Annotated in this window: 46 protein-coding genes; 25 read left to right on the top strand and 21 right to left on the bottom strand. The window is 46.5% G+C overall.

Annotated features, from left to right (window positions below; genetic code table 11):
- The 4 genes from VR7878_RS08340 to deoD form a co-directional block, all read left to right on the top strand.
- The coding region (locus tag VR7878_RS08340) for an integrase core domain-containing protein (protein WP_139344037.1) at nucleotides 1-215 on the top strand (215 nt) is incomplete at its 5' end.
- Between the two features lie 145 nt (nucleotides 216-360).
- On the top strand, nucleotides 361-1,248 hold the full coding sequence (locus VR7878_RS08335; protein WP_077335168.1) for a LysR substrate-binding domain-containing protein: 888 nt from the start codon (nucleotides 361-363) through the stop codon (nucleotides 1,246-1,248).
- 418 nt (nucleotides 1,249-1,666) lie between these two features.
- Nucleotides 1,667-2,443, top strand: a complete 777-nt coding sequence (gene deoC, locus VR7878_RS08330) for a deoxyribose-phosphate aldolase (RefSeq protein ID WP_077335166.1) — start codon at nucleotides 1,667-1,669, stop codon at nucleotides 2,441-2,443.
- A 36-nt stretch (nucleotides 2,444-2,479) separates the two neighbouring features.
- On the top strand, nucleotides 2,480-3,199 hold the full coding sequence (gene deoD / locus VR7878_RS08325; RefSeq protein WP_077335164.1) for a purine-nucleoside phosphorylase: 720 nt from the start codon (nucleotides 2,480-2,482) through the stop codon (nucleotides 3,197-3,199).
- A gap of 48 nt (nucleotides 3,200-3,247) precedes the next feature.
- On the opposite strand, the gene VR7878_RS08320 is transcribed toward deoD, so the two are convergent.
- Nucleotides 3,248-3,859, bottom strand: coding sequence for a YtjB family periplasmic protein (locus tag VR7878_RS08320; RefSeq protein WP_077335162.1), 612 nt, complete (start codon nucleotides 3,857-3,859; stop codon nucleotides 3,248-3,250).
- A gap of 102 nt (nucleotides 3,860-3,961) precedes the next feature.
- Between VR7878_RS08320 and serB the strand changes: the two genes are divergently transcribed.
- Nucleotides 3,962-4,912, top strand: coding sequence for a phosphoserine phosphatase (gene serB / locus VR7878_RS08315; RefSeq protein ID WP_077335160.1), 951 nt, complete (start codon nucleotides 3,962-3,964; stop codon nucleotides 4,910-4,912).
- 52 nt (nucleotides 4,913-4,964) lie between these two features.
- On the opposite strand, the gene VR7878_RS08310 is transcribed toward serB, so the two are convergent.
- Entirely contained in the window at nucleotides 4,965-7,313 is a 2,349-nt protein-coding gene (locus VR7878_RS08310; protein WP_077335158.1) for a PilZ domain-containing protein, read from the bottom strand.
- A gap of 136 nt (nucleotides 7,314-7,449) precedes the next feature.
- Here VR7878_RS08310 and radA point away from each other — a divergent pair, with 136 nt between their 5' ends.
- Nucleotides 7,450-8,829: a DNA repair protein RadA gene (gene radA, locus VR7878_RS08305; RefSeq protein WP_077335156.1), complete on the top strand. Its 1,380-nt coding sequence runs from the start codon at nucleotides 7,450-7,452 to the stop codon at nucleotides 8,827-8,829.
- A gap of 178 nt (nucleotides 8,830-9,007) precedes the next feature.
- Nucleotides 9,008-11,095, top strand: coding sequence for an elongation factor G (gene fusA, locus VR7878_RS08300; protein WP_077335154.1), 2,088 nt, complete (start codon nucleotides 9,008-9,010; stop codon nucleotides 11,093-11,095).
- Between the two features lie 126 nt (nucleotides 11,096-11,221).
- Here fusA and VR7878_RS08295 read toward each other — a convergent pair whose 3' ends face one another.
- Entirely contained in the window at nucleotides 11,222-12,160 is a 939-nt protein-coding gene (locus VR7878_RS08295; RefSeq protein WP_077335152.1) for a LysR substrate-binding domain-containing protein, read from the bottom strand.
- 100 nt (nucleotides 12,161-12,260) lie between these two features.
- Here VR7878_RS08295 and VR7878_RS08290 point away from each other — a divergent pair, with 100 nt between their 5' ends.
- Nucleotides 12,261-12,467 carry a DUF1127 domain-containing protein gene (locus VR7878_RS08290; protein ID WP_077335150.1) on the top strand — a complete coding sequence of 69 codons (207 nt, stop codon included), beginning with the start codon at nucleotides 12,261-12,263 and terminating at the stop codon, nucleotides 12,465-12,467.
- Nucleotides 12,468-12,536: 69 nt separating this feature from the next.
- Here the strand turns inward: VR7878_RS08290 and VR7878_RS08285 are convergent, their stop codons facing one another.
- The 8 genes from VR7878_RS08285 to VR7878_RS08250 all read right to left on the bottom strand — a co-directional run bounded on the left by VR7878_RS08285 (nucleotide 12,537) and on the right by VR7878_RS08250 (nucleotide 21,553).
- Nucleotides 12,537-14,252, bottom strand: coding sequence for an AMP-binding protein (locus tag VR7878_RS08285; protein WP_077335148.1), 1,716 nt, complete (start codon nucleotides 14,250-14,252; stop codon nucleotides 12,537-12,539).
- Nucleotides 14,253-14,565: 313 nt separating this feature from the next.
- A complete protein-coding gene (locus tag VR7878_RS08280; protein WP_077335146.1) occupies nucleotides 14,566-15,711 on the bottom strand; it encodes an HD-GYP domain-containing protein in 1,146 nt (381 codons plus the stop codon).
- A gap of 169 nt (nucleotides 15,712-15,880) precedes the next feature.
- Nucleotides 15,881-16,882 (bottom strand): substrate-binding domain-containing protein, encoded by a 1,002-nt coding sequence (locus VR7878_RS08275; protein WP_077335144.1) that lies wholly within the window; start codon nucleotides 16,880-16,882, stop codon nucleotides 15,881-15,883.
- Between the two features lie 226 nt (nucleotides 16,883-17,108).
- Nucleotides 17,109-17,663 carry a gamma-glutamylcyclotransferase family protein gene (locus tag VR7878_RS08270; RefSeq protein WP_077335172.1) on the bottom strand — a complete coding sequence of 185 codons (555 nt, stop codon included), beginning with the start codon at nucleotides 17,661-17,663 and terminating at the stop codon, nucleotides 17,109-17,111.
- Nucleotides 17,664-17,692: 29 nt separating this feature from the next.
- The gene (locus VR7878_RS08265) at nucleotides 17,693-18,706 is read right to left on the bottom strand and encodes an adenosine deaminase (RefSeq protein WP_077335142.1); all 1,014 of its coding nucleotides are present in this window, start codon (nucleotides 18,704-18,706) and stop codon (nucleotides 17,693-17,695) included.
- Nucleotides 18,707-19,029: 323 nt separating this feature from the next.
- Nucleotides 19,030-20,061, bottom strand: coding sequence for a 2,3,4,5-tetrahydropyridine-2,6-dicarboxylate N-succinyltransferase (gene dapD, locus VR7878_RS08260; protein WP_077335140.1), 1,032 nt, complete (start codon nucleotides 20,059-20,061; stop codon nucleotides 19,030-19,032).
- A 216-nt stretch (nucleotides 20,062-20,277) separates the two neighbouring features.
- Entirely contained in the window at nucleotides 20,278-20,589 is a 312-nt protein-coding gene (locus tag VR7878_RS08255) for a YebG family protein (RefSeq protein ID WP_077335138.1), read from the bottom strand.
- A gap of 67 nt (nucleotides 20,590-20,656) precedes the next feature.
- The gene (locus tag VR7878_RS08250; protein ID WP_077335136.1) at nucleotides 20,657-21,553 is read right to left on the bottom strand and encodes a LysR substrate-binding domain-containing protein; all 897 of its coding nucleotides are present in this window, start codon (nucleotides 21,551-21,553) and stop codon (nucleotides 20,657-20,659) included.
- Between the two features lie 137 nt (nucleotides 21,554-21,690).
- On the opposite strand from VR7878_RS08250, the gene recC reads away from it, so the two are divergent.
- From recC to recD, 3 genes are all read left to right on the top strand, one after another.
- A complete protein-coding gene (gene recC, locus VR7878_RS08245) occupies nucleotides 21,691-25,194 on the top strand; it encodes an exodeoxyribonuclease V subunit gamma (RefSeq protein WP_077335134.1) in 3,504 nt (1,167 codons plus the stop codon).
- A 321-nt stretch (nucleotides 25,195-25,515) separates the two neighbouring features.
- Complete coding sequence (recB, locus tag VR7878_RS08240; protein WP_077335132.1) at nucleotides 25,516-29,139, top strand: exodeoxyribonuclease V subunit beta; 3,624 nt, start codon at nucleotides 25,516-25,518, stop codon at nucleotides 29,137-29,139.
- Nucleotides 29,136-31,235 carry an exodeoxyribonuclease V subunit alpha gene (gene recD / locus VR7878_RS08235; RefSeq protein ID WP_077335130.1) on the top strand — a complete coding sequence of 700 codons (2,100 nt, stop codon included), beginning with the start codon at nucleotides 29,136-29,138 and terminating at the stop codon, nucleotides 31,233-31,235. Before recB ends, recD begins: the two co-directional genes overlap by 4 nt.
- 58 nt (nucleotides 31,236-31,293) lie before the next feature.
- Here recD and VR7878_RS21375 read toward each other — a convergent pair whose 3' ends face one another.
- Nucleotides 31,294-31,479 (bottom strand): hypothetical protein, encoded by a 186-nt coding sequence (locus tag VR7878_RS21375; RefSeq protein WP_077335128.1) that lies wholly within the window; start codon nucleotides 31,477-31,479, stop codon nucleotides 31,294-31,296.
- A gap of 264 nt (nucleotides 31,480-31,743) precedes the next feature.
- Nucleotides 31,744-33,087, bottom strand: a complete 1,344-nt coding sequence (gene argA, locus VR7878_RS08225) for an amino-acid N-acetyltransferase (protein ID WP_077335126.1) — start codon at nucleotides 33,085-33,087, stop codon at nucleotides 31,744-31,746.
- 198 nt (nucleotides 33,088-33,285) lie between these two features.
- On the opposite strand from argA, the gene mltA reads away from it, so the two are divergent.
- The 3 genes from mltA (at nucleotide 33,286) to csdE (ending at nucleotide 35,748) form a co-directional block, all read left to right on the top strand.
- Nucleotides 33,286-34,389, top strand: coding sequence for a murein transglycosylase A (gene mltA, locus VR7878_RS08220; protein WP_077335124.1), 1,104 nt, complete (start codon nucleotides 33,286-33,288; stop codon nucleotides 34,387-34,389).
- A 101-nt stretch (nucleotides 34,390-34,490) separates the two neighbouring features.
- Complete coding sequence (tcdA, locus tag VR7878_RS08215) at nucleotides 34,491-35,300, top strand: tRNA cyclic N6-threonylcarbamoyladenosine(37) synthase TcdA (protein WP_077335122.1); 810 nt, start codon at nucleotides 34,491-34,493, stop codon at nucleotides 35,298-35,300.
- Nucleotides 35,301-35,316: 16 nt separating this feature from the next.
- On the top strand, nucleotides 35,317-35,748 hold the full coding sequence (gene csdE / locus VR7878_RS08210; RefSeq protein WP_077335121.1) for a cysteine desulfurase sulfur acceptor subunit CsdE: 432 nt from the start codon (nucleotides 35,317-35,319) through the stop codon (nucleotides 35,746-35,748).
- Between the two features lie 40 nt (nucleotides 35,749-35,788).
- Here csdE and csdA read toward each other — a convergent pair whose 3' ends face one another.
- The 7 genes from csdA to VR7878_RS08175 form a co-directional block, all read right to left on the bottom strand.
- A complete protein-coding gene (gene csdA, locus VR7878_RS08205; protein ID WP_077335119.1) occupies nucleotides 35,789-36,991 on the bottom strand; it encodes a cysteine desulfurase CsdA in 1,203 nt (400 codons plus the stop codon).
- 5 nt (nucleotides 36,992-36,996) lie between these two features.
- On the bottom strand, nucleotides 36,997-37,599 hold the full coding sequence (locus tag VR7878_RS08200) for a DJ-1 family glyoxalase III (protein WP_077335117.1): 603 nt from the start codon (nucleotides 37,597-37,599) through the stop codon (nucleotides 36,997-36,999).
- On the bottom strand, nucleotides 37,589-38,485 hold the full coding sequence (gene panE, locus VR7878_RS08195) for a 2-dehydropantoate 2-reductase (RefSeq protein WP_077335115.1): 897 nt from the start codon (nucleotides 38,483-38,485) through the stop codon (nucleotides 37,589-37,591). Before panE ends, VR7878_RS08200 begins: the two co-directional genes overlap by 11 nt.
- Nucleotides 38,486-38,543: 58 nt before the next feature.
- The gene (locus VR7878_RS08190; RefSeq protein WP_438874077.1) at nucleotides 38,544-39,911 is read right to left on the bottom strand and encodes an AmpG family muropeptide MFS transporter; all 1,368 of its coding nucleotides are present in this window, start codon (nucleotides 39,909-39,911) and stop codon (nucleotides 38,544-38,546) included.
- Nucleotides 39,912-39,922: 11 nt separating this feature from the next.
- Complete coding sequence (locus VR7878_RS08185; RefSeq protein WP_077335114.1) at nucleotides 39,923-40,522, bottom strand: peptidylprolyl isomerase; 600 nt, start codon at nucleotides 40,520-40,522, stop codon at nucleotides 39,923-39,925.
- Nucleotides 40,522-41,091 carry a YajG family lipoprotein gene (locus VR7878_RS08180; protein ID WP_077335112.1) on the bottom strand — a complete coding sequence of 190 codons (570 nt, stop codon included), beginning with the start codon at nucleotides 41,089-41,091 and terminating at the stop codon, nucleotides 40,522-40,524. The genes VR7878_RS08185 and VR7878_RS08180 overlap by 1 nt, the downstream gene beginning before the upstream one ends.
- A 206-nt stretch (nucleotides 41,092-41,297) precedes the next feature.
- Entirely contained in the window at nucleotides 41,298-42,434 is a 1,137-nt protein-coding gene (locus VR7878_RS08175) for a methyltransferase (RefSeq protein ID WP_077335110.1), read from the bottom strand.
- A gap of 183 nt (nucleotides 42,435-42,617) precedes the next feature.
- On the opposite strand from VR7878_RS08175, the gene bolA reads away from it, so the two are divergent.
- The 9 genes from bolA to VR7878_RS08125 all read left to right on the top strand — a co-directional run bounded on the left by bolA (nucleotide 42,618) and on the right by VR7878_RS08125 (nucleotide 51,074).
- Nucleotides 42,618-42,932: a transcriptional regulator BolA gene (gene bolA / locus VR7878_RS08170; RefSeq protein ID WP_077335108.1), complete on the top strand. Its 315-nt coding sequence runs from the start codon at nucleotides 42,618-42,620 to the stop codon at nucleotides 42,930-42,932.
- Nucleotides 42,933-43,397: 465 nt separating this feature from the next.
- Nucleotides 43,398-44,738 (top strand): Na(+)-translocating NADH-quinone reductase subunit A, encoded by a 1,341-nt coding sequence (locus tag VR7878_RS08165; protein ID WP_077335106.1) that lies wholly within the window; start codon nucleotides 43,398-43,400, stop codon nucleotides 44,736-44,738.
- 5 nt (nucleotides 44,739-44,743) lie between these two features.
- A complete protein-coding gene (locus VR7878_RS08160; protein WP_077335104.1) occupies nucleotides 44,744-45,994 on the top strand; it encodes an NADH:ubiquinone reductase (Na(+)-transporting) subunit B in 1,251 nt (416 codons plus the stop codon).
- Nucleotides 45,981-46,766: a Na(+)-translocating NADH-quinone reductase subunit C gene (locus VR7878_RS08155; RefSeq protein ID WP_077335102.1), complete on the top strand. Its 786-nt coding sequence runs from the start codon at nucleotides 45,981-45,983 to the stop codon at nucleotides 46,764-46,766. The genes VR7878_RS08160 and VR7878_RS08155 overlap by 14 nt, the downstream gene beginning before the upstream one ends.
- The gene (locus VR7878_RS08150; RefSeq protein ID WP_077335100.1) at nucleotides 46,766-47,398 is read left to right on the top strand and encodes an NADH:ubiquinone reductase (Na(+)-transporting) subunit D; all 633 of its coding nucleotides are present in this window, start codon (nucleotides 46,766-46,768) and stop codon (nucleotides 47,396-47,398) included. The genes VR7878_RS08155 and VR7878_RS08150 overlap by 1 nt, the downstream gene beginning before the upstream one ends.
- A 6-nt stretch (nucleotides 47,399-47,404) precedes the next feature.
- A complete protein-coding gene (nqrE, locus tag VR7878_RS08145; protein WP_077335098.1) occupies nucleotides 47,405-48,001 on the top strand; it encodes an NADH:ubiquinone reductase (Na(+)-transporting) subunit E in 597 nt (198 codons plus the stop codon).
- A gap of 32 nt (nucleotides 48,002-48,033) precedes the next feature.
- Nucleotides 48,034-49,257 (top strand): NADH:ubiquinone reductase (Na(+)-transporting) subunit F, encoded by a 1,224-nt coding sequence (nqrF, locus tag VR7878_RS08140; RefSeq protein WP_077335096.1) that lies wholly within the window; start codon nucleotides 48,034-48,036, stop codon nucleotides 49,255-49,257.
- Nucleotides 49,258-49,508: 251 nt separating this feature from the next.
- Nucleotides 49,509-49,742, top strand: coding sequence for a (Na+)-NQR maturation NqrM (gene nqrM / locus VR7878_RS08130; protein ID WP_077335092.1), 234 nt, complete (start codon nucleotides 49,509-49,511; stop codon nucleotides 49,740-49,742).
- Between the two features lie 264 nt (nucleotides 49,743-50,006).
- The gene (locus tag VR7878_RS08125; RefSeq protein ID WP_077335090.1) at nucleotides 50,007-51,074 is read left to right on the top strand and encodes a PA0069 family radical SAM protein; all 1,068 of its coding nucleotides are present in this window, start codon (nucleotides 50,007-50,009) and stop codon (nucleotides 51,072-51,074) included.
- A 45-nt stretch (nucleotides 51,075-51,119) separates the two neighbouring features.
- On the opposite strand, the gene VR7878_RS08120 is transcribed toward VR7878_RS08125, so the two are convergent.
- Nucleotides 51,120-52,010 carry a LysR family transcriptional regulator gene (locus VR7878_RS08120; RefSeq protein ID WP_077335088.1) on the bottom strand — a complete coding sequence of 297 codons (891 nt, stop codon included), beginning with the start codon at nucleotides 52,008-52,010 and terminating at the stop codon, nucleotides 51,120-51,122.
- A gap of 93 nt (nucleotides 52,011-52,103) precedes the next feature.
- Here VR7878_RS08120 and VR7878_RS08115 point away from each other — a divergent pair, with 93 nt between their 5' ends.
- Both VR7878_RS08115 and VR7878_RS08110 read left to right on the top strand, forming a co-directional pair.
- Nucleotides 52,104-52,973, top strand: a complete 870-nt coding sequence (locus VR7878_RS08115; protein WP_077335086.1) for a DMT family transporter — start codon at nucleotides 52,104-52,106, stop codon at nucleotides 52,971-52,973.
- A 66-nt stretch (nucleotides 52,974-53,039) separates the two neighbouring features.
- On the top strand, nucleotides 53,040-53,203 hold a 164-nt coding region (locus VR7878_RS08110; protein ID WP_139343958.1), incomplete at its 3' end, for a transposase.

The raw sequence follows: 53,203 nt of genomic DNA, 5'->3' as shown, positions 1-53,203 counted from the left end.
TTAACGGAAAGTTCCGCGATGAATGTTTAAACGAACATTGGTTTCGGGATCTGAGTCATGCTCGTGAACTCATCAGTAGCTGGCGTATGGATTACAATGAAAATCGTCCTCACTCAGCACTGGATTATCTGACTCCATCTGAGTTTGCAGCAACCACAAGAACAGTAACGAACAATGGTGATTTAATAAGCATTACTAATGAAATTTTGGATTAATTCTTGGGGGCAGGTCATGTCCAACCTATGTTTCCTTATCGTTCCTCTTGACTAACAGTTTGAATGTTTAACAATACTTACATTATCTATGTTATTTAGAATTTAAAATCAGTATTTTCTACCAAAAATATTAAGAGATACTTACATGTCAAATTTTCCCCCGATAGCTAGTCTGCGTAGTTTCGAAGCAGTAGCCAGGCTTGGCAGTATTACAACAGCAGCTAAAGAATTACATGTAACTCATTCAGCGATCAGTCAACAGATTAAAGTTTTAGAAGAAATGTTAGGTGTCACTCTGTTCGCTAGAGAAGGACGAGGACTGCAAATCAGTGAGAATGGACGACTATATGCCTTGCAGGTTAGGGAATCCTTAAATGGTATTTCTGAAGCGACCCGATTAATTAAGACACAACCAAAATCAACAGAACTCGTCGTTAACGTTCTTCCTTCATTTGGTATGTATTGGCTAATACCGCGTTTACCGAGTTTTGAGCAGTTGTATCCAAATATATGTATAAGACTTCAAGCTAGCCTTTCCGTTACTAACATGGTTAAAGAACCGGTTGATATAGGCATTCGGATGGGTAATGGCGATTGGGATGGTGTCAATAAATATCCACTTTTGAATGACGAACTAGTCGTAGTCGCTGCTCCACATTTTAATAATGGATCTTTACCATCAACCCCTAACGAAATAATTGAAAGCCAGATCGTCTTTAACACGGAGTCATGGCAACCATGGTGCCAAGCCGTAGGACTTGATGTAGAGATTCATCGTACTGGGCTATGCAGCAATGACTCAAATCTGGTATTACAAGCGGTTCGTTTAGGTCAAGGAATAGCGTTGGAGCGTCGAAGTCTTGTACATGATGCCATTCAGCGAGGAGAACTGGTACAACTTTCTACAGTAACGGCTCCTTATCCTTACCCATATTGGTTAGTCTGGCGTAATCAAGAAGGATTTGAAATGAGACATGAGGCTTTCTTTAACTGGCTGATTGAAGAAGTCAATAAATACCTAAACACGCTATAACTGAATAACCACCAGTATCTTAGCCCGTTTTAGCATTACCAAAAATAAGTCAATTAATGACAAAAGAAAGGTGTCCTAAAACTTGGGTTAGCAAACTTAGGGGTAGAAATGCTTCAGCCCAAACAAGCTGAAACGTAGATGGACAGAAACGAGCCAGAGACTTTGCTAATTTAGCAATGTGCGAATAACTTTAGTTATTGCAAACGTCCAATCAAGTGGTCAAATTCACTCGTCCACTACATATAAAGAATTGATACCTTGAAGCCTTTTTTATTTGTGACGATTGTCCAGTCACAGAATGAGATACAAACCGATTGCGTGACTGGTGGAGACTTGATTCTCCTATATCCGTGACGTACCGGTAGGATAAAATGATCGAATGTCGATTTGAGATAGTTTATTAAAAACGGAGTGGTATATGAACGAATTACAGTCAGCAGCTCAACGGGCGTTAACCTTGATGGATTTAACCACGCTGAATGACGATGATACGGAAGAAAAAGTGGTTTCGTTGTGTCAGAGTGCGCAGACCCCTTTTGGAACAACAGCTGCAATTTGTATTTACCCTCGCTTTATTCCGGTTGCCAGGAAAGCGCTCCGGGAGCAAGGTACACCAGATGTCAGAATTGCGACGGTCACTAATTTCCCGCATGGACGTGACGATATCGAGGTCGCGGTTGCAGAGACACGAGCTGCGATTGCCTATGGTGCAGATGAAGTCGATGTGGTTTTTCCTTACCGTGCTTTAATCAATGGCAATGAGCAGGTTGGCTTTGAATTGGTCAAGCAGTGTAAAGCGGCTTGTGGCGATATCTTACTGAAAGTCATTATTGAAACGGGTGAATTAAAAACAGAAGCATTGATTAAACAAGCTTCAGAAATTGCGATTCGTGCCGGTGCCGATTTTATTAAAACCTCGACCGGCAAAGTTGCAGAAAATGCAACACCGGCTTATGCCAGAATGATGTTGGAAGTGATTCGCGATCTGGATGTCGCTGACAAAGTTGGTTTTAAACCTGCCGGTGGTGTGAGAACCGCACAGGAAGCTGCGCTTTATTTGTCGATGGCTGATGAGCTGATGGGAGAAGCGTGGGCTGACAGTCGTCACTACCGTTTCGGGGCATCCAGTTTGTTGAACCATCTCTTGGCAACATTAGAAGGTACAGAAGTTTCTCAGAGTTCTGATTCATATTAATCAGCGCGATCTGATAGTTAGTTAAGGAGAAAAAAGATGGCTACGCCACATATTAATGCTGAAATGGGTGATTTTGCCGATGTCGTTTTGATGCCGGGAGATCCACTCAGAGCAAAGTATATTGCCGAAACCTTTTTAGATGACGTCGTACAAGTTTGCGATGTGAGAAATATGTTCGGTTATACCGGAACATATAAAGGGCGGAAGATCTCTGTGATGGGGCATGGTATGGGGATTCCATCATGTTCGATTTATGTCACCGAACTGATTAAAGATTTTGGGGTCAAGAAAGTGATTCGCGTCGGCAGCTGCGGTGCGGTTCGTGCAGATGTTCATATCCGTGATGTAGTGATTGGTATGGGGGCCTGTACGGACTCAAAAGTGAACCGCATCCGCTTCAAAAATCATGATTTTTCAGCCATCGCTGATTATCAGATGGTCAAAGCGGCTGAAGAAGCAGCCAAAGCACGCGGTATTGATGTGAAAGTCGGTAACCTGTTTTCTGCGGAGCTATTTTATACGCCGGATCCGGAGATGTTTGATGTCATGGATAAATACGGCATTATCGGTGTAGAGATGGAAGCGGCCGGTATTTATGGTGTTGCTGCCGAATATGGTGCAAAAGCGTTAACGATTTGTACCGTGTCTGACCATATCAAGACCGGCGAACAGACGACTTCTCAGGAGCGTCAGACAACATTCAGCGACATGATTGAGATTGCGCTGGAATCCGTGTTGATTGGTGATACGCAGTAAAGCTTGATTCCGTTGAACGATAGATTCAATCGACAGGGTGGGCAGTGCTCACCCTGCATTTTTTAACAGTAAATTTTCACCCTGACGAGCTCTTCTTTTTTGACGTCGGAGTAATAAGGTCAACAGAATCCCACTGGTAAAGCTTGCCAAGATCATTAAATACATATAGCGATCACTTTTCCGATAATGGTGATCGGAGATGGCCGTCACTTTCCCCGTTTCAAACGTAATACGAATGAAACCAATCACGTTATTGTCGTGTAAAACCGGTTCAACCAATTGTTGTCTGCCAATGCTCGCTGTTTTCAGCGGCGTATCCAGACCTAAGACATCCCGGACACTGAGTGCCGAGTCGCTTGCGGCAATTTGCACCCCTTCAGCATCATAAATCGTCGCATCAAACACTAATCGATCATGTGCCAGTTGGTTGGTCAGTGATTTCAGTTTTTCTTCATCCTGCTCGGCCAGAAAACTACTGGCCGTGAGCGAGGCTTGTGAGATCAGCAGTTTCGTCAGGGTCTCCAGCTGGTTGGCCTGAATTTTTTCATTACCTTTACTAATCATCACACTGTTTTCTGCCGTAAAAACAAACATCATGACGACACTGAGGACTGCAATGATACGTAGAACTACGCGTAGTGAGAACAGAGAACCACTCATCGTACCTTAACCACAAGAAATTTTATCAGAAGTCATATTGATACTTGCGTTTTTAAATTGCAATAGGTTAACGTCGGGTTACTTTCATTACAGGTAAATTTCATGAACTCGCAAAAGACATTGTTAATCACACAAAAGACGGCACTCGCTGAACAGTTGCAGCAACGGATTCAAGATGTTCAGGCGAACTGGATTTTATACAGTGCCTCCCTGTCTCCTGATTTTTTTACTCAGCTTGATGAATTAACCGGCATGTTCAATCCCATTCATCGGATTTGGCGGGTCGGTCACTATGATGTGGCTCTAATGGCCGGGGATTTAACGATATCTCATGAACAGAGTCTGCAACAGTTACAGGTGGATTATGCCAGTATCGAGGCGATTCCTGATTTAAGCCAGCCGGGATTGCTACTGATGGACATGGATTCAACTGCGATTCAGATTGAATGTATTGATGAAATTGCTAAGTTGGCCGGCGTCGGAGCGGAAGTATCAGCAGTCACGGAACGAGCCATGCAGGGCGAGCTGGATTTTGAGCAGAGCCTCCGTCAGCGTGTTGCTCAGTTAACCGGTGCAGATGCGAATATTCTCGCCCAGGTTCGGCAGGTACTGCCTTTGATGCCAGAGTTGCGCGAGTTGATCTCGGCATTAAAAGATTTCGGTTGGCGAACCGCGATTGCGTCCGGTGGTTTTACTTACTTCTCTGATTATTTGCAAGAGATGCTTGCGCTGGATTTCGCGCAGTCGAATGTACTGGAAATTGCTGATGGCCGCCTGACGGGACAAGTGCTGGGTGAGGTTGTTTCTGCCCAGACCAAAGCAGACATTTTACGCCGTCTGACGGCTCAATATAGTCTCAAACCGGCCAATACGGTTGCGGTTGGCGATGGTGCGAATGACTTAGTGATGATGGATGCTGCGGGGTTGGGAATTGCGTTTCATGCAAAGCCGAAAGTTGAAGCTCAGGCGCAATCTGCAATTCGCTGTGCGCAGTTGGGTGGTGTTCTCTGTATTTTATCGGCAAGCTTGATGTTGCACTCTTCAGTCGAGTGATGCGCTTTATGATAAGCAAGATAAGAAGTGCTGGTCATATTTTAACGTCGGATTAGTTGATTTCCAGGCGGAGTAGCACTTCTTCGGTGATATCGAAAAATTCACCATAACCCACAATTGAAGCAATCGATTTTTCGATGGACTTGGCATGATGCATACTAATCAGTGACAGTTCATCCAGATCGGAACGTAATAATGTTGCTATGGGGTGGAATACAGCGATGGCACAATACCTGAGAATATAAATATCGCCCATAACTAACGAGTCCTGAATGAAGGCGATCCGCTCTTGGGTGGTGTTAAAATCGGATAACAAGCGCGTTTCAATCGACTGGACGCGGCTACCGAACTTTCTGACGGAAAAATAGATATCAAAATAGTGAGGCTTTGCGCCATCAACATGTTTCATCGGTTGCGCGATCAGGGTATTGCTATGTCCTTTGAAAATGGGGTCCAGAGACATATAACCTTCCCCATGCCCGAGCTTTGCCAGTAAAACCTGATAGGACGATAATGGGCTCTTGATGCCAATTGCGCTGGTTTTAAGATAAGCTCCCTGACGTTCGACAAAGAGCGGTGAGCAGACAATTTTATCCAACAGAATATGATGCAGTTGCTCGAGCAAGTCCAAGCTGGGGCGAACTTCGTTATTTTCGATTAATTTATCCCGGTTGCTTTCAATTAGCCGGTTGAAAAAACGAATGATTTTGATGGTGTGGCTGTCTTCCTGAATCGATAACTGAATACGTTGACCATTGGGCGTGATTCGGGCGATCTGATAGGGAACCTGATCCAGTGGCAATTTCTTGTTATAGGCTTTGAGTTCAATAAAATCGACGTTGACCAAATCTCCGACTTTCAGGACAACAGGGGCTTCAAGTGTGATGTAAACCCCTCGTTTGGACAGATCAATGGTTTTTCCGCTGATTAATTCGCCTTGATTGGTTTGAATTGTGACCGGAGAGCTGAGTCGGTAGCGAGGCTCTCTGCGTTGAGAGCGGGCATCGAAGAAGATAGAAATAGGGTAACCGTTTACTTTTCTCGGATGACGAAAAACATTCAATTCACTGCTGGGCATTTGTGGTTTATCGACCAGCAGATAATCGGCTGCGGTTTCAGGATTGCTGACCTCTTGTAAAATACCGCAGTGAGTCAGTGAGGAAAGATGTTTAGTCAGCTCGGGAGATTCAGTGACAAGACTTTCCCGTTCCTGGGCGCTAAGCTCAAACATTGAGATACGAAAAGCGCGCCACGACTCCTTTTTTGCACCGATGTGCCAAAATAATTTGCGCAATTCGGGGGTTGCTTCTGACTTCATCATGGAAAAAAACAGACATTTTTCTTGATAGTCATGTTTAAAGGTGTAGAGGGTATTGCTGCTTTCGCTCACGCCTTGTTTTGCCAGTAGCGACATACGTTGCGGGTTAAACAAATTGCCCAGTGACTGCTGGTTTCTTTCGTCATGCCAGTATTGCCAGATGTTATGGTTGCTTTCGGTCAAAAGAACCACTTTGAGTTCATTTCCCTGAAAAAAGACCGGAAGCTGGCAAGCATGTTTGAGAAAAGTATGTTCGTAGGCCCGAGTTCTGGCCCGAGCGATTTTATCTTGGTTGTCATGGCGTGCTTTCTGGGTTTCATTAAACAAGTGTTCCTGAATGACTTGTTCGAGCACCTGTGTCTCGCTGAGTTTGATAAGGCGAAGAAATTTGACAGCATCATTTTCAAGCGATTCATCAATGCCGAGTATGCGGTACTCTACCTGAGACTGGAGGTCTTCAAGATGCGGATGTTTTTGCTCAAGTTCAGTAAAATGGAGATGAATGTTTTCTCCCAATTTGTAGTCAAAAGCGCTAGGTACTTTGATTTTTGCACCAGAAGGGGAGAAGTCGAGCGTGACGGCTGCCACTTGTTGTCCGTTGGGTAAGGTAATATCAACCTGAGAAGCAAGCCTCATTCGGTTTTCTCTGCGTTTCAGGTCGTAGCCTAATTGAATTGTTTCCACTTCAAAAGGGCTATCTGAATCTGTAATTGCAGGCTGGTTGTCGGTATTTCTTTCTTTCATCACCCGAAAGTTATTGCGAGTATTGTAAAGGGCTTCCCATACTCCTTCGGTATAACCGCCAAATTTTTTGATATATTTGTAGTAGTCATTAAAGGCGACATCATCGAGCCAGTGACGCAGACCATCCAGAAGGTATTCTCGACATTCACCCTGAACGCGTCCGCGGAGATCGACAGTCTTGGTGCAAGGCCCCATGACCCGATTTAACTCCATTTTTACAAGTAATTTGACAGAGGGGGACTCATCTTCCGTCATCTGTGACAGAATTTTTTCAAAATCCTCTGACTTATAAGCTGGAATTAGTTTTTCCGCGATAGATCTAATTTCTGTTTTTTGCATAATTATTTATGATGTTCACGCTCTGAAATAATTATCGGCTTTTTTCGTCAATTATTTAATGAGTTATTTGTTATTTTCGGGATCCGTCGAATTAAACTGTATACTGAATCACATTCCATAATCGAGTTGAGGGGATATGGCGAAGACAAAAAGAGCATACGTTTGTAATGATTGTGGTGCGGATTTCCCCCGCTGGCAAGGGCAATGTAATGCATGTGGGGCATGGAATACCATTACGGAAGTCCGATTGGCTGCATCTTCTCAGGTTTCTCGGAATGAGCGATTGAGTGGTTATGCAGGCGGAACAACTGAAGCTAAAGTTCAAACACTGGCTGATATTGACCTGCAAGAAGTTCCTCGTTTTACTAGCGGCTTCAAAGAATTAGACCGTGTTTTGGGCGGTGGTGTCGTTCCCGGTGCTGCCATTCTGATCGGTGGTAATCCCGGAGCCGGGAAGTCAACGCTGTTGTTACAGGTTATGTGTTATCTTGCCAGCGGGATTCCGACGCTGTATGTAACCGGAGAAGAATCGCTTCAACAGGTTGCGATGCGAGCTTCTCGTTTAGGGTTGCCGAAAGATCGACTCCGAATGTTATCCGAAACCAGCGTGGATCGAATCTGTCAGATTGCCGAACAAGAGCAGCCGAAGATCATGGTGATTGATTCAATTCAAGTGATGCATGTTGCGGATGTTCAGTCCTCTCCGGGGAGTGTTTCTCAGGTTCGGGAATCCGCTACGGCATTGACCCGTTATGCAAAACAAAATCATGTTGCACTGTTTATTGTCGGGCACGTGACAAAAGATGGTACGCTAGCCGGGCCAAAAGTGCTTGAACATATTATTGATTGCTCAGTGTTATTGGATGGTGGGACAGACAGCCGTTTTAGAACGCTCAGGAGTCACAAAAACCGCTTTGGCGCCGTGAATGAGCTGGGGGTTTTTGCGATGACCGGGCAAGGGATGAGAGAAGTCAACAATCCCTCTGCTATATTCTTATCCAGAGGCGAAGAAGAAACGTCCGGTAGTTCTGTGATGGTCGTCTGGGAAGGCACACGGCCACTACTGGTCGAGATTCAAGCCTTGGTGGATTACTCACAACTTGCGAACCCGCGCAGAGTGGCTGTCGGCCTGGAACAAAACCGCCTTTCTCTGCTTCTGGCTGTGTTGCATAAACACGGTGGCCTGATGATGGCTGATCAAGATGTGTTTGTGAATGTTGTCGGTGGGGTGAAAGTCACCGAAACCAGTGCTGATCTGGCTTTGGTGATGGCATTATTGTCGAGCTTCCGGGATCGGCCTTTACCCAAAGATGTGGTCATTTTTGGTGAAGTCGGGCTTGCGGGAGAAATTCGCCCTGTACCAAGCGGACAGGAGCGGTTAAATGAAGCGTTCAAGCATGGATTTAAAAAAGCCATTATTCCTCATGCCAATATGCCGAAAGGTGGTATCGAAGGCATGCAAATCCATGCGGTGAAAAAATTGGCCGATGCGATTCAGGCTTTTGATGAGCTTTAGTAATACGGATTGAGAAAATTAGCTTGTTTCTCAAATGAATAACCAGCAAAAATATTGAAAATCCCTTTGAATGAGGCGATGGAAAATATTTTTCACCAAACCGCGAGCGGGGCTATCAGTCTTGACGGATTATGATATACTCTGCGCGCACTTTATACCTTATTAACAGAGTAAGACAATGGCAGATTTATCGAAATACAGAAACATTGGTATTTTCGCGCACGTTGACGCGGGTAAAACCACTACCACTGAGCGTATTCTTAAGCTTACTGGTAAAATCCATAGAACGGGTGAGGTTCACGATGGTGAATCAACTACAGACTTCATGGAGCAGGAAGCAGAGCGCGGTATTACTATCCAATCAGCTGCGGTAACTTGTGAGTGGAAAAACCACCGTCTAAACGTTATCGATACTCCTGGACACGTTGACTTTACAGTAGAAGTATACCGTTCACTGAAAGTTCTTGATGGCGGTATCGGTGTATTCTGTGGTTCTGGTGGTGTTGAACCTCAGTCAGAAACTAACTGGCGTTACGCGAACGAATCAGAAGTTGCACGTATCATCTTCGTTAACAAACTGGATCGTATGGGTGCAGATTTCTTCAACGTTGTTGAACAAGTGAAGAACGTTCTGGCAGCGACTCCATTGGTAATGACTTTGCCTATCGGTCGTGAAGACGAATTCGTGGGCGTTGTTGACGTTCTGACTCGTCAAGCCTACGTATGGGATGACACAGGTCTACCAGAAAACTACGAAATCAAAGATGTTCCGGCAGATATGGTTGATCAGGTAGACGAATACCGTGAGTACCTGATTGAAACTGCTGTTGAGCAAGATGACGATCTGATGATGGCTTACATGGATGGTGAAGAGCCTTCTATCGAAGACATCAAGCGTTGTATCCGTAAAGGTACACGTGACCTGGCATTTTTCCCGACTTACTGTGGTTCTGCATTTAAGAACAAAGGTGTTCAGTTGGTTCTGGACGCAGTTGTTGATTATTTGCCAGACCCAACAGAAGTTGATCCACAAGAACTGACTGATCCACAAACTGGTGAACCAACTGGTGAAGTGGCAAAAGTAGACGCAGCAGAACCGCTGAAAGCATTGGCATTCAAAATCATGGATGACCGCTTCGGTGCACTGACCTTCATCCGTATCTACTCAGGTGTGATGAAGAAAGGTGATACCATCCTGAACTCTGCAACTGGTAAAACTGAGCGTATCGGCCGTATGGTTGAGATGCAGGCAGATGATCGTACTGAGATCACTTCTGCACAAGCCGGTGATATCATCGCAGTTGTTGGGATGAAGAACGTTCAAACTGGTCATACGCTGTGTGATCCAAAGCATGAATGTACACTTGAGCCAATGATTTTCCCTGAACCAGTAATCTCTATCGCGGTTTCACCGAAAGATAAAGGTTCTACTGAGAAAATGGGTATCGCGATCGGTAAGATGGTTGCAGAAGATCCGTCATTCCAGGTTGAGACTGATGAAGATTCAGGTGAAACCATCCTGAAAGGTATGGGCGAACTTCACTTGGACATCAAAGTAGACATCCTGAAACGGACTTACGGTGTTGAGCTGGAAGTCGGTGCACCTCAGGTTGCTTACCGTGAAACTATCACCAAAGAAATCGAAGATAGCTACACGCACAAGAAACAGTCTGGTGGTTCTGGTCAGTTCGGTAAGATCGATTACCGTATCAAACCAGGTGAGCCAAACTCTGGCTTTACTTTCAAATCAACTGTTGTTGGTGGTAACGTTCCTAAAGAATTCTGGCCTGCAATCGAGAAAGGCTTCGAAGGTATGATGCAGCACGGTGTGCTGGCAGGGTTCCCAACGCTAGACGTTGAAGTTGAACTGTTCGACGGTGGCTTCCACGCAGTGGACTCATCTGCAATCGCATTTGAAATCGCAGCGAAAGGTGCATTCCGTCAATCTATGCCTAAAGCAGGTGCGCAGCTTCTTGAGCCAATCATGAAAGTTGACGTATTCTCACCAGAAGATAACGTTGGTGATGTCATCGGTGACCTTAACCGTCGTCGTGGTATGATCAAAGATCAACAAGCTGGTGCAACTGGCGTACGTATCAAAGCTGACGTTCCTCTTTCTGAGATGTTCGGCTATATCGGTACACTACGTACAATGACTTCAGGTCGTGGTCAGTTCTCGATGGAGTTCGAAAAATACGCAGCATGTCCAGCAAACGTTGCTGAGAAAGTAATTGCTGAAGTTAAAGAGCGTAATGCTAAGAAGTAATTCTTTGGCTTAACCCTTTAACGATAAAGCCCCGTTGCGAAAGCGAACGGGGCTTTTTGTTGTCATCTATTAAACGCCTTAAGTGTGGTGGTGACAGTTTGTAGTTGCGGTGAATCAGCGCTGAAACTATGTTCGTTCGATGATAGTTCGCTCGATAATATCGAGTTCGTTTAAACCCGAAAGCGTGAACGTTGCGATTTGTTCTTGTATCCAGACGATAAAGACCTTGACCTTTTTCCTTTGCAGGTAGCTTTCCGGGGCACAAATATAGTAACTATAACGGGAGCGAATAGCCTGATGGCCAATACGGATGAGCTTTCCTTCCTGAATATAGCGATGGGCCAACGTGTGCTTCATCAGGGCGACACCTTGTACAGCTAACGCGCCTTCCAGGACAAACAGTGACCCTTCATACTGAAGTGTCGGACGCCCGGTCGGGGCTCCGATAGAGTTTAGCCATAGTTCCCAGCTCATATCTGGAATCATATCTTCAATTAAGTCAACACGATATAAGTCATTGACCGATTCAATTTGATGCTGTTTCTGATAAAGCGGATGACAAACCGGATAGAGCACTTCATCCATCAGCTTGATGCTGGTCAGATTCTCATAGTTCCCTTGCCCATAACGAATACAGAGATCAACGGAGTCATCCTGAAATGTCACCAATGCATCTTTCGGGTCGATCAGCAGTATGATATCCGGATGTTTCTGTCTGAACTCTTGAAGTTTGGGAACGAGCCAGTGTTGGGCAAAAGCCGGATGGGTAGAAATAGACAGTTGATTCGGTGACGGATCTTGAGTCAAACGTTGTATACCTGCATAGAGTTCAGAAAACCCTTTCTGCGCATACTTATAGAGAATTTGTCCTTCTGTTGTCAGATGAACACGCCTGTGTTGACGAATGAACAATTCACATTTCAACCACTCCTCTAACTGACGAATTTGCTGACTGATTGCAGCAGCGCTGACAAACAGTTGTTCGGATGCAATTTTGAAACTGCCTGCTTGTGCTGCCATGTAAAAATAATAGACAGATTGTAAAGGAGGTAGGCGACTTTTCACTTAAGTTTTCCTTAATTGAGTGTCAGTTTTTATCGTTTGTGCCATGGGCTATTTTCGATAATTATTTAACCACGAAAACACCATATATCAAGGATAAACTATGAACGAGATTGTCAATAAAATTCAACCGCCTTTAATTGATACTTATCGTTTTTGGGTTAAGAATATCTACTCTTTGATAAAACACTGGCAGCAAAACTACAAGACACGCCGACAATTGTCAGAATTGCCGGAACATCTGTTGGAAGATATCGGTTTGAGTCGGGAACAAGCCCAGAAAGAGTGTCAAAAATATTTCTGGGATTGATTAACCGCTATTATTCCGGTGTCGTTGTTAGCTTTTACGCCTGAGTCGCCGAAAATCATTCATGAGAAGTTAACCGTACGGATGATTTTCGGTGATTGCATCTTCCCACACCACAAGTTTATCTTTTGGCCAGTTCAATCCGAGTTGGTGATATTGTTTCTCCAGTAAGTGCCTTTTGATTTTGAGTGTTGGTGTCAGAATTCCATTCTCAATACTCCAGGAATCTTTCACCATTAATACCCCTTTGATTTGCTCGTGAGATTGCAACTCCTGATTGATTGTTGCAATGATACGTCTGGCTGAGCGTTCATATCGGGCCTTGTCGAAATGGGGGATGTTGTGCGGGACAACCAACAATATTGGTCCGGGGAGACCTAAACCGATCAGGCATAACATTTCAACACGACTGGCCTGATAGAGCTTTTTCTCTATTGGTACCGGGGAAACAAATTTTCCTTTTGCTGTTTTGAAGGTATCGTTTTTTCTTCCCACGATAGACAGATAACCGTCCGAATCGAGTTTGCCAATATCACCGGTTTTCAGCCAGCCATCATCAGTGATGACTTCCCGGGTTGCCTGCTCATTCTTGTAGTAACCCGTAAATAACCCCTGACTCTGAACTAAAACTTCACCTTCTTCCGCGATTTTGAGTGTCACGCCGGGCCCGGCAAGGCCGACGGTACCTACTTTGGACTTCTGATAAGGATAGTTGAGCGTAGAGTAGGCAAAGGATTCAGTCATTCCCCAGGCCTCAGTGATCTCCAGCCCCAGATTATCATACCAAAGTAATAAATCAGGAGAGACGGGTGCCGAGCCGCAGCCGAGAACTCTCGCTTTATTCAGGCCTAATGCATGGGCGACCTTCTTGCGGATAATGGTGCGAATCAGTGGGATCTTAAGGAGAAATGCAAGCCGTTTTTGTGGAATAGTATCCAGAATACGTTGCTGAAAAAGTGTCCATAATCGGGGGACAGAAATAAATAGCGTCGGACAATGCATTTTAACATCTTCGATAAATGTATCGAGGGATTCCGGAAAAGCGGTCTGTACGCCTGAGAAAATTGAGGAACCAAAGATATAAACACGTTCTGTGATATGAGCCAGCGGTAAATAGGAGAACAGCCGATCATGATTCCTGATGCCGATACACTGGCTTAACTGGCGCACTGACCAAGCAAAACCACCATAACTTAACATTGCGCCTTTCGGCGTTCCGGATGTACCGGATGTGTATACAATTGACATCAGCGATTGATCCTGATGTTCCGGTTTGTAGGCTGTCGGGGGATGATCATGAATGAGTTGGTTGTAATGATACTGACAGTGTGGCGCACTATCGTACGGGAGGGCGATACTGATTAAATCAGGCTTGTTGTTCAGAACTTCCGTGACAGCAGCCATGTCATCCAGCTTACCAATGAATGCTGCTTTGCACTCACTGTGCGTGAGGCAATAATCGATGGTGTCTTCGTTAGCCGTTGGAAAGATCGGTACGCTGACAAAGCCACCCAGCATAATTGCCAGATCACAAATAAACCACTCTGCACAATTTTTCGAAATAACTGCGATGCGATCTTCCGGTTTCAGGTTGAGCTTATGTAATGCACTCACCAACCGTTGAGCGTGATCGGCCACTTGAGCAAATGTATACGTCTCAAAGCGGCGATGCCTGATCTGTTTCAGATAAACATCATCCGGCCGTGATTCAGCCCAGTGAAGTAAACATTCGTAGGGGGTTGCCAACGAACTGCAATCGGTATGAGTTTGATGTCCTTTGATGAGCATAAGCTGTATCCGTTATTAGGCTGTATTATTTAGTGGCGCTTATGTCCAAGTGCCCTCACGAGGCGATGATTCGGAGCGCATCATCAGACACAGGCCTTTATCTTTACTTGTATTATATTTATAGCTAGCCATAGGCTGGCTGTTTTATTGAATTTCAAAGTTTTGATTGGCTTAGCTTTACTTTAAGATTATTTCGATAATTTTGTGTTTTATATAATTCGTTTTTGTGATGTATTTCTTGATAAGTTGTGTCAGAAAAAGATTCATTCCGCTTCTTGAACTCTGCCGATGTGTGAGCGAAACCAATGGTGACTCAACAGGAGAGATTGCTGGGATCCGGCTCCGGATATTTCCGGATAATATCGTTTAAAAATTCCTGATTTTTTCTCAGCGCATTGACGCAATGTTTATCAAGTTTACCTTCGGCAACCATTTTCTCTAATTCAAGGAGAGCAAACGGGACTGAGCGAGCCTGTTTATAAGGCCGGTGAGTGGTCAGTGCATCGAAAATATTGGCGACGGTGATGATCCGTGCCGGGATCGGGATATCATCTTCTTTGAGACCGAAGGGATAACCGCTGCCGTCCATTAACTCATGGTGATAGGAAACAATCTCTTTCAGGGTCTGAATGCAAGCATGATGCAGGCAATTGGCGCGAGACAAGACTGACTCCATAATCTCAATCCCTTTATCGATATGCCCGATGACCTGTTGCCTCTCCATCACTCCTAGTCCTCCGGGTTTTAACAGCAAATGATGTGGAATCGAGAGCTTACCGATATCATGCAACCGTGAAAACAGTGTGATATGGTCGATTTGTTCGTCGTCCAGATGATATTGCGGTGAGACACCTCGGGCGATAACTTTGGTGAAATGATACATTCTCTCTTGATGATCCCTGCTTTGCGCCAGATGTTTCGGGTTCTGTTTGAGAATGAAACTCGTCATATCCAGAATCTTATGAATGGTTTCATACTCACGCGTAATTGCCTGACGAATCGTGTCGATATGTGTTGACAGTTGCTGGCAGAGTTGATCGTCGAAACTGTATCCTTCGGCAGTATTTATGAAAATAAAGCCAATAAATTCATGGTTATAGTATATCGGTGAGGCAAGTGAGGCGCCAAAATGTTGCTGTTTGAGCCATTGATTGTGCGGGGTATCGGTTTCCAGTGACTGAGACGGTTCGTTGATACAGCGATCGCATTGTTCAACAGCACAGGCTTTCAGCCCGGGAAGCTGACTGAGCGGGTATTCATAGTGAAGTAAAATTTCATGATCCGGAGTGCTGTCTGCGTAAGTTTTTAAATGGTCTGAAAATGATTCGTACAGCGCAAATGAAATTCGGGCGATTTGAGGCAGTTTTTCGCAAATATATTCATGAATTTCAACGAGTTGATCATTCAGACTTTGCTGATGAGATGTCTGTTGAACATCATTGTGATCAAGATGACTCATGTCGATACCCTTGCTACGATTTTCTCACCGATTCCTTACTTTTTAGTTTAGAAGAAGAGTGCATAAAAATAGCAGTCAGTCGTCGAAAAAATTCATTATTTTTCACTCTCTCCGGTGATCACTTCCACAGGCTTAAGGCAACTTTCAGTACGCAGGTCTTGATCAGCCATCAGCTTTGTTTTTTGACGGACTCCCGCCTGACTAATGTGGGGGAGAACCGCAATGGTTGCAATTCTGACGGTAAGCCTTTAGCCAGATTGAGCGCCAGTTGGGCTGCCTGTTCTCCCATCTGTTGAATCGGATAAAGAACCGTAGTTAATTTGGGACTGACATAGCGGGAGATTAACGCATCGTCGAAACCGATAAGGGAGATCTGATCCGGTAACGCCAGACCGTTTTCTTGCAACACAAAAATCGCACCCGCTGCCATATTATCGTTGTAGGCAACGATCGCCGTGATATCAAGAGACTTTAGCAGTAAGTTGGTGGTCGCGATTTCCCCCCCTGAGGTACTGGGTTCTGCTTGCTCAATATAACTGGCAGGTAATGAAATACCGTAATCATGCAGTGCGGATTTGTATCCGGAAATTCGCTGGTCAGTATCTTCAATCGGATGTGAAGAACTGATGCAGGCAATCTTTTGATGACCATTTTTAATCAGGTATTCTGTCGCCAGATACGCCCCCTTAAAATTATCCAGAGAGATACAGCGATCTGCGATTTCAGGAATGTAACGATTGATCAGAACCATCGATTTGACCTCGCGGGCATAGCTGATCAGCTCTTCATCCGGCAGTGCTTTCGCATGAATGACCAGCGCATCACAACGACTGTTAATTAACAGCTCCATGGCTTTGCGTTCCTGTTCTGCATGGTGATAACCATTACCGATCAACACTTGTTTACCATTTTCGTGAGCGACGTTATCAACGGCTTTTACGAGCGAGCCAAAAAATGGGTCAGACACATCATTGACTAACACACCGATAATATTGGTACTTTGACTGACCAGTGCACGGGCCGCTGCATTGGGACGATAACCTAATTTTTGCATTGCGGCTTTGACTGCCGTAATCGATGACTGACTGGCTTTCGGGGACTGGTTGACGACGCGTGAAACGGTTGCGACAGACACCCCGGCTTCACGTGCAACGTCTTTGATCGTGGCCATTGCATTCCTCTATACATCATTCAGATAAAATATGACGCAGCAAAATGATTACATCACAGCCCGTAGAGATGGGGTATATTTTCGGATGATGCCATCTTGGTGATCTTTTCTGTAAAACAGCCGGATTCTATCATGAAGAGGGTGGTATAAACATGTGGTAACCGCAAAACTCTGCGTTTTCATCGCGGGAGTATTAAAGAAGGCCTCATGAAGAGGCCATGGACTATCAGGCCAGAACCTGGGTAAGGATTTGGTCTATTTTCGGCCAGTTTTCCGGGGAAATCCCTGCATAATTGACGTACTTAGGCGCGTGACGGTCATTCTCCAGCGGATGCTCCCAACCATGAGTGTGCTTGACGAACAGGTGAGCAAAGGCCTCTGAGACTTCAAGACAACCGGTAAGAACCGTATCGATATATGTTTGCAGGATCGGGCTTTCATGAGTCGGTGCCATTGGCTCACTCTTCACATAAACCCACACCGCATCTTGAGCGGAGAGTGACAATTCAGTGTTGATGTCGGCGATATCCAATTGAATACGCTGATATCCCCGTTCGCGCTGATCGAACTGGGTCAGCTCTTGGGGTGATACATCGAGCAGCACACCATTGACGATACCGTCACCGGGCTGAACAACCAGTGGTGAAGCCTGATAACTGTCATCCACCATTCCCCAAGTCCGGGTTAAGCCGTCAACCACAGCCGGGCGGGCTGTGCCTGTTTGTCCGGTCAGCTGGCGTGAAGATGAGTTCATCAGACTGCCATAGCCAAAGATGTAAATTGCCACAAAACCTCCGTTGAAGCTGTTATCTATTCTGTATCGGTGTGATTGAGATAGGCTTTAACCTCTGATGCCATACGTGCCTTTTCTGTTGATGAGATAAAGCTGGCTTCAATCGCATTGAGTGTGAACTGAGCAAGCTCAGCATGGGTCATCTTGTGGGCATCGGCAACCGCCATAAAGTTATCTGTCATATAGCCGCCGAAGTAAGCCGGATCATCCGAGTTGATTGTAACGCATAGCCCTTGTCTCAGTAACTCGACGATGTTGTGTTGTTGCATATTGTCAAATACACGCAACTTGATATTGGAGAGCGGGCAGACGGTCAGTGGCATTCTTGTTTCTGCCAGTTGTTGCACCAGTTGTGGATCTTCGACACAACGAACCCCGTGGTCAACCCGCTGTACTCCCAATAGATTTAAGGCGTCGTCAATATTGCTGGCCGGGCCTTCTTCCCCAGCGTGAGCAACGGGAATAAAGCCCGCATCCCGCGCCATTTTGAATACCCGGGCAAATTTTTCCGGTGGATGACCCTGCTCTGAAGAATCCAGCCCAACCCCGATGATTTTATCCTGATAAGGCAGCGCCTGCTTGAAGGTTTCAATTGCGTCGTCTTCGCTCAGATGACGCAGGAAACACATAATCAACTGGCTGGAAATACCTAACTCTTGTCGGGCTTTATCTAACGCAGCGGAAATACCATTGATGACGGTTTCAAAAGCAATGCCACGGGCGGTATGTGTTTGTGGGTCAAAAAAGATTTCAGTATGGATGACATGATCAGCCTGACAGCGCAGGAGATAAGCCCAGGTCAGGTCAAAGAAATCCTGCTCATGAATTAACACATCCGCACCTTGATAATAGATATCAAGGAAAGATTGCAGATTGGTAAACTGGTAGGCCGCCCGGACTTCTTCCGGTGTTTGGAAGGGAATATTAACCTGATTACGTTTTGCCAGTTGAAACATTAATTCTGGTTCGAGTGTGCCTTCAATGTGAAGATGTAACTCTACTTTGGGTAGATTCTGGATAAAGTTTTGCATATCTGCCTCTGTGACAATCAGGTAATTCAATCGTGAATCAAATCGATTCAATCATATTTTGATGATCGCGGTGTATTTATTGGTATGTTGTACCCACCATTATATCAGTGCCACGGATTCTACTGAAAAAGTCAGTGTTGTTCATCACTTGTCTGGTTAAGATTTTCTACTGTGAACAAGTTCGAGAGATACGGAAGCGTTGATGAGAGGGGAATGCAGATATGAGTCATCAGCGCCATAACAGAAAAGGCCGACACAAATAATGTCGGCCTTTTCTGTACATTGAAGGATGAACTCAAATGCAATGAATTCATCAATCATGCTTAGTTATTGCTGTGGAGCTCATCATTGAGTTCTACCGCTGACTTGTTAGCGAGACACTCGACCTGTCCGGTCTGAGAGTTACGTCTGAACAGCAGATCGGAAACACCGGCTAAATCACGCGCTTTGACCACTTCAACTTTGTTGCCGTCTTTATCCAGCATTTGAACTTTGGTTCCGGCGGTGACATATAAGCCCGATTCAAGCGTGCAGCGATCGCCCAACGGGAAACCCAGCCCGGCATTGGCACCGAGGAGTGAATTTTCACCGATAGACACAACGACTTTACCGCCACCGGAGAGTGTACCCATGATTGAAGCGCCGCCACCGATATCAGAACCATTGCCGACGAGAACCCCCGCAGAAATCCGGCCTTCAACCATGCTGACACCGGTTGTTCCGGCGTTAAAGTTAATAAAGCCTTCATGCATGACCGTGGTGCCTTCGCCTACATGCGCGCCCAAACGAACACGTGAGGTATCCGCAATCCGAACGCCTGCCGGTACAACGTAATCAACCATCTTCGGAAACTTATCGACACAGTCAACGCTGAGGACGCGACCAGCCAGACGGGCTTCCATTTGGCGTTCCGGGAGCTCCGGCAAGTCAATCGGCCCTTCATTTGTCCAGGCGATATTGTGAAGCAGACCGAAGATGCCATCCAGTACGGTGCCGTGAGGCTGAACTAAACGGTGTGAAATCAACTGAAGTTTCAGGAACCCTTCTGCGACGGTTTGCGGTTGAGCATCGCTTGCCAGAATCACACCGACGAGCGGCTGTTCAGATGACGCTGCCTGCGTGGCAAACGCTGCACTGGCGGTTTCCTGCTGAGACTGAAACGCTTGTGCCAGCTCCGCGGCCTGAGCCGGAGTGATTTCAAATGTTTCGTTGCCCCCCTGATAGTCGACTATTGGGGTCAATTGGGAAACCAAAGCATCACTCGGGTTAAGAATCGGGGTTGGAAAATATGCTTCGATAATTTTTCCGTCACGGTTTTTCGTTGCTGTGCCAAGCGCTAGTGCAAAATAAGCCATTGTTTTCTCCGTTGATGAATCACGCTGTTACGTAACTCCATGATTTTGAGCCATGGTCTGCGTAAACAACGCGGGCATTGAAAGCGGGTATTGAAATCAGATGGAGCCATCATAAAGAGCCACTCAACAGGATGAAAGTCTTCAATCGCAGAACGTCTGTCAATTGATATGAGTTGTCGTTTTAGCGATATATCACCCTATAAAGAAATTCTTTTATCAGGCTGCCTGATCATCAGAGTCTGTAGCCGCTGCTTTGGGGGCTGATTTCTTTTCTGACTTGGGTTTGGCCGGTGTCGGTCTGCGCTTGGCGCCTAAGGCGTACAGCACTTCTTCTTTATTTTGTGCCAGATACATTGCCAACTCTTCTTGCTTTTCTTCACTGCTCAGTAATTCACTCTTGCCGAGTAAAGTGAACAATTCATCTGCCATATCGAGCATTTTGTCATAAGCATCTGCCTCGGCTTTAGAGGTAAAAGTCATTTTTTCTTCTCCATTCCGCTCGACCACGTACTTGACGATTACAGCCATGGTAATTCCTCTGTTTTGGTTGAATGATAAAATACTGTTATTTTATACAGTAAATGGTGTCAAAAGTCTATCCATTACGACGCCATTCAAAGCAAAACTGGATAAAGCATTTCAGAAGCGGGTTCTGATATTTTTCTTTATGAACCAGTAACCAGAAACGCCGGCGCATGTCTAAGGGAACCGATAATGAGACCACTCGACCGTCCTGCAAAGCTGCTTTGGCCGCAAGCCGGGACAGGCAGCCGAAGCCTAATCCGGCGGATACGCTGTTAATCAGAGCTTCGGTGGTATTGAGTTCAAATGCTTCATACCATCTTTCCAGACGTGGTGCGATAGTGCGGAGAAAGAATTCTCTGGAACCGGAACCCGCTTCGCGCAGCAACCACTGGCTATGTTCAAAATCAGATAATCGAACGTTGGTTTTTTGGGTGAGCGGATGTTCAGGTGCACAGATGATGCACATTTCATCCTGACTAAATTGTTTGGACACTAAGGCCGGATGTAACGTTTTTCCTTCAATCAGGGCAATATCCAGCTCGTAATCGACAAGTTTTTGGCAAATTTGAGCGGAATTCGAAATAAATAACGTTTGTGTACTGTGCTGATACTGTTGCCGGAAATGACTCAGCAGGTAAGGCGCCACTTGATTGCCGATGGTATCACTGGCACCAATCCGTAACTGTCCGTGCAGCCGGTTTTCATGCTCAAACAGCCGGGGAATAGCATTGGCCCGGTTTAACAGTTCATCGGCTAAAGGGAGCAGTTTACGGCCTTCTTGATTAAGAATCAGTCGATGATTGACCCGGTCAAATAGTGCATGTCCCAACTGTTTTTCCAACTCCGAGAGCGCCATACTGACGGCGGCTTTGGACAGAAATAGCTCTTCTGCGGCTTCGGTGAGGGTATTATTCCGGGTGACCACTGTGAAAATGTGTAGTTGCCGGAGGGTGATATGAGTGAGCATATGGGATTCAGTTCTCAGCGAATGATGACCTACATCTTTCGACATTTTATATTTTTATTCAAGTCGCCGACATGGGAAAGCTGGCAAGCAATATGCTAATCTAGTCAGCAATGATGATTTCTCAACCCGGATAACGCTTGTTTACTGTTTATCATTCAAATCAACTTGATACGCTCAAGATCCTGCTGGTTCATTTGATTAAAAATGATCCATTGACGCACCCGTTTGAAGCCGAGCAAATTTTGGTTCAGAGTCCGGGGATGTCTCAGTGGCTGAAAATGGCACTGGCACAGGAGCTGGGGGTCACCGCCAATATTGATTTTCCGTTGCCGGCGACATTTATCTGGGAGATGTTTGCCAGTGTGTTGCCGGGTGTGCCGAAGCGGAGCGCATTCAATAAAGAAGCCATGACCTGGAAGTTGATGCGTCTGTTACCGGAAATGCTCGACCAAGCGGAATTTATGCCGCTGCGTCAGTATCTGGCTGATGAAAATTCTGCATTGAAGCGGTTTCAGCTGGCGGAAAAAATTGCCGATATTTTCGATGGTTACCTGGTGTACCGCCCCGACTGGATTGAAAGTTGGGAAGCCGGTCAACCGATTGAATCTCTGACTGAGCGTCATCCGTGGCAACCGATACTGTGGCAACGTTTGTTTGCGGACACCAAACAGCTGGGACAGTCGCATTACCATCGTGGCAATTTGTATCAACAGTTTATCGAACAGTTACAGCAGACGCCGCTTCCAGATGGTGTGCTGCCCAAGCGGTTGTTTATTTTTGGCATAACGGCTCTGCCGCCCCGTTATCTCGATGCGTTGCAGGCATTGGGTGAGCAGACGGATGTTCATCTGATGCTGACCAATCCGTGTCAGCATTATTGGGGGGAAATTCGTGACCGAAAATATCTGGCCCGTGTCGCAAGTCTGAAGCGTAAGCAGATTATATTACAGGAAGGTCGATGGGTTACCGGTGATGAACGTTCGCCGTTAAAAGGAGGCATCGACGCTAATCTTGAGGATGAACTGCATTTGCAACATGCGGTGGGCAATAGTTTGCTGGCATCGATGGGAAAACTGGGGCGGGATAATCTTTATCTGTTGTCGCAGATCGAGAGTGAAGAACACGAGTTTTTTATTGAAACACCCCGGGATACATTGTTACACCAGATCCAGGCCGACATCCTCCACCTCGAAGAGCATCAGAACGATCAGATTTTGACGTCCAGCGAGCATAAACAGAAGATTGACAACGGTGATGATTCTTTGTCGATTCATCAGTGCCACAGTCCGCTGCGGGAAGTGGAAGTGCTGCATGATGAACTATTGTCCCTGTTTGACCGCAATCCTGAGATCAACCCCCGTGATGTGATTGTGATGGTTGCCGATATCAATACTTACAGCCCGGTGATTGAAGCAGTATTCGGCAATGCAGCCGCTGAACGTTATATTCCTTTTTCAATCTCGGATCGCACAGCTGATCAAGAATCCCCGGTTTTGCAGGCATTTATGCGCTTGCTTCAGCTACCGAGTTCCCGTTGTCTGGCTTCAGAGTTGCTTGAATTGTTGGAAACCCCGGCCATGATGGCGCGTTTTGAGATCAGTGAAGCCGAATTTTTACAGGCAAAAGGTTGGGTTGAGGCGTCCGGAATTCGTTGGGGACTCAATGAGCAGACGGCAAGCGAATTCGATTTACCGCCGACGCGACAAAACACGTGGGAGTTCGGGATTGATCGGATGCTCGCCGGCTATGCCATGTCTGATTCTGCAACAATGTTAGAACTGGACGACCGCAATGTCGCCCCGTATAACGAGATTCAGGGGCTCGACGCTGAGCTGGCCGGTAAATTGGCCGCATTTATCGCTCGGATTCGCGATTATCGCCGACAACTGCGACAGACGTTGCCGGTCACTGCATGGCGTGAGTTATTGCATGACTTGCTCGATGATTTTTTTGTTGCTTCAGTGGAAGAGGAAGTTAGCTTTCAGCACATTCGCGATACACTCAATCACCTTCAGGAACAGTTGCAGGATGCTCACTATGAGGATTCGGTTGCGCCGGATATTTTATATCACTACCTTGCCGGGCAGTTATCCAGTGCCCGGGTCAGTCAGCGTTTTTTAGCCGGACAAGTTAACTTCTGTACCTTGATGCCAATGCGCTCGATTCCTTTCCGGGTGGTGTGCTTGCTGGGGATGAATGATGGTATTTACCCCCGGACGGTGCCAGCCGAGGGGTTTGATTTAATGACCGAGCAGACCCGCCCGGGGGATCGTTCCCGCCGGGATGATGACCGTTATCTGTTTCTGGAGGCCTTGCTCTCTGCCCGGGAGCGTCTGTATATCAGTTATGTCGGACGTTCGGTGCAAGATAATAGTATCAGTTTACCGTCGGTTCTGGTGAGTGAGTTGGTGGCGTATTGCCATCAGAATTACTGTCTGGACGGGGATCAGGCGCTTGCCAGTGATACTTCCGGTGAGCGGCTGGTACAACACATGACTTTTTCTCATCCGATGGTGCCGTATAGTCCCGATGCATTTACCGGCCCTCACGGTAGCTATGCCCGGGAGTGGCTGCCGGCTGCGACGGGGAGTGAGTCACCTTCGCCGGTGACCGGGGGAGAACCATTACCCGACTTTTTCGCGGATGTGACATTTCCTTTAGAACTGGACTTTGTTGAACTACAGCGTTTCTGGCGTTTACCCGTTCAGTATTTTTTCAACCGTCGCTTACGGGTTTGGTTCGAAAATGAGTTGGTGTCATTACAAGATGAAGAGCCGTTTTCACTCAATGGTCTGGCCCGTTATCAACTACTGGATGAATTAGTGGCTGTCCTGCTTGAGGCGCGTCGCGCTGATTCTGAGCAGACAAGTCATTCGAGTTCGGCTACGCAATTGTCGCAAGCCCAGCAAGTTGATTATTTTATTCAGGCGAAACGGGCACAAGGACAACTACCGGTCGGGGCTTTCGGGGAACTTGAATTCCGGGAGAATTATGAGCAAGCACTGGCGCTGACAGAAGTCATCGATAGTCTGTGTCAGCAACCGAAACCCGACTGTGAGCTCAATCTCACTACCACGGTTTTAGGCGCTGATCGACCTATTCAATTGCTTGGTTGGGTGACCCGTTATTTTCAGTCCGGACTGGTGCGTTATCGGGTGGGGCGAATCCGGGCGCAGGATTATTTGTCGGCATGGCTGGATCATCTTGCTGTCGCGGTGATGGGTGAATCCTGTCCGACTCATCTTATCGGTTATGAGCGTAAAAATGGGGTTCAGCATCTTTACTATCCGCCAATCGCTGCCCAGCAAGCCCAAACCTATCTGGAAGAGTTCGTCCGTCTCTACATCGAGGGAATGAATCAGCCTTTAGCTTATTTTCCGCAAGTGGCGCTGGCTGGTATTGACGCGGGTTTCAATCGTCAGCGGGAATGGCATGAAGATGAAGAAAAAGCCGTGAAAAAAATGCAAGAGGCTTTTATCGGTAACGATTTTAGCGTTATTGGCGGTGAGGGACAAAATGCGTATATTGCCCGTGTCTGGCCACAGTGGTCAGAGGATTTATGTCAATCGGCACGTGCTTATGCTGCCCAGATTTTACAGCCACCGATGCTGTGGTTGAAAGACCATGCAGATGAACCATGATACGCAATATGCAACTGATATCATCGTGAGAAACAATCGAGGGAAGTGGGTGGCCGCCAGAAAATCGTTATTTTGTGTAGGGTGTTTGCTGTACGGCCACAGGTCAGAGGGACCACAATTCGGTGAGTCGGACATGCCATCCATCTGAGAGTGGTGTTCAACTCGGAACGAGATAGTAATGATGAAAGAGTTAGTTATCCGTGAATCAGATCCCACTCTCTTGTCAGGTATGAAGCGCATGAGTCGATTTATGTCAATTCTATTATTTAGATCACACTCCATCATGCTGAACCAACCGTTAATCTGGAGCGAAGAGCGGCTATGAGTCACACCACATCCGATGCGATGATTCCACTGGAGCCGATGCGATTTCCGTTGCATGGGATGCGTTTGATTGAGGCATCCGCAGGGACGGGAAAGACATTTACAATTGCCGGGCTCTACTTGCGTCTGTTGTTGGGGCATGGCGACGCACAGAACCGACACGCTACCCCGTTGCGGGTAGATCAAATTTTAGTGGTGACATTTACTGAAGCAGCGACCGCAGAGTTGAAAGGGCGGATCCGCACCCGGATTCATGAAGCCCGGCTGGCATTTGCCCGACATCATAGTGATGACCCGTTGCTGCAATCATTTCTCGATGAAATCCCTGACCATGATGAGGCTGCCGGCATTCTGCTTCAGGCAGAGCGGGAGATGGATACGATGGCGGTTTATACCATTCACGGCTTCTGTCAGCGGATGTTAGTGCAGAATGCGTTTGAATCCGGCAGCCGTTTCCATCACGAGTTCATTACCGATGAAAGTCGTCTCAAAGCTCAGGTGGTGGCGGATTACTGGCGACGACAGTTTTATCCGCTGTCGGTTGAGCTGGCCGCAGAAGTCCGCAACTTATGGCCGACACCGAATGATTTACTTGCGCAAATCGGCTCTTATCTGAGTGGTCATCCGCTGTCTCTTTCCGTCAGCGCAATGGATGCCAGCCTTGAACAACTGCACCGTGATAATTTACAGCGTATCGTCGAGATGAAGGCGCAATGGCGACAGTATCAGTCTGAGATTGATGCATGTATTGCCGAATCGGATGTGAATAAGCGGGTTTATACTAAAAAATTCCGGCCACAGTGGATTGAGCAGGTATCCCAATGGGCTGAGTCGGAAACCAACAGTTACCGGGTTCCCGAACAGTTATCCCGATTTTCGCAACAAGTATTGTATGAGAAAACACCGACCGGAACACCACCGGAGCATCCGTTATTTGAGATCATCGATAACTTTCTTGCGACCCCGGTATCGATTGAAGCGCCGTTGAAAGCCCATGCCATTGAAACTTGCCGTCATTTGCTGGCTAAAGCGAAGTCTGAACAGCAGTGGTTATCGTTTGATGATTTATTATCTCAGCTTTCATCGGCTTTAGATCTTGATACCTCAGGCCTGTTAGCGCAGCGTATTCGCATGCTATACCCGGTCGCAATGATTGATGAATTTCAGGATACCGATCCGTTGCAATACCATATTTTCAGCCACATTTATGCATCGCATCCGGACTGTGGCTTGTTGATGATTGGTGATCCGAAACAAGCCATTTATGCGTTCCGCGGAGCGGATATTTTCACCTATATTAAAGCGCGTCGTCAGGTACGTTCCCATTTTACACTGGCGACCAACTGGCGCTCCGGACAGTCGATGATCGATGCGGTGAATCGATTGTTTGCATCGTCTGACAGTCCTTTTCTCCACGATTCCGATATTCCGTTTATTCAGGTTGCAGCACCGCCGGAGGCGCAGCAACGCCAATGGCAACTATATCAGCAGACACAACCCGCCATGACTTACTGGTGGCCGGAGGATGTTGAACCGGATGCCGTCATGACCAAAGGTGAATACGAACAAGTCATGGCCAATGCGACTGCTGCGCAAATCCAAACGATTCTACAGGCTGCACAGGATGGGGAAGGCCACCTTTATACCAAGAATGGACAGAAAAACATTGAGCCCGGACATATCGCCGTATTAGTTCGTACGGGACGTGAAGGACGACGTATCAAAGAAGCGTTGGCTCGTCAGGATATTGCCAGTGTCTATTTGTCTAACCGGGAGAGTGTTTTTGCCAGTGACATTGCGGTAGATATTCAGCGATTGTTACAGGCCGTGTTGACACCGGAGCAGGAGCGTCCGTTACGGGCTGCGCTGGCATCTCCCTTATTCGGACTGGATATTCAGGATTTGGATGCATTAAATCGCAATGAATCGTTATGGGAGCGAGTGGTGCAGGAGTTTCGTCAGTATCGGAGTCTCTGGTCGGAACGCGGCATTTTGCCAATGTTGCGAGCAGTGCTTTATCAGCGTCATCTTGCTGAGCGCTGGCTTGCGCTGAAAGGGGGAGAGCGACTATTGACGGACTATTTACACATCGGTGAGCTGTTACAGCAAGCGGGTGCTGAAATCGAAAGCGACCATGGTCTGTTGCGCTGGTTGACTCAATCGATGATTGATGTGGCGCAGGGGAGTCATCCGGAAACGTCGATCCAGCGGTTGGAGTCGGAGAAAAATCTGGTGCAAATTGTCACGATTCATAAGTCGAAAGGGCTTGAGTATGATCTGGTGTTTCTTCCGTTTGTTATGAGTTTTCGTGAGGCCAAAGAAGCGCGTTACTACGATGAAACACAGGATCGCATTGTACTGGATATGACCCGTAAAGAAGAGGCGCTCGCCAAAGCGGAGAAAGAACGGCTGGCTGAAGATTTACGCTTGTTGTATGTGGCTTTAACCCGTTCTGTGTATGGTTGTTATGTCGGGATTGCGCCATTGAAAGGGCGAGGCAAGACAAGCAGCGCTCATTTATCAGCAATCGGTTATTTGTTGCAACAGGGGGAGCCCGGAGATGCTGCACTGTTGAAGCAGGGGATTGTTTCGCAATGTGATGAAGGCGGACACACAGTTATCGACATACCACCACAACTTCCCGAGTCACCTTTGCCACGGGTTGGTGTAGCACAACAAACCTTGACGGCACAGCAGAAACAACATCCGATTGAGCGGGCCTGGCGCATGACCAGTTATTCCAATCTGGTCAAGCAGTCCGGACATGGGACTTTTCTCGATGCCACGCAGGAAGTGCCGGGATTCGATCTCGATTCGGCCGGAGAAGTGGATGAAGCGCTGTCCGACCCGGCAGAACAGACGATTTTCACCTTTCCCAAAGGGGCAACCGCCGGAACATTCCTGCACAGTTTGTTAGAGCAGATTGAATTTACCGAGACGCCGGACAGTCCGACGAATACGGCGGTGATACAAACCTTGCTCGATTCGGCCACAATTGATCAATCTTGGCTGCCGGTATTACAGAAAATGCTCACGCACGTCTTACAGGCACCATTGAATGGGAAAGCATTACGGTTAGGAGATATTCCGGCACCGCAGCGTCTGGTCGAAATGGAGTTTCTGTTACCGATAGATCGATTACGTGCGCCGTTGTTGAACCGGATTCTGAAACGATACGATGTTTTGTCCGCTCAGGCAGGTGAGCTGGATTTTGCACAAGTCGAAGGGATGCTGAAAGGGTTTATCGATCTGGTCTTTGAATATCAGGGGCGGTACTACGTGCTGGACTGGAAATCAAATCATTTGGGGAATCAGCCTGCCGACTATGCCGCGTCTCACCTTGACGCAGCCATGGTTGAGCATCGGTATGATGTTCAGTATCAAATTTATACACTGGCACTGCACCGTTTTCTGGCGAGTCGTCTGGCGGATTATACCTATGAGCAACACTTCGGCGGGGTGTATTATCTGTTTTTGCGAGGCATGGACGGCCAGACATCATCGGGGGTGTTTGCCCACCGGCCAAAGTTTGCACTGATTGATGCATTAGACCGTTTTTTTGCCGGAGAAGATGACAATATGCGTGCAACACAGGCAGGACAGATGGAGCTTGATCTATGACACAATTGGCTCAGGCGCTGGAATTGTTAGCTGAGAAACGCGTGATTCGTCCGCTGGATCAACAATTTGCCCGGTTTATTGCTCACCAGTGTTCACAGGATCAGGCTGAGGTGGCTTGGTTAGCTGCATTAGTCAGTTATGAACTGGGGCGGGGACACATTTGTGTACCGCTGGTCGATGATGAAGAACGAGTGGCGCTGGCGCCGTTATTATTCGGCCATACTGTGGCTGAGTTGCACGCGGTCAGAGACTGTGTTGCACTGATCGATTGGTTCGCGGTGATTAAACGCTGTCCATTGATCGGTGAGCCGGGTAGCTATCTGCCACTGATTTTTGACGGAAAGCGACTTTATCTCCAGCGTTACTGGTTTTATGAACATCAGCTGGCGTCGCGTTTGCAGATGCTGTCATCATCTGTTTCGATCGATGCGGCACAGACCGAGTATTTGGCTGAAACGTTGAATCAATTATTTCCCCGTCCTTATGACGCTTTATTTCAGGCACTACAGCAGGTGGCATCGGTGGGAGAGCGCCAGCGTCTGGTGTGTGAATATCTGGATATTGTCCGTGAATCAGCGTTGGACTGGACGTCGATTGATGACTTGCTACAGCAAGCATCAAATGGTTCAGCACTCTCAGCATCGGATATCTCAGTGTTAGATACTTTGGTGCCGGAATCGGTATGTCTCAACTGGCAGAAAGTGGCAGCAGCCATTGCGTTGAGCCGGCGCTTTGCGGTGATTTCCGGCGGGCCTGGCACCGGGAAGACAACCACGGTGGCACGGCTGTTGGCGGCACTGGTGAGTCAAAATCGTTCGTTGCAGAAAAAATTGGTGATCAAATTGGTTGCTCCGACCGGAAAGGCCGCGGCACGGTTGACTGAGTCTATCGGGCAGGCGGTGGAGCGCTTGAATATTTCTACCGAGGTGAAAGCGCTGATACCGACTCAGGCGAGTACATTGCACCGGTTACTCGGGGCAATTCCGAACAGTGCGGAGTTTCGTCACCATCAGCGCAATCCGCTCCATGTCGATCTGCTGGTGGTTGATGAAGCATCGATGATTGATTTGCCGATGATGTATAAATTAGTCACGGCATTACCCGATCATGCCCGTTTGGTACTTCTGGGTGATAAGGATCAGTTAGCGTCTGTCGAGGCCGGAGCGGTATTAGGCGATATCTGTGCTTTCCAGCCGTTGGGGTATAGCCGGAGTCAAATGGCTCAGTTAGCCCGATTAACCGGATATCAATTTGAATCACACATCCCTCATCAAGATGTACCGGCATTGGCGGACAGTTTATGTCTGTTGCAGAAAAGTTACCGTTTTCATGCGCGTTCCGGGATCGGGCAACTGGCTAAAGCCGTCAATGCAGGGGATGTTTCTCAGTTGCTTCAGGTGATTCAACAAAGCTACACCGATGTGCAAATTCATGGGCTGGACAGCGAAAGTTATCATCAGATGTTACAGACACTGGTGGCGGAGTACGCTCATTATTTGCACGCGATTACGGATCCATCCGCAGTTGATGCGGGCACGCCTCCTGAGAAAAAAGCGGCATATGTGTTGCGTTTATTTCACCGCTGCCGATTATTGTGTGCGATTCGGGACGGTGACTTTGGTGTTACCGGTGTCAATCAGAGAATTGAGCGGGCTTTAAGTCGTCATCAACTTATTCGTAACAGTGATGAGCCGTGGTACGAAGGTCGTCCGGTGATGATCACCCGGAATGATCACCATCTTGAGTTATACAATGGGGATATCGGCATCTGTATGCGCGATCCGCAAGACGAACGGCTGAAGGTCTATTTTGAGCAATTTGACGGCCATGTGCGCGGTTTTTTGCCGAGTCGGATTCCTCAGCATGAAACGGCTTATGCCATGACGATTCACAAGTCACAGGGAAGCGAATTTGATTTTACATTGCTACTGTTACCACCGGAGCATACGCCGCTTTTGACGCGTGAATTAGTTTATACCGGGATTACTCGGGCGCGAAAACAATTGGCACTGTTTACTTCCCCCAAAATTTTGCAGGCTGCGGTGAGGATAAAAACACAGCGGGTGAGTGGCTTAAGAGAAAAAATGGCTCAGTGACATGCTGTGGCTAATCCGGAACAACACTGGGATTAGCCTGCACATTGGTGAAGACCATTTATTGGCCCTGAAGATTTGATGTAAATGTGATGGTGTGAATTTTATAGCGGGACTGACATTCCAGAATAAAGTTTTTCACTTGCTCACTCATCGGAAAAACGCAATGAACGTTATGACCTTCTAAAAACTGATGGTCTCCCATGTCCCAGAAGCTTTGGAGTGAATTACAAATAACCGTTCTCATATTTCTGTGCTCTTAATGACTAATTAGTAACTAAAAGCATCCTTGCACTACTTTTTATTTTGAGTAAATACTGTGATCCATGTTGCAAAAAATCGTATCCCTCAATTGATTGGATGAATTTTACACAATTTAAAAATAGAGTAAAGCAGTTTGTTATTTGTTCGGTTTCAGTGCAATTTAACCTTTTAATCTTACTCTCAGCAGCAGCGGGCTTGGATACATTGACATGACTTATCGCATCAAGTGGTTATCCAAGCCCGCCCGTTATAGTTCGAGGCATAAAACCTTGGAGCGGCGCTGGTAGTTGTACAGGTTTTGTTTGATTGCCGGCAGTGAACTGACATCCATTTCGACAAATCCTTGTTCTCTGAACCAGTGCAGGCTATGCGTGGTGAGCACAAACATTGCTTTGATGCCCATATGTTTCGCCTGACCTTTCATGTGATTCAGTAGCATCAGTCCACGATTGCTGTCCCGGTATTCGTTATGAATCGCAACACATGCCATTTCTGCCATGCTCTCTTCAGCATAGGGATAAAGCGCGGCACAGCCAATGATCAGACCATCGCGGTCAATGATGGTGAAACGATGAATTTCTTGCTCAAGCTGTTCTCTCGAACGGCGAACCAAAATCCCTTTCTCTTCCAGAGGCTGGATTAAATCGAAAATACCACCAATGTCATCGATGGTCGCCTGACGGATTTGTTCTGAGCTGGCCATGACGACCTGAGTCCCGATACCATCAAAAGAGAACAGTTCTTGAATCAAAGCACCATCTTCTTTATAGCTGACCAAATGGCTGCGCGGTACGCCCGCACGACAGGCTGAAATTGCAGCTCTGAGGAAGCGAACTCTGCCGGTATGATTATCCTGTTGCTCTTCATCTTCCGGATCGGGTTCCATCCGGCTTAATAGTGCTTCGACATCTGCCGGGAACAACTCCGCAATTGCATTGCCGTGTTCATCAATAATACCTTGTTCGGAACAGAATCCGATTAGCTTGTCGGCTTTGAGTCGAATCGCAACTTGCGTGGCGACCTCTTCCGACAGCAGGTTAAAACATTCACCGGTGACTGAGCTGGCGATTGGTCCCAGCAAGACAATGGAGCCCTGCTCTAAAGCCCGGTTAATCCCATCGATATTGATGCGGCGTACCCGTCCGCTGTGACAGTAATCAATCCCATCATCAATCCCTAAAGGTTGAGCAATGACAAAGTTACCGCTGACGATATTCAGCTGATTTCCGGCCATCGGTGTATTATTCAGGCTTAAGGAGAGTTTACCGGTAATAGAGAGCTGAAGCTGACCTGCGGCCTGCATGACGAGCGGTAAAGCCTTCTCATTGGTGATTCGAATGCCTTTATAGTAGGGCGTCGCACAGGCTTGTTCCTGTAAAATCTGATTGATTTGCGGACGAGCGCCATGCACCACGACCAGCTTGACTCCCAGACTGTGAAGCAGGGCAATATCGCTGATGATATTGGTGAAATTTTTGTCCGCAACTGCTTCACCGCCGAGCATGATGACCATTGTCTTCCCACGGTGAGCATTGACGTATGGTGTTGATTGGCGAAAGCCTTTAACCAGTGCAGTACTTCTGTTTTTCACAGTAAAATATCCATGTTTATTTATGTTGAAATAATGACTTTTTATTCAATCTTGAGCAAGTATTTTTTATTGCTTTTTCATCCATGACTTTCTGTACGTCAGAAGTTGTTCAATTTCACTTAAATATCCGTCCTGCCGATTGCAGATGATGGATCAATTTGTCATGCTTTGCCAACCGTAAATGATGGAAAACAAACTGTGAAAAAAATATTGGGCTTGATGCTGGCGTCTGTGATACTCAATGGGTGTGTGCACCCGACCGATCGTGCTCAGCAGTATCTCGACGGCACATTGCCAGATGATCTCAACCGCACTGAGCACATTACATCGAATGCGCCGCGAGACTTTACTGAATTTCCGCTTCAGAGTGATTTGGTCGTGCAAAACTCTCCGTCACTGGCGATGCTTTATCAGCCGCTTTATCAACATCTCAAAGAGTGGATACAAAAAAGCGGTGACCCTGCACAATTGCAGCAGTACGGGATTCAGGCTGCCCAGCTTCAGGGGGGCGATGAGCAAGGTAATGTATTATTCACGGGCTATTTTTCTCCGGTGATTGAACTGCGCCATACACCTGATGCCGAGTTTCGTTACCCACTGTATGCGATGCCGGCCTGTACGGCTGATTGCCCGACCCGGGCACAAATTTATGCCGGAGCGCTCGCCGGACAAGGGTTAGAACTCGGTTATGCCGCCAATCTGATTGACCCGTTCATCATGGAAGTTCAGGGCAGTGGGTTTGTTCATTTCGGAGATGACGACTCTCTGGAATATTTTGCGTATGCCGGTAAAAACAGCAAGGCTTATATCAGTATCGGCAAAGTGCTGATCGATCAGGGCGAGATCCCACGGGAAAAAATGTCGTTAAAAGCGATTAAGCACTGGGTGATGACACATCCTGAAGATGAGGTAAAAACCTTGCTGGAACAAAATCCTTCCTATGTGTTTTTTGAACCCAGAGCCGCGGCTCCGGTGACCGGTTCAGCAGGTATTCAGCTACTCCCTATGGCTTCGGTTGCCGGTGACCGACGGATTTTTCCGATGGGCACCCCGATTTTGGCTGAAGTGCCATTACTCAATGCCGATGGCAGCTGGAGCGGGACACATGAGTTGCGCGTGTTGATTGTGCTCGATACCGGTGGTGCGGTAAAAGATAATCATCTCGATCTATATCACGGTATGGGCGAACGCGCAGGGATTGCTGCCGGTCACTATCGTCATTTTGGCCGGGTATGGAAGTTGGGGTTAGAAAACTCCCCGACACAGGCACCGTGGGCTTTACCGCCAGAAAAGTTAGAATAGTTTACGGTTGGTTGTCTAGACTTTTGCAGCAAGAGTGCGTATAAAACGCACTCTTTCTTTTTGAGTGTTTTTTCAAAATAGCTTTGACTTTGGGGAATGTGATGCGTGAATTAAATACGCCGGCTTCTGATGATTACAACCAGCGTTTTGGCGGAACCCGTCGTCTGTACGGCCATGATGCGGTTGAGATCCTCCGGGCAGCGCATGTCTGTGTGATTGGTTTGGGGGGCGTTGGTTCATGGGGCGCTGAAGCACTGGCGAGAACCGGCATCGGTGAGCTGACCTTGATCGATATGGATGATGTGTGCGTAACCAATGTTAATCGTCAGATTCACGCGATGCAAGGTACGGTCGGTCAAAGCAAAATTGAAGTGATGGCGGAGCGCATCCGGCTGATCAACCCCGAGTGTCGCGTCAATTTAATTGATGATTTCATCTCGCCTGAGAACCAGCATGAATATCTGAAAGCGGAATTTGATTATGTGCTGGATGCTATCGATAGCCTGAAAGCCAAAGCGGCTTTATTAGCCTATTGCCGACGACATAAAATCAAAGTGATCACGGTTGGTGGTGCCGGCGGGCAAATAGACCCGACTCAGATACAAGTGGCGGATTTGACTCGTACGATTCAGGATCCGTTGGCAAAGAAATTGAAAGACCGTTTACGGCGCGACTACCATTTTCCGAAAAATCCGGCTCGCAAATTTGGCATTGAGTGTGTCTTCTCGACAGAACAACTCAAATATCCGCAGGCTGATGGCTCAGTATGTGCGATGAAATCGACAGCCGAAGGGCCGAAGCGGATGGACTGTGCGACGGGATTTGGCGCGGCAACCATGGTCACAGCGAGCTTTGGTTTTGTCGCAGCTGCGAAAATTGTCGAAAAATTGATCCGCAAATATCAACAGTGACGGAAGGGGAGTGAACATGTCAAATTTACCGCTGTCGCCATTTGGTCGCGAAATTACTGCTGACGATATTCAGCAGGTCATGGAAAACCTGCATGGCTGGGAAGACAAATATCGTCAGGTGATTTTGTGGGGGAAACAGTTACCCGTGATGCCGGAGGATTTGAAATCCGAACGGGTTCAGGTTTCCGGCTGTGAGAGTCAGGTCTGGCTGGTGGCTGAATCAGAACAGGATCAGTGGTTCTTTTGTGCCGACTCCGATGCCAGAATTGTTCGCGGATTGATTGCGATTGTAATGGCAGCTTATCAAGGCAAAACGCGTGATGAGATTGCTGCTTTTCCCATTGAAGACTACTTTTCCCGTTTAGGACTGTTGAATCATCTCAGCCCGTCCCGGGGGAACGGTCTTCGTGCGATCGTCGGGCAAATCCAGACACTGAGTCAACACTGACAAATGGGCAGCGTATGACTCGGTGTTCAGAGTGCTGCCGTTAGAAAAAGCTCAGGCTCTTGTCCAACGCGGTAATGAATTTTTTGACATCCTCGATGGTGTTATACATCCCGAAAGACAGACGAACGGTTCCCTGAATGCCGAATGCATCCATACAAGGATGTGCGCAGTGGTGCCCGGCTCTGACAATGATGCCTTGTTGATCCAAGAGTGTTGCGACATCCTGATGATGCACGCCTTCCACCACAAAACTGAGAATACTGGCGTTTGGCTGGTATCCGATGACCCGCACATCTTCATACTGACTTAACCCCTGATAGGCCAGCTGTTGTAACTGGTGCAGGTGCCGTTCCCGGTCTTCGACTGTAACAGACTGATACCAGCGAATGGCTTCAGCCAGCGTAATGGCACCGGCTATGTTGGGGGTTCCTGCTTCAAATTTACCGGGTAATCCGGTAAATGTGGTTTGTTCAAAAGAAACCTTTTCGACCATTTTGCCACCCCCTTGCCAAGGCGGCATGGCATCTAACAGCTGCTTTTTACCATACAGGACACCGATACCGGTGGGCGCATACAGTTTATGTCCGGAGAATACATAGAAGTCAGCATCCATCTCAACCATATTGACGGGTTCATGGACAATGCCTTGTGCGCCGTCCACCACAACCAAAGCCCCTGTCTGATGAGCCAGCGGAATAATCGCCTCTAACGGTAGGCGGGCACCGGTGACATTGGTCATGTGGGCGACAGCCACCAGTTTGGTTCTGGTATTGAGCAGTTCTGTATAAGCCTCCCAGCCAAATTCACCCTGTGCTGTCATCGGGATTTTGACAACCTTTGCGCCGGTTTGCTCCGCAACTAATTGCCACGGCACGATATTGGCGTGATGTTCGGTTTCACTCACCAGTATTTCGTCGTCGGCGGCTAAGTTTGCTCTGCCCCAACTCTGAGCGATCAGGTTCAGGGATTCTGTTGCCCCTCTTGTCCAGATAATTTCTTGTTCCGAGGCTGCGCCGATAAAACTGGCAACCAATGAGCGAGCTTGTTCAAATGCTTGAGTTGCTTCGGCCGTGAGGTGGTGGCTGCCACGGTGCACATTGGCGTTCTGATGTTGGTAATAGTGAGAGAGTCGATCAATCACGCATTGCGGCTTTTGCGTGGTTGCAGCGCTGTCCAGATAGACATAGGAAGCATCATTTAACGACGAAAATTGTTGGCGAATGGCCGAAATATCAAGTGTCATTGCGGTTACGACTCATTAAGCGGTTGAGCTGGGGTTATGCCGGCAGGCGGAACCATTGGTTCGGCAACCTGCCTCATGTGTTGTTCTCCGGAGAGCAGACGAACCACTGCCAGAGAGAATTCTAAGGCGGTTCCGGGGCCTTGGCTGGTTAACAGGTTAGCGGAGCTGTCATACACGACGCGTTGTGCACTTCTCTGAGCCTCGGGAATCTGCTGCTGAAAGTTCGGATGACAGGTGAGCTGCGCATCCGGAAACAGATGATGATGCTGTAATACAAGCGCTGGCGCCGCACAAATTGCAGCGACCAGTCGTCCGGCCTGTTTTTGCTGTTTGAGTTGCTCAATAAGGAGCGGATTATCGCGAAAGTTTTCTGCACCGGTGAGCCCTCCGGGCAAAATAATTGCATCAAACGATTGTTCGGTCACCTGATGGAGCAGGACTTCAGCGGTCAACATGACACCTCGTGAAGCCTTTACAACGAGTTGTTCGGTCGGATCTGCGCTGGCAATCACAACGTGATAACCTGCCCGAACCATCACATCAATGATTGTAATGGCTTCGATCTCTTCACTGCCGGTCGCAATTGGTACCAAAATGTTATAACTCATTGAGTGACTCCCATTGTTGTTCCAGTGTTTTGATGTGTTGATATAACGTGTCATTCTCCGGGACTGCAATGCCGTGTTTTGTCGCGCTTCTGATCAGGTATCCGGTAATAAAGTCTATTTCAGTTTTTCTTCGGTAGTAAACATCCTGATGCATCGACGACTGATTTTTCGATGTTGCGTGGATGACTTGGTAAATATGAGCGGTCAGCTGTTCAAGATTTACCGGAATACTCTCAGCCGTCATCACGGTACTTACTTCGGCAATCAAACGGGTGATGATAGCTTGATACTCAGGGCGTGCGAGTTCGCCATTCGGACATTGATGAATAGCGGTTAAAGGGTTGATCACACAATTGACGGCAAGTTTTCGCCATAGTGCGTGTTCAATCTGTGGGTGCCAGTGAACTGCCGGCAATGCATGATCGAAGACGTCTCTCAGAAACTGACACCGGCCACCTTGAGCATTTGCGGCACCAATTAAAGTTTCACCTTGCCCGGTATGGATGAGTTGTGATGATGATGGTTTGAAGGCACCGTGGGTGGTGGTTGCCAGCAGTACGGGGTTGGTCTGTAATAATGAGCCGATAGTATCGAGGCTGCCCATGCCGTTGTGCATCAGCATGATAATGGTGTCCGGATTGATTGGCTGGGGCAGCGAATCAAGGGCTGAAGCAACCTGCCACGCTTTGACGGTCACCAAAATAAGATCAGCGTGTGTGACGTCATCGGCCTGACGATTGTTAAATGTGTAGCACGACTCATCGAATTGGCATTGATACTCAGAGTCTGTCTGTCTGCCAAATACTGCGACCTGATGTCCGTCTTGTTGTAATTTGATGGCCCAAAGCGAGCCTATCGCTCCCGGGCCAATCACCAGAATATTCATGTTTTACGATGGCTCATTGATTTGTTCCCAACGATTAGCGAGTCTAATCAAGCCTGATTTAAATGCAATCCTGTTTTCTGGATGCTTTTGCTTTTTCCAGCATACCGTTAAAGTAATGTCGGAGTGAGTAGAGCATGATCAGACTTGGGACGACCATCACCGCGGTCAGGACAAAAAATAACGGCCAGTTGTTCAGATAATCGGCCAGTGCACCACTGAAGGATGAGAGGACGGTACGCCCGGCATTGCCTAAAGATGCTAATAGTGCATATTGGGTTGCAGAAAAGGCTTGCCCTGTCATTAAGGTAAGGAACGAGACAAAGGCGACGGTCGAAAATGCGGTGGTAAAATTATCAACGAGTACGGTTGCAAGGAACAGGTGCTCATTTGGTCCTGTTTGGGCAATCCAAGCAAACATCAGGTTACTGGCTGACATGGCGATACCGCCGATCAGGAGCCCTTTAACAATACCAAATCGGACAGTCACCATACTTCCGAGCAGGGTAAAGAGCATCGTTGCCCACCAGCCGAGTAGTTTCGAATAGTAACCAATTTGCTCATTGCTGAAACCCACCTCGCGGTAAAATGAAATCGACATTTTGCCCAGAAATGCTTCGCCAATTTTGAACAAAAACACGAACAGCAAGATGGTTAACGCAACCCGAATCCCGTTTCGTTTAAAGAAATCAATAAACGGCTCAACCACGGTGACAGAAATCCACAACAGTGCCGGGGATTGAATATATTGATGATGACGAGCTTCCGCTTTTTGCTGTAAACGATCCCGGTGGGTGACAGGCTCTTTGGTCATCAGCGTGAAGATTATCAGCACAACCATCACTGCTGCCATCCCAAAATAGACCGTGTTCCAGCCGTACTGATCTGCGTTGGTAAATGCCAGATAGCCGGGCAAAGAATACCCGGTCCACCAACCGATAACCGCCATTGCTGAAGCCTGAGGCAGCTTTGACTCTTCAGCTTTATTGAAGCTATCGATTCGAAAAGCATCAATCGCAATATCTTGAGTCGCTGAGACAAATGCGATGACCAGTGCCACAACGTAGGTCATCATAAAATGCGTGGTAGGGTTGGAAAACGAAGCAATAGCTAATGTGCACAACAAGATGATGCATTGGCAGACAAAAATCCAGCTACGCCGCTGCCCGAGCCATCGGCTCACCAGCGGGATATGGAGCCGGTCGACGAGAGGAGACCATAAAAAATTCACCGAATAGGCGACAAAGATGCTACTGAAATAACCGATATCTGTATTGGTAAATCCTGCATCTTTGAGCCAGCCGGACATATTGGAACCAATCAAGACCCAAGGAAAGCCACTGGAACAGCCGAGCATGAGAACCCATGCTAAGCGTTTATCAAGATAACTCTGAACAGTCGCTTTCCACGTATTGGATGATTTTTGCAACGAATAAACCTCTATTGTGCTGGTGGCGTCGTTGCTGTGGTGTCTTTTTCAGGGACAACAAAAACACGCGTGATAATAATTGGCTCTACCGGAACATCTTTCATGTAATTCCGGACACCTGTTTTTTGTTGACCTATCTTTTGAATCACGTCAATCCCTGAAGTGACCCGGCCAAACACCGCGTAACCCGGTGGCCGTTCTCCATAATTGAGAAAATCATTATCAACCAAGTTGATAAAGAATTGTCGGGTTGCCGAGTTCGGATCCTGCGTTCTGGCCATTGCAATGGTTCCGGTTTGATTTAACAGACCGTTACTGGCTTCATTCGCGATTGGCGGATAAGTTTTCAATCGCTCCATTTGGGTGCTGAATCCGCCACCCTGAACCATGAATCCGGGAATGACGCGGTGAAAAATACTGCCGACGTAACTGCCGTCTTCAACATAACGCAAGAAGTTTTTGACTGTGACCGGCGCTTGTTCGCTGTTCAATTCGACTGTAAATGAACCCAGTGTGGTTTCAAATGCCACACTGGGGGAGGCAGAAGCTCCGAGACTAAACAGTGAAAAAAGCCAACAGGCCAATATAGCTGAGAAGCGATACCGACGCATTAAAAGTGCTCCCGCATGTAGTTTTTCAGCTCATCATCTTGGGCAACTTTTTTCAGGACATTATTGACGACATCATTAAAGACCATTTCGATATCATCATTTGATGCACTAAATGTTGACGTTTTCTTTGCGGTACCATGGTAAGTTTTTACCAATTTACCGGTTGGGGTTTCCGCGGTGATTTCAAGCACAACACTGGCGTTCATTTCGCTTTCCATGATTGAATGCTTGACTGAAACCAACGCTTCTTGGATTTCAACAGTCACGGAGTTTTCGCTATTGACGCTGGTTGTAAAACCTTGAGATGAAAATTGCTGTGACAACGCATTCTCAATCGCGATACGAACATTCTGACGTGCATGAACCGGTTCAATGTGGGCACGTCCGCTATCAACTAACGCAACATATTGAGAGGTTCTGACATCTTTACTCGTCAGAGTAAACGATTTCCCTTTTACAATATCACTCTGGCTGAGGGCCGGCTGAGGGGCAAAGTTGATTTGTTGCTGCTGTGGGCCTGAACAGGCGGCAAGCAGTGCGACAGTCGCTGCAATAACCAGTTTTTTCATGAGTGGTTCCTTGTTCAAAATCGAGTAATCACGTTAACAGATATGTATGGAAAACCAAGTCTGTGTGGAACGCTAAGTGTGTGTAAAAACATCCTAGATTCATCCATAAGCCGATACAGAAAACTGAAGAGAGAATAGCGCGGTTTGACATCATCTATCCATTGTCTTTCATGTTCTCTGACCCACATGGTCAGAAGTTTAGCGGCTTACGGTTTAGTTGCCTGTAAGATAACAAATTTTTTGTTCATCGCGACAGTTTTTACGTTAGATTTCCCAAATATTCTTGTGAGTTTTCCATCGTAGCCGAGGTGACGGTTACCGATCACTAATAATTCACCTCTCTTTTCCAGAACATGCTTTGCATCACAGAACATCTGCCAGGCAATATGATCGGTAATGGCATTCTGTTGATGAAACGGTGGATTACATAAAATCAAATCCGCTGACGCGGGGGCTAAACCATCCAGACAATTATTCGCGATAAACTGCATATTTGCCCGGTTGCCGAAATGATAGTGTAAATTCCTTCGGGCTGATTCGACGGCCATAAAACTTTCATCGATACAAGTTAAAGCGGCTTGAGGATTTTGTTGTCCTGCTTTGATTGAGAGCACACCGTTACCGCATCCTAAATCGATAATGTGTTTGCAGTTCGGTTTTGCCGGAATGTGACAAAGAAAAAAGCGCGCCCCCAGATCAAGACTTTCTCCGGAGAAGACATTGGGTAGATTAACCAACCGGATCGGCTGGTGATCTATCTCTGCGTCCCATATCAATTCCGGGGATACCGACTGGTGAGGGGCATCGGCACTGGCAAACACCAAGCGATGTTTTTTCCAGGCCAGCGAAGTCTGAGTCGTGCCCAGATATTTCTCAAACAACTGCAATGTCGATGTATGGATTTCTTTTGCCTTATTGACCGCAATAACCGGACAGTTTTCCGGTAGACCGGTGCGGAGCTGAGTGAGTTGCCAGATGAGATGGCGATTATTTTTGGGTAACTGAAATAAAACCAAATCAATATCAGCAGGGATCTCAGCCATTGTTGTCAGGCAGGCGATTGTGTCGTTGCCGTTTCGGGCTAAATTTTGTTGCACGCCTTGATGTGACAGATATGAATCACTCATCAGCGTGACGTGATGATCCCGGGCAAACCAACATGCCAGTGCGCCAAAATGATCATTCAGAATGAGGATATGTTTGCCGGGCGATAATGCCATGGCTTCAACATGACGAATCAGATATTCGTCTCCGGCATCCCATGCCTGTAAGTTTTCATAGTGTTGCTCAGGGTAGCGATGTAATGTCAGTGTGCGGTCATTGAATGATAATTCTGTCTTCATCGTTTTTAATCAGGTGAGTCGATTTATTAAATTGTCGATTATTGTCGCAAATGCAGCACAAACAAGAAACTGAAACCTTTTTCTAAACGTCAGAGAGTAGTAATATATGTCGCCACAGGATCATCGGAACATTTTTAGCTGTGCTCAACACGTTTTTCCGGTGACTTCGAAGAGAGAACGTACATGATACAAGAAACGATTGAAGCGAAGTTACATCAGGCATTTCAGCCAGAATATCTGCAAGTGCTGAATGAAAGTTATATGCACAATGTGCCAGCCGGCTCTGAAAGTCATTTCAAAGTTGTGATTGTCAGCTCTTCGTTCGATGGACAACGTTTAATACAACAACATCGTGCAGTCAATCAGGTTTTAGCGGATGAATTAGCAGGTTCGGTTCATGCATTGTCGATTCATACCTACACCCCGGAACAGTGGCGACAAAATATGCAGGTGCCTGATAGCCCTATGTGTCATGGTGGTGGCCATAAAGAGAACTGAACGGGTGGCGAGCCGAATGCATTTACAATCATGAGAGATGCAGATTGTCATCATGACGGATTGTAGTTTAAATCTGTTTATCTATTTGATTAAGCAACCTAATTTACTAAAAATATACGTCTTCGTAATTACTTATGATAAGTGTGCTATTCATCAAAATTATGATTATTTTTTGCATGATATAGCACCGTAATGAAGAAAGAAAAGCAGCTTAGATCATGGCATCAAATGCCTAAAAGATGGTACACTCCCGTGTCTGATAAATATGTCTCACTTCAGTGAGAGACGTGTTGTTGAATAAGGTGTTACAACCTTGTTATAAATAAGAATCAAGGCTGGATACCAGTGTCGTGTCTAGGGCTTATTTAGTTTTCCTGACGTTTGCGTCCGTTGTTTATAACTAAACAAAGCCAATTATTTACAGAATTTTAAAGAATCTTTTTCCCGATAAAAGTGCAAGTGCGTATGATTACAATAAAGAAGGGATTGGATCTTCCTATTGCTGGAACTCCTTCCCAGGTGATAAGTGATGGTAAAACCATCAGCAAAGTCGCCTTGCTTGGCGAAGAGTACGTTGGTATGCGTCCTACGATGCATGTCCGCGTAGGTGATGAAGTAAAGAAAGCTCAAGTTCTTTTTGAAGATAAGAAGAACCCGGGCGTGAAATTTACTTCACCAGTCTGCGGTAAAGTTGTCGAAGTCAACCGTGGTGCAAAACGGGTACTTCAATCTGTTGTGATTGAAGTTGCCGGTGATGCGCAGGAGACATTCGGTAAGTTTGACGCCGGTCAACTTGCAAGCTTGGATAGCGAGCAAGTGAGAACACAGCTGGTTGATTCCGGCATGTGGACTGCGTTCCGTACTCGTCCCTTTAGCAAGGTTCCTGCTATCGATTCTGCAACCAAGGCTATCTTTGTTACTGCAATAGATACAAATCCTTTGGCTGCTGATCCGCAACTGATTATCAATGAACAATCAGATGCTTTCGTTGCAGGTTTGGACGTTTTATCTGTTTTGACAGAAGGTAAAGTCTACGTTTGTAAACAAGGAAAGAGCTTACCTCGCTCAGCTCAATCGAATGTGGAAGAGCATGTCTTCGAAGGGCCACATCCAGCCGGATTGCCCGGAACACACATGCATTTCCTCTATCCTGTGGATCTCAACCATGTCGCTTGGAGTATCAACTATCAGGACGTTATTGCGATCGGTCATTTATTCTTGACCGGAGAGCTGTACGTTGATCGTGTGGTTTCTCTGGCGGGACCGGTGGTGAATAAACCTCGTCTGGTCCGTACGACAATTGGTGCTAGCTTAGACGAATTGATCGATAACGAAATTATGCCCGGAGAAGTTCGCGTGATTTCTGGTTCAGTCCTTTCCGGAGTGAAAGCCAGTGGTCCTCATGCTTATCTTGGCCGTTACCATCTGCAAGTTTCAGTGCTTCGAGAAGGTCGTGAGAAAGAATTGTTTGGCTGGTTAGTTCCCGGTAAACATAAATTCTCAGTCACACGTTCGTACCTTGGACACCTTTTCCAAGGCCAGCTTTTCAATATGACGACTTCCACAAATGGTAGTGAGCGTGCAATGGTTCCAATCGGCAATTATGAAAAAATAATGCCACTTGATATGGAACCGACATTGCTGCTTCGCGATCTCTGTGCCGGTGACACTGACAGTGCTCAGCGTCTTGGGATTTTAGAGCTTGATGAAGAAGATCTCTCACTGTGTACCTTTGTGTGTCCGGGCAAATACGAGTACGGCATGTTACTTCGTGAGTGTCTCGACAAGATTGAGAAGGAAGGGTAATTTCCATGGGTCTTAAAAAGTTTCTTGAAGACATCGAGCATCATTTTGAGCCGGGCGCCAAGTATGAGAAGTTGTATGCACTGTATGAAGCAGCAGCAACAATTTTCTATACACCGGGCACGGTAACAAGAAAAAGCTCGCATGTCCGTGATAGCGTTGATCTAAAGCGCATCATGATCATGGTCTGGTTGGCAGTTTTCCCTGCAATGTTCTGGGGGATGTATAACGCTGGTGGTCAGGCAATTGCTGCATTAAATCACTTGTATCAAGGTCAACAACTGGCAAGTGTGATCGATGGCAACTGGCATTACTGGTTTACTGAACTATTGGGCGGTACCCTGATGGCCGACTCGGCAGGATGGGGCAGTAAAATGTTGCTTGGTGCGACATATTTCCTTCCGATTTACCTGACCGTATTTATTGTCGGTGGTTTTTGGGAAGTCTTGTTCTGTATTGTACGGAAACATGAAGTCAACGAAGGTTTCTTTGTTACATCAATTCTGTTTGCACTGATTGTTCCGCCTACATTGCCCTTATGGCAAGCCGCTCTGGGGATCACCTTTGGTGTTGTCGTCGGTAAAGAAGTCTTTGGTGGTACGGGGCGTAACTTCCTCAACCCAGCATTAGCTGGCCGTGCTTTCCTGTTCTTTGCTTATCCGGCTCAGATCTCCGGTGATGTGGTTTGGACCGCCGCTGATGGTTTCTCCGGTGCAACAGCGCTGAGTCAATGGGCACAAGGTGGTCATAGTGCATTAGTGAATAATGTCACAGGTGCTACTATCTCTTGGATGGATGCGTTCCTTGGTAATATTCCCGGTTCGATTGGTGAAGTGTCTACGTTAGCGCTTGCTATTGGTGCTGCTTTTATCGTGTACATGGGGATTGCTTCATGGCGGATTATCGGTGGTGTGATGATCGGTATGATTGCGCTTTCAACCCTGTTCAATGTGATTGGCTCTGATACCAACGCTATGTTTAATATGCCTTGGCATTGGCACCTGGTTTTGGGTGGATTTGCTTTTGGTATGTTCTTTATGGCGACCGATCCCGTTTCAGCATCGTTTACCGATAAAGGTAAATGGGCTTATGGAATGTTGATTGGAGCAATGTGTGTTCTGATTCGTGTTGTTAACCCAGCTTATCCGGAAGGTATGATGCTGGCGATTCTGTTCTCGAATCTTTTTGCACCATTATTCGACCATATTGTTGTTGAAAAGAATGTCAAACGGAGATTAGCGCGCTATGGCAAACAATAACGATAGCATTAAGAAAACGTTGTTTGTTGTTATCGTATTGAGCTTAGTGTGCTCAATCATCGTTTCAACGGCAGCTGTAGGGCTGCGTAGTCAGCAACAAACAAATGCAGTCCGGGATAAACAGGAAAAAATTCTGGAAGTTTCCGGTGTTGATATGTCATCCGGCAGTGTAAAAGAACTTTACACACAATATATCGAGCCGAAACTGGTAGATTTTAAAACCGGTGAACTTGTTGAGAAGACCCCTGAGGGGCAAACAGCTTCTCAGTATGATCAGCGAGCTGCTTCAAAAAATGAATCAGAATCATTAAAACTGTCTGAATCTGAAGACCCGGCGAAAATCCGCTATAGAGCTGATTATGGTTTGGTCTATCTTGTGAAGCGTGATGGCAAAATTCAGCGTCTGATCCTGCCAATTCATGGTAAAGGGCTATGGTCAATGATGTATGCTTTTATTGCTGTAGAGACAGATGGTAATACAGTTGATGGCATCATTTACTATGAGCAAGGTGAAACTCCCGGGCTCGGTGGTGAAGTGGAAAACCCAAACTGGCGTCAACAGTTTGTCGGTAAAAAGCTTTATGATGAAAATCACAAACCAGCAATTAAGATTGTCAAAGGTGGTGCTCCTGCAGGATCGACACATGGTGTAGATGCACTCTCAGGTGCGACTCTGACCAGTATGGGCGTCCAGCATCAATTTGACTTCTGGCTGGGGGATAAGGGCTTTGGTCCATTCTTGGCAAAAGTCCGTGACGGAGGTCTGAACTAATGTCTACTGTGAAAGATCTGAAAAAGAGTCTGTTAGGGCCAGTGTTGGACAACAACCCGATTGCGTTACAGGTTCTTGGTGTATGTTCTGCATTAGCGGTCACGACGAAGCTTGAAACAGCATTTGTAATGACGGTAGCGGTCATGTTTGTAACTGCACTTTCTAACTTTTTCGTTTCATTGATTCGCAACCATATTCCTAACAGTGTGAGGATTATTGTCCAGATGGCAATTATTGCTTCATTGGTAATTGTGGTTGACCAAGTTCTGAAAGCATATCTTTATGAAATTTCTAAACAGCTTTCAGTTTTTGTCGGTCTGATTATCACGAACTGTATTGTTATGGGACGTGCTGAAGCATTTGCGATGAAAGAAGCCCCGATTCCTTCATTAATTGATGGAATTGCCAATGGCCTCGGGTATGGTTTTGTCCTGATCAGCGTCGGCTTTTTCCGTGAATTATTCGGTTCGGGTAAGATTTTTGGGATGGAAGTTCTGCCATTGGTAAATAATGGCGGTTGGTATCAGCCAAACGGTTTGATGCTGCTTGCACCATCTGCATTCTTCTTGATCGGCTTCTTAATTTGGATCATCCGTGTATTCAAACCAGAACAAGTGGAAGCGAAGGAGTAAGGAACAATGGAACATTATATTAGTTTGCTCGTACGATCCATTTTCCTGGAAAACATGGCTCTGGCTTTCTTTCTGGGGATGTGTACGTTTCTGGCTGTTTCAAAGCAAGTCAAAACAGCATTTGGCTTGGGGATTGCCGTTACTGTTGTGTTAACCATTTCTGTGCCAGTCAATAACTTGGTTTATAACCTTGTTTTGAAAGAAAATGCACTGGTCGATGGTGTTGATCTGACTTTCCTGAACTTTATCACTTTCATCGGGGTAATCGCCGCGTTAGTACAGATTCTGGAAATGGTACTTGACCGTTTCTTCCCACCTTTATACAACGCACTGGGTATTTTCTTACCGCTCATTACGGTGAACTGTGCGATCTTTGGTGGTGTATCGTTTATGGTACAGCGCGAGTATGATTTTGCTGAGTCAATTGTCTATGGCTTTGGCTCCGGTGCTGGTTGGATGCTTGCAATCGTTGCGCTTGCAGGTATCCGTGAGAAAATGAAATATTCTGACGTCCCTCCCGGGTTGCGTGGTCTTGGTATCACGTTTATCACGGTCGGTCTAATGGCGTTAGGCTTTATGTCATTCTCTGGTGTTCAACTGTAAGTCGGGTAAACCGCAGCAATAAGGAATAGTCAATGGACATTATTCTTGGTGTAGTGATGTTTACTCTGATTGTACTGGCTTTAGTTTTGGTGATTCTATTCGCCAAATCTAAGCTGGTTCCAACAGGTGACATTACGATTCTAATTAACGACGATCCTGATAAAGCGATCGTCACAAGCCCGGGCGGTAAACTTCTGGGCGCACTGGCGGGATCGGGGATTTTTGTCTCATCCGCTTGTGGTGGTGGTGGCTCTTGTGGCCAGTGCAAAGTAAGAGTGAAATCGGGTGGTGGTGATATTCTTCCTACAGAATTAAGCCATATTTCCAAAGGTGAAGCTCGTGAAGGTGAACGTCTGGCATGTCAGGTTTCCGTAAAAACAGATATGGAAATTGAGTTGCCGGAAGATATCTTTGGGGTGAAAAAGTGGGAATGTACGGTTATCTCCAATGATAACAAGGCGACTTTTATTAAGGAGCTGAAGTTACAAATCCCTGATGGTGAATCTGTACCGTTCCGTGCGGGTGGATATATCCAGATTGAAGCACCGGCACACCATATTAAGTACTCTGATTTTGATGTCCCTGAAGAGTATCGCTCTGATTGGGAAAAATTTAACCTGTTCCGTTATGAGTCGAAAGTCGACGAAGACATCATTCGGGCATATTCGATGGCAAACTATCCTGAAGAATTTGGCATTATCATGCTGAATGTTCGGATTGCAACTCCGCCACCGAATAATCCGAATGTACCACCAGGTCAAATGTCATCTTATATCTGGTCTCTGAAAGAAGGCGATAAAGTTACAATTTCTGGTCCATTTGGTGAGTTCTTCGCTAAAGATACCGATGCAGAAATGGTCTTTATCGGTGGTGGTGCTGGTATGGCGCCAATGCGTTCACATATCTTTGATCAGCTGAAACGTCTGAAGTCTAAACGTAAGATCAGTTTCTGGTATGGTGCTCGTTCGAAGCGTGAAATGTTCTACGTAGAAGATTTTGATGAACTGCAAGAAGAAAACGACAACTTCAAATGGTTCTGTGCGCTGTCCGATCCATTACCAGAAGATAACTGGGATGGTTATACCGGTTTTATTCACAACGTTCTGTATGAGAACTATCTGAAGGATCATGATGCTCCTGAAGATTGTGAATACTACATGTGTGGACCACCAGTGATGAATGCAGCTGTGATTAACATGCTAAAAGAGCTGGGTGTCGAAGAAGAGAATATTCTTCTGGATGACTTCGGCGGTTAAGCTGTCATTTCATCTCTTGTATAATATGGCTGGCTGTAAAGTCAGCCATTGTTTTATCCAGATGCTGTATTTTGTAGGTGAATCACAGAGCTCTCTTATCTGGGAGCCAAAGCTTGGTGAGATTAAGGCTTTTGGTCATCGGGCAAGAGGAGCAGTCTGTGAATGAATCACTGACATTGTGGTTATTTGAGTTCAAAGAAACCGTCTCCGGATTGTTTCCCGCCAGTCTAAACCGTGAATGAGGTATAAATATGAGTACTTTCCTAATCACTTTTGCAATGTTTGTTGTTGTGATTGCTGCAATGGCGGTTGGATATATATTCCAAAAGAAAATGGTGAGTGGTAGCTGTGGCGGCTTGGGCGCTGTCGGGATTGAAAAAGTTTGCAACTGCCCTGAACCTTGTGATGCTCGCAAGAAACGTGAAGCAAAAGCTGCTGCCAGAGCTGAACGTTTAGCTGAGTGGAACAAAGACCGTATTGTTTAACTGAGCTGGACTTGGTTTATATCTATGTTGCTCTCAACGAGTACCCTTTTGCATTGAGAGCTGCATCCCATCCTAATCTTTTCTCCGTCTGACTCCATTCATCAATTCCTTGCTTACCTGTATTGCATGCGATTGTTAGTTTTTGAAAGTATCAGTCATGCAGGACATGATTGTAGTTTCGTGAATGACAAAAATTAGATCGCGATATCGAGAAATATTACTTATGATATACTGTATATAAAAACAGTATTGTGAGTTGTTATTATGTCACGCGATGTATCTGGAAAACGATTTCAAGGCCGTGGAACGATGTCTGCCATTCCCGGGCGTTTTGAAGTTCACATTATAGAGACGGAGAATGATTTTCATCCAGTCTCTTCACCAGAGACTGAGATCCGTTACGAATATGCAAAAACCTTGATTACATCGAACCAGTCGCCGGATATTCCGTTCCGTCTTTCGGTGAATCCGTATCGGGGCTGCGAACATGGTTGTATCTATTGTTTTGCCCGTCCGACGCACGCATATTTGGATCTTTCTCCCGGTATTGATTTTGAAACACGCCTGACGGCCAAAATAAATGCAGCCGAGATTTTTGAAAAAGAACTCAGACATCCGAATTATCAGTGTCAACCGATTGCGCTCGGTATCAATACTGATGCCTATCAACCTATAGAAAAAGAACTGAAGATCACTCGTAGCCTATTGAATATTGCCTATGCATATAGACAACCGGTTTCTTTGATCACGAAAAGCTCTCTGATTTTGAGAGATATCGACCTGTTGCAATTGATGGCCTCAGAGCATCTGGTTCATGTCGGTGTCAGTTTAACCACACTTGATAATGACTTATCGCGTCGGCTCGAGCCCAGAGCGGTTCCGGGGTCTGTCCGTTTAAAAATGATTCGTGCGTTGAGCGAAAAAAATATACCTGTGACAGTGATGATTGCGCCGGTGATCCCTTTTATTAATGATCATGAAATGGAGACATTAGTTCAGGCAAGTGTTGAAGCTGGTGCTGAGCGTGTCGGATATGTGATGTTACGTTTACCCCATGAGGTTGCTCCCTTATTTGAAGATTGGTTACACACGTATTTTCCTCTCCGGGCTGAGCGAGTCCTTAGTCATCTCCGTAGTATGCATGGCGGACAACTCTATCAAGGTGAATTTGGCAAACGAATGACTGGTACCGGGGTTTATGCTGATTTCATTCGACAACGCTTCCATCTGGCACGGCGTAAAATGAGTGTTGAAGAACGAAAGTCCGAACAGTTGGATTGTAGCCGCTTTCAAGTCCCGCCTCAGTGTGGTGATCAAATGGCGTTGTTTTAGATTAACAAGGCGAATTCGTATATTCATTGCAACTCTAAAATACCATTACTGTTCAAAGTGCTTGATAACAAATTCGATGAACAGGCGTACTCGCATTGGTAAACTGTCACGATCGCGATATAGCATAAATAATGTGCGCGCTTTACTGTGCCAGTCAGGCAGCACATGGCTGATTTCCCCCTGAGCTATCATCGGCAGTGCAAAGTAATCCGGCACGTATCCGATACCGAGCCCTGCTTTAATGGCGTGTACTAATGTCAGGATTTCGTCTACTTCCAGCCTGATTCTTCTCTTGGGTTGATAATCAAACGTTTCACCGTTCTCTTTGTGTACTAACTGCCACGGTATCATAGGGCGACAAATAATGGTGGGATGACCGCATAGCTTTTCTGGTGTTGTGATGCCGGAAGTATCGTAATCAGAATGGGAGCACAAAATAAAATGGATATGTTTTAGTGGCCGGGCAATCCAGTTGTCGACGACCAGATCGCCGACCCGAAACACAACATCCATCCCTTCCGCTTCAATATCAATCAGAGAGTTGGAAAAATTCAGATCGAGCTGAATATCCGGATATTGCAGCAAAAAATCATAAAAGATATCTCGTAGGAAGTATGAGCCAGCATTGATTGGTGCAGAAATACGGATTTTTCCCTGCGGCTGATATTTATCCCGATGAAGATCTTCGTCGATACCATTAAGCTCGTCGAACAGCATCGCGGAGCGCTGAAAATATTGCTCTCCGGTGCTGGTTAATGCAACCCGATGAGCGTCCCGATTGAGTAGCCGAAGCTGTAGATCCGTTTCAAGTTGTCGGATACGGCGGCTCAATGTTGAGAGAGGCATCCCTAAAGATTGGGCTGCTTCTTTGAAGCTGCCGGCACGTGCTACAGCACAAAAACAGCGTAGATCGTCCAATGAATAACCAGGTTTCATTATTGGTATTTACCGTCTTAAAATTGCTTGTTTATCTAATTATTGAAACTAATACACTACTCAATAAGTTTTGACAAGTCATTCGGAGTGACGATGAAATCTAATTCAATGATACAAGCGGTTGTTCTACTCATTATCTGTACCTTCTTTTGGGGCAGCAGCTTTCCAATTGGTAAACATGCGTTAGAAGAAGTACACGCGCTCACCTTAGTGTTCTGGCGCTTTGTGATTGCTGCCTCATGTTTGGTGGTATACCTAAAGGTTAAACGTATACCCAAAATGCACTTGAGCGTATATCAATGGTGTTGGGTCATTGCGGTCAGTATTGTCGGGGTTGGTGGTCTCAACCTCGGCCTGTTTACTGGTTTGGCGACGACTAATGCGACCAACGGTTCATTAATTATGGCGCTGAGCCCACTGATGACATCACTCATTGCGTGTATTGCACTGCGGACTTTACCGTCTTTGGTACAAACTTTTAGTCTCTTGGTGAGTCTGGCAGGTGTATTGATGGTGATTACGAACGGTCATTTTGAAGCGTTATTCTCCATGCGGATCAACCACGGTGATCAGTTGATCTTTGGTGGGATGCTTGCTTGGAGTTTTTATACCTATTTCAGTCAGGGGATTAGCCGTTGGATGCCTGTGATTCCTTATACTTTCGTCGGTATGCTGAGCGGTGCTTCGGTGATTGGTATCATGTGTCTGGTATCACCGCAAGTACATCCGTTTACGGAATTGTGGAATAGTACCGGATTGGGGATCTCGGAAGTAGTTTACATTGGTGTATTCGGCACTGTTGCGGGTTACTTGTTGTGGTTAAATGGGGTGAGACACCTTGGTTCAGCCAATGCAGCTCTGTTTTTCAACTTTGTTCCAATCTTTTCAGTACTTACCTCATTCATGCTTGGTCAGGCTGTCACGCAGCTACAATTACTCGGTATTGCGATTGTGATTACGTGACCTGCTCCCCTAAATCTAGTCCAGTCTATACTTAGTGATGTTCATCCAACCAAGGAGATGATGAACATGAAGAAGCGATTCAACGAACAACAGATCATTACCATTCTTAAAGAAGCCGAAGCAGGTATTCCCGTCAGGGAGTTGTGCCGTAAACACGGGATCTCGGATGCGACTTTTTACACCTGGCGCAAAAAATATGCGGGAATGGATGTCTCCGAAGCCCGTCGGCT

The organism is Vibrio ruber DSM 16370 (genome assembly GCF_900163965.1).
Taxonomy (GTDB): Bacteria; Pseudomonadota; Gammaproteobacteria; order Enterobacterales; family Vibrionaceae; genus Vibrio; species Vibrio ruber.
The sequence above is the reverse complement of the archived record's forward strand: the minus strand, read 5'-3'. Positions and strand labels throughout refer to the sequence as shown.

What these genes read in the sequence shown, in the direction of transcription:
- VR7878_RS08320 (WP_077335162.1), bottom strand. Translation starts at nt 3,859, where the DNA reads ATGAGTGGTTCTCTGTTCTCACTACGCGTAGTTCTACGTATCATTGCA.
- VR7878_RS08185 (WP_077335114.1), bottom strand. Translation starts at nt 40,522, where the DNA reads ATGCGTCGGTATCGCTTCTCAGCTATATTGGCCTGTTGGCTTTTTTCA.
- serB (WP_077335160.1), top strand. Translation starts at nt 3,962, where the DNA reads ATGAACTCGCAAAAGACATTGTTAATCACACAAAAGACGGCACTCGCT.
- fusA (WP_077335154.1), top strand. Translation starts at nt 9,008, where the DNA reads ATGGCAGATTTATCGAAATACAGAAACATTGGTATTTTCGCGCACGTT.
- VR7878_RS08120 (WP_077335088.1), bottom strand. Translation starts at nt 52,010, where the DNA reads ATGAAACCTGGTTATTCATTGGACGATCTACGCTGTTTTTGTGCTGTA.
- VR7878_RS08115 (WP_077335086.1), top strand. Translation starts at nt 52,104, where the DNA reads ATGAAATCTAATTCAATGATACAAGCGGTTGTTCTACTCATTATCTGT.
- csdA (WP_077335119.1), bottom strand. Translation starts at nt 36,991, where the DNA reads ATGACACTTGATATTTCGGCCATTCGCCAACAATTTTCGTCGTTAAAT.
- VR7878_RS08290 (WP_077335150.1), top strand. Translation starts at nt 12,261, where the DNA reads ATGAACGAGATTGTCAATAAAATTCAACCGCCTTTAATTGATACTTAT.
- csdE (WP_077335121.1), top strand. Translation starts at nt 35,317, where the DNA reads ATGTCAAATTTACCGCTGTCGCCATTTGGTCGCGAAATTACTGCTGAC.
- VR7878_RS08250 (WP_077335136.1), bottom strand. Translation starts at nt 21,553, where the DNA reads ATGCTCACTCATATCACCCTCCGGCAACTACACATTTTCACAGTGGTC.
- recB (WP_077335132.1), top strand. Translation starts at nt 25,516, where the DNA reads ATGAGTCACACCACATCCGATGCGATGATTCCACTGGAGCCGATGCGA.
- VR7878_RS08180 (WP_077335112.1), bottom strand. Translation starts at nt 41,091, where the DNA reads ATGAAAAAACTGGTTATTGCAGCGACTGTCGCACTGCTTGCCGCCTGT.
- VR7878_RS08155 (WP_077335102.1), top strand. Translation starts at nt 45,981, where the DNA reads ATGGCAAACAATAACGATAGCATTAAGAAAACGTTGTTTGTTGTTATC.
- deoC (WP_077335166.1), top strand. Translation starts at nt 1,667, where the DNA reads ATGAACGAATTACAGTCAGCAGCTCAACGGGCGTTAACCTTGATGGAT.
- VR7878_RS08150 (WP_077335100.1), top strand. Translation starts at nt 46,766, where the DNA reads ATGTCTACTGTGAAAGATCTGAAAAAGAGTCTGTTAGGGCCAGTGTTG.
- VR7878_RS08285 (WP_077335148.1), bottom strand. Translation starts at nt 14,252, where the DNA reads ATGCTCATCAAAGGACATCAAACTCATACCGATTGCAGTTCGTTGGCA.
- VR7878_RS08125 (WP_077335090.1), top strand. Translation starts at nt 50,007, where the DNA reads ATGTCACGCGATGTATCTGGAAAACGATTTCAAGGCCGTGGAACGATG.
- VR7878_RS08165 (WP_077335106.1), top strand. Translation starts at nt 43,398, where the DNA reads ATGATTACAATAAAGAAGGGATTGGATCTTCCTATTGCTGGAACTCCT.
- VR7878_RS08335 (WP_077335168.1), top strand. Translation starts at nt 361, where the DNA reads ATGTCAAATTTTCCCCCGATAGCTAGTCTGCGTAGTTTCGAAGCAGTA.
- nqrF (WP_077335096.1), top strand. Translation starts at nt 48,034, where the DNA reads ATGGACATTATTCTTGGTGTAGTGATGTTTACTCTGATTGTACTGGCT.
- VR7878_RS08265 (WP_077335142.1), bottom strand. Translation starts at nt 18,706, where the DNA reads ATGCAAAACTTTATCCAGAATCTACCCAAAGTAGAGTTACATCTTCAC.
- dapD (WP_077335140.1), bottom strand. Translation starts at nt 20,061, where the DNA reads ATGGCTTATTTTGCACTAGCGCTTGGCACAGCAACGAAAAACCGTGAC.
- VR7878_RS08275 (WP_077335144.1), bottom strand. Translation starts at nt 16,882, where the DNA reads ATGGCCACGATCAAAGACGTTGCACGTGAAGCCGGGGTGTCTGTCGCA.
- VR7878_RS08255 (WP_077335138.1), bottom strand. Translation starts at nt 20,589, where the DNA reads ATGGCTGTAATCGTCAAGTACGTGGTCGAGCGGAATGGAGAAGAAAAA.
- deoD (WP_077335164.1), top strand. Translation starts at nt 2,480, where the DNA reads ATGGCTACGCCACATATTAATGCTGAAATGGGTGATTTTGCCGATGTC.
- VR7878_RS08310 (WP_077335158.1), bottom strand. Translation starts at nt 7,313, where the DNA reads ATGCAAAAAACAGAAATTAGATCTATCGCGGAAAAACTAATTCCAGCT.
- tcdA (WP_077335122.1), top strand. Translation starts at nt 34,491, where the DNA reads ATGCGTGAATTAAATACGCCGGCTTCTGATGATTACAACCAGCGTTTT.
- VR7878_RS21375 (WP_077335128.1), bottom strand. Translation starts at nt 31,479, where the DNA reads ATGAGAACGGTTATTTGTAATTCACTCCAAAGCTTCTGGGACATGGGA.
- nqrE (WP_077335098.1), top strand. Translation starts at nt 47,405, where the DNA reads ATGGAACATTATATTAGTTTGCTCGTACGATCCATTTTCCTGGAAAAC.
- radA (WP_077335156.1), top strand. Translation starts at nt 7,450, where the DNA reads ATGGCGAAGACAAAAAGAGCATACGTTTGTAATGATTGTGGTGCGGAT.
- VR7878_RS08160 (WP_077335104.1), top strand. Translation starts at nt 44,744, where the DNA reads ATGGGTCTTAAAAAGTTTCTTGAAGACATCGAGCATCATTTTGAGCCG.
- nqrM (WP_077335092.1), top strand. Translation starts at nt 49,509, where the DNA reads ATGAGTACTTTCCTAATCACTTTTGCAATGTTTGTTGTTGTGATTGCT.
- recD (WP_077335130.1), top strand. Translation starts at nt 29,136, where the DNA reads ATGACACAATTGGCTCAGGCGCTGGAATTGTTAGCTGAGAAACGCGTG.
- panE (WP_077335115.1), bottom strand. Translation starts at nt 38,485, where the DNA reads ATGAATATTCTGGTGATTGGCCCGGGAGCGATAGGCTCGCTTTGGGCC.
- bolA (WP_077335108.1), top strand. Translation starts at nt 42,618, where the DNA reads ATGATACAAGAAACGATTGAAGCGAAGTTACATCAGGCATTTCAGCCA.
- VR7878_RS08175 (WP_077335110.1), bottom strand. Translation starts at nt 42,434, where the DNA reads ATGAAGACAGAATTATCATTCAATGACCGCACACTGACATTACATCGC.
- VR7878_RS08280 (WP_077335146.1), bottom strand. Translation starts at nt 15,711, where the DNA reads ATGAGTCATCTTGATCACAATGATGTTCAACAGACATCTCATCAGCAA.
- VR7878_RS08200 (WP_077335117.1), bottom strand. Translation starts at nt 37,599, where the DNA reads ATGAGTTATAACATTTTGGTACCAATTGCGACCGGCAGTGAAGAGATC.